Genomic DNA, 57,671 nt, shown 5'->3' on the forward strand with positions numbered 1-57,671 from the left:
CGCTGATTGACACGGAGGATGTGTGTTTTGACTTGAATGCATCTCGCCCCATCGCCAAAGGCGATTTAAAATGGCGAGATGCGTTGCTGGTCACACATCGTGTGAACAGTAACAGCAAATGAGCTTTACAATAAAAATGTTTTAGGAGGAATTAAAGATGAGTGAATTAAGAGTTGAGAGAAAAGAAAACATGGCTGGTGGAAAGGGACACGTTATCATCAAGCACATTCTAGAAGAGAAAGAATTAAACGGAAAGTGCAAGATGTATGCAGAAGTCACACTGGAACCGGGATGTTCTCTTGGATATCATGAGCATCACAACGAGAGCGAGACATATTATATTCTTCGTGGGGAAGGAAATTATGATGACAATGGACGTATCCGCCCGGTGAAAGCAGGAGATGTGACATTTACACCGGATGGAATGGGACACGGACTGACGAATACAGGGGATACAGATCTTGTATTTATGGCGCTGATCATTTTGGATTAATGCATGGCATTTTTTGAAACTGACCTGTAAATTTTAAAAGTGCACCCGGCAATGATTTCGTAATTGATTTCATTGCCGGGTGCACTTTTTGTAAAGGGAATATTGTGTTCTAATTGGAATTTTTGTATTTCCTGATCAGGCAGGAGATGACTCCGGCTGCACACAGTCCAAACAATACATTGTGGAGGGAACCGTATACATCAAGAGCTCCTTTTACTCCGTAAACCACTTCCGGTGAATCAGGGAGCAACGGGCTAAAGAGGAACGCAGCATAGGAAACCGCGAATACAAGGATAAAAGACCACAGGCCTCTTCCGGTATCTTCTCTCCAGCTGGAGACTCCGTCACGTACGCGGACGCGTGTCATTGACCAGAGAAGGGAGATGAATTCGAAGAACAGGAAGAGGGCAGCTACACATAAGTAAGCGGCCAGAGTCTGGGAAATCTTCTGTGTCTGGATTGCCTCCTGGATATCTCCGTACGGTGTGCTTGCACGGTAAAAGTTGTAGAGTACAAATGCTGTTGTGGCTAGAATTAACACAATAGAAAGCTGCTGAAGCAATGTGCTTGTGAGCCTTGATAATGCCTTTCCGCCTTTTTTGATTGGTGCGGCAAGTTTTACTCCGCCACCGGAACGTTTCCTGCCGGAGGAACGTCTGTCGTAGTCGCGATCATTATATGGATTATTATATGAATCATTATAAGGATTGTTGCGATTTGATCTTCTGTTGGAAGTGTTATAATCGTCCTCGTAATAATCATCCTCATAATCTGCATCATCATCTTCATAATCATCGTCATATTCAGGAAGTACTTCTTCGAACTGGCTGTCATCGGAATCGTTAAAGTTATCTCGGTAATCGTCTGCGTTCATAACGATCGTCTCCGTGTTAGAATCAGGTCTGTTTATTTGTTCTGTATCTTCAGAAGTATGAAAATTGATTTCCGGATCTTCTTCATATGTAACTTCAAAATCGTCATCGAAAATGTCTGAGAAATCATTCTTCGGGCTCATATCATTTACCTCACTTTCCATTTGAAACCATGTCATTGCATGTATCTCATTATGTTATAACGTTTTCCGTGTTTTCTCAACCCTTTCAAATATGAATTTAAAAATTTTTAAGATTTTCAGTGTCTGAAATATCTGTTATACTGGAAGGGCGATGTGATTGATAAAAATGCAGAAAAACAGAAAGCAGGGAAAAGAATGAACTTAATTAATATAGAACATATTTCTAAAATATATGGGGAGAAAGTGATTTTTGATGATGCATCGTTTGGTGTTCAGCAGGGGGATAAGATTGGGATTGTTGGGATTAACGGAACCGGAAAGTCAACTCTTTTGAAGGTGGTTGCGGGAGAGGAAGTGCCGGATGAGGGGCAGGTTGTTCGTCAGAATGGTCTGAAGATTGCTTTTGTTCCGCAGAATCCGACATTTCCGGAGGGGATGGATATCCGTTCCTACGCACTTCAGGATGCAGATGCGGAGAGCTGGCAGGTGGAGAGTAATCTGACGGAGCTTGGGATCACGCAGTGGGATCAGAAGATTGACACTTTATCCGGGGGACAGAAGAGACGTGTGGTTCTTGCGAAGATACTTGCAGGAGACTTTGATGTACTTCTTCTGGACGAGCCGACGAATCATCTGGATCAGGAGATGATTTCCTGGCTGGAAGATTATCTGAGATCTTACCGTGGAACTGTTCTTATGGTAACACATGACCGCTATTTCCTTGATCGTGTGACGAACCGTATCCTGGAGCTGAGCCATGGAAAGATGTATGGATATGATGCGGATTATTCCGGATTCCTTGAATTGAAGGCGCAGAGGGAAGAGATGGAGCTTGCAAGTCAGCGAAAGCGTCAGAGTATCCTTCGGATGGAACTGGAATGGGCGAAGCGTGGATGCCGTGCGAGAACGACAAAGCAGAAGGCAAGACTGGAACGTCTGGAAGCGTTGAAAGCAGGAAAAGCACCTGTGACGGATCAGACGGTGGAGCTTGATTCTGTAGAGACAAGAATGGGCAAGAAGACGATCGAACTTCATCATGTCAGCAAGCGTTTTGGGGAGAAGAAGATTCTGGATGATTTCAGTTATATTGTGCTTCGAAATCAGCGGCTTGGAATTATCGGACCGAACGGCTGTGGAAAATCTACGATTCTTAAGATGATTGCAGGTGTACTCAAGCCGGATGCAGGGGAGATTGAGATCGGCGAGACGATCAAGATTGGATATTTCGCACAGGAAGAACAGCATATGGATGATTCCCAGCGTGTGATCGATTATGTGAAGGATATTGCGGAGTATGTGACGACAAAGGACGGACAGATCAGTGCGAGTCAATTGTTGGAGAGGTTCTTATTTACACCGGATATGCAGTATGCACCGATCGGTAAGCTTTCCGGAGGGGAGAAGAGAAGGCTTTATCTTCTTGGTGTTCTTGCGGAGAATGCGAATGTCCTGTTATTTGACGAGGCCGGAAATAATCTGGATATCCCGACACTTACGATCCTTGAGGACTATCTGAATTCATTTACAGGAATCGTGATCACTGTATCACATGACAGATATTTTCTGGACAATGTAGTTGACCGTATCTTTGAACTGGATGGAAACGGCGGGATCCGACAGTTTGAGGGGGGATACACGGATTATGTAGAGGCGAAGAAACGCAGATTCGGAGAGGAAAGCAAAGCTATCACAGGAAAGTCTGAACTTAAGCCGGCAGAAAAGTCCACGGAAGAAGAGACACAGAAGAAAGGAAAGAACTGGAAGGACGGACAGCGCCAGAAGGTGAAGTTTTCTTTCAAGGAGCAGCGTGAATATGAGACAATTGATGAGGAGATTGCAAAGCTGGAAGAAAAAATTGCGTCTCTTGATCGTCAGATTGCCGCAAATGCAACGAATTCAGTGAAACTGCGTGAGCTGATGGAAGAGCAGGAGAAGGTAAGAGGGCAGCTCGAAGAGAAGGAAGAGCGCTGGATGTATTTGAATGAACTGGCAGAGGAATTTGGTCTGTGATGAAAAATCTCAAAAAAGAGGGTTGACAAAGCCGGTTCTAGTTGTTAATATTAAGTAAGTAAAAAACAGAACGCACTCTGTTTTATACAAATCATGGAAGGAGCGAACCAGTCATCTTAGTCAGTCATAATATTTTCGCTTCCTGAAGTGAGAAAGAGAGGATACATATGAGAAGTCAGGTATTTTCACTGCTCGTAGATAACAATTCAGGTGTTTTGAGCAGAATTTCAGGACTCTTCAGCCGTCGTGGATACAGCATTGACAGTATTACGGCAGGTATGACAGCAGATCCTAGATTTACAAGGATTACAATTGTTTCATCCGGTGATGAGCAGATCCTATCACAGATTGAGAAGCAGCTCCGTAAGCTGGAGGATGTTGTGGATATCAAGGCTTTGAAAGCAGAAGAATCCGTTTGCAGAGAGTTGATCATGGTGAAGCTTCGTGCGAATGCCGCACAGCGTGGGGAGATCATCTCGGTTGCAGATATTTTCAGAGCAAAGATCGTAGATGTGGAAGAAGATTGTCTGATCATTGAATTGACAGGTACACAGAATAAGCTGGAAGCTTTCCTGAATCTTCTGAAGGATTATGAGATACTCGAACTGGCAAGAACCGGAATTACCGGACTTTCCAGAGGCAGCAAGGATGTTGCATTTTTCTGATCCGGTCAGGATCGGAGAACCGCAGGGAAAGCTTGTGGAACAGATAAAGCTAGTAAAGGGCAAGACCTTTCACTATATAGGATACCCCCGAAGAGATCGGGAGCATTCTACTCTATATTTTAAATTCAATTAGGAGGAATGCAAAATGGCAGCAAAAATTTATTATCAGGAAGATTGTAACCTTTCTCTTCTCGAAGGACAGAAGATCGCTATCATTGGATACGGAAGCCAGGGACATGCACATGCACTGAACTTAAGAGAGTCAGGATGTGATGTTATCATCGGTCTGTACGAGGGAAGCCGTTCTTGGAAGAAAGCAGAAGAGCAGGGATTCAAAGTATATACAGCAGCTGAAGCTGCAAAGCAGGCTGACATCATCATGATTCTGATCAACGATGAGAAACAGGCTAAACTTTACAAAGAAGACATCGAGCCAAACCTTGAAGAGGGTAACATGCTTATGTTCGCTCACGGATTCAACATCCATTTCGGAACAATCGTACCGCCGAAGAATGTTGATGTTACAATGATCGCACCTAAGGCACCAGGACATACAGTAAGAAGCGAGTATCAGGCTGGAAAAGGAACACCTTGTCTGGTAGCTGTAGAGCAGGATTACACAGGAAAGGCTCTTGACAGAGCACTTGCTTATGGTCTTGGAATCGGTGGAGCAAGAGCCGGAGTTCTTGAGACAACATTCAGAACAGAGACAGAGACAGACCTCTTCGGAGAGCAGGCTGTACTTTGTGGTGGTGTATGTGCACTTATGCAGGCTGGATTCGAGACTCTTTGTGAGGCTGGATATGATCCGAGAAATGCATACTTTGAGTGTATCCATGAGATGAAGCTGATCGTTGACCTGATTTACCAGTCAGGATTCGCTGGAATGAGATATTCTATCTCTAACACAGCTGAGTACGGTGATTATATCACAGGACCTAAGATCGTTACAGCTGAGACAAAGAAAGCTATGAAGAAAATTCTTTCCGATATCCAGGATGGTACATTTGCAAAAGACTTCCTGCTTGATATGTCTGATGCAGGTGGACAGGTTCACTTCAAGGCTATGAGAAAACTTGCTGCTGAGCACCAGTCAGAGAAGGTTGGAGCTGAGATCAGAAAGCTTTACAGCTGGAGTGATGAGGACAAACTGATCAACAACTAATCAGTTGTCTGAGATTATAGAATAAGATAATAGAAGACCGGTACTTTCAGGTTAAGACTTGGAAGTGCCGGTCTTTTTCTCGCTCATGCGAGCATGGCTCGTATCTGTATCTTTAGAACTGCCTGGCTCTGAACGTATAACAAAAGGCGCATCTGCCATGACGGTAGCAGATGCGCCTGAAAATTCTATTCTCTATTTATAATTAAGCGATAGAGTCAACAGCTTTGGAAAGACGAGCGATCTTTCTGGAAACTGTTTTCTTGTGATAAACACCCTTGCTTCCAGCTTTGGAAATCTCAACGATTGCTGTGTGAAGAGCAGCCTTAGCAGCCTCTACATTCTTCTCAGCTACAGCTGTCTCTACTTTCTTTACAGCTGTTTTAACCTTAGATTTGATTGCTTTGTTTCTAGCAGCTTTTGTCTCTGTTACTAAAATTCTTTTCTTTGCAGATTTAATATTAGCCAATGTGTGCACCTCCAAAATATTCTATCATATGATTTTCAAATGTGATTCATGTGTTCAATAGACTCGGACACGGACGTTCTATCGAAACATACTCATTTATTCTAGTCCAACAAACGTGTTCTGTCAATACATATTTTACAAAAAAATGTTAAAAATAGGCTGTAATAAGACGAATTATGGTTACTGTTCACTCCCGTGTCAATCACTCCGCTGATTGACACGGAGAAAAGGGAGGCTATGATGAAAAATTACAGTGTGCGTACGGATCTTGCACTTGAGGAGAAGGAACGTTTTGCATCTGACAATGTAGAAGTGCAGGGAGTTGTTCTGGAGGAAGATTATGACGAGGAGAATGAGATCCGGCTGACCCGTGTGGTGATCGAGACGGAGAATGGAGCGAAGATCATGGGAAAACCGACAGGCATTTATCTGACACTGGAATCTCCGGATCTGGCATTGGAGGTGGAAGAAAATAGCAGGGTATTACAGGAACGGATCTGTGATTGCATCCGGGAATTGATTTTTCATAAAATTTCCTGTAAAGATGGAAAAGAATTAAAGATTCTTTTTGTCGGGCTCGGTAACAGAGCGGTGACACCGGATGCGCTTGGCCCTTATGTTGCAGATCATCTGGAGGTAAACCGGCATATAGTAAAAGAATACGGAAAATATGCGATGCGTAAGGAACAATTGATTGTTCTTAGTGCAATTGTTCCCGGCGTGATGGGACAGACGGGGATGGAAACGGCGGAGATTGTCCGTGGAATTGTCCATGAGACGAAGCCCGATCTGATCCTTGCAGTGGATGCACTTGCTGCGCGGAACAGCAGACGATTGAACCGGACGATCCAGATTGCCGATACAGGAATTCATCCGGGTTCCGGTGTTGGAAATTACAGGAATGCAATGACGGAAGAATCTCTGGGGGTACCTGTGATTGGAATCGGAGTGCCTACGGTTGTTGATGCGGCAACGATCGTCAATGATACGATGGAAAATTTCATCACTGCACTGGAACAGTCGCAGGCATTAAGGAGTACAGGAGAGATTTTGCGCTCTTATAGTGCGGCGGAAAAATATGAGTTTGTAAAAGAATTGATCTCCCCACATTTAAATGGAATGTTTGTGACACCAAAGGATGTGGATGAAATGGTTCATCAGATCAGTCATACGATAGCAGCGTCCTTGAATCTTCTTTTTTCTGATATAAATGCAGGAGAAAGTGAATAGAATGATAGAAATGAGCGGAAGGACTCTGCAATGCGTGTGTATAAGAAAAAAGCAATCCGACGTATGAAATGGTATGGGGTGATTCTGGTTCTGGCAAGTATTCCGTTAGGAATTGGGATGGGACGGTCATTGGAAGAGGGGAGAACGTTTTTATTAGAAGAAAGTCAGATTTGTGCGCAGAAATTGTACCTTCCGCTTTTTTCTTATCAGAAAGAACAAGGATCAGAAAGGGAAGAGATCTTCAGAATCCCACTTCATGTGTGGATGCCATTGGCAGGATATCTGGAAGATCAGACAGAAAAAAGGGGAAAGGAAGAACCGGCGGAAGTATTGGAAGATGATGAGACGATCGCATGGATTCTTCAGTGTCAGGCAAATGATGAACATGCGGTAGATGAAGAGGGAAAACTGGTCGGAGCAGAGCCGGAAACTCAGGAAAGTGCTGTAGAACAGCCGGTTCCTGGAATGGATCTTTCTATTGAGCGGCTGCGTGATTTTGAATATCTGACAAGCAATCTTTATACAATAGACAGTTCTACAATGATCGGACCGGAGCAGCTTAATGTGGATGATCTTTTAAACCGGAGTATGAAGATAGATCAAAGTACAGGAGGTCCGAAAATTTTGATCTTTCACACGCATTCACAGGAAGAATTTGCAGACTCCATACCGGGAGATCCATCTACAAGCATCGTTGGGATTGGGGAATATCTGACCCAGTTATTAAATGCGGATGGGATTGAGACGCTTCATGACAGCGGAGTGTATGATATTATTAATGGGAAGCTTGACCGCAGCAGGGCATATGAGAATGCAGAAAGTGCAGTGAGGCCGATTCTGGAAGCGAATCCGACGATTGAAGTTGCAATCGATCTTCACAGAGACGGTGTAAATGAGAATACACATCTGGTAACGGAAGTGAATGGAAAACCGACTGCGAAGATCATGTATTTTAATGGATTGAGCAGGACACGGACAAATGGCGATATTGCCTATCTGTATAATCCATATATCCAGGATAATCTGGCGTTCTCCTTGCAGATGCAGATTGCATCGGAACAGTATTACCCGGGATTTGCAAGGCATATTTATCTGAAAGCTTACCGTTATAATCTTCATCTGCTGCCAAAGTCTCTGTTGATCGAAGCAGGGGCGCAGACAAATACGGTGGAAGAGATGAAGAATGCAATGGAGGTGCTGGAACGGACATTAAAGAGGGTGCTCACAGAATAAACGGTTGTCGGACGGTTTCTGTCAGAAGAAGGCCAATAGAACATAGAACATAGAACATATGAGCGAAAAAGAAGTTGAAAATCAGATGGTTAAATGATATCATATTTGTTGATTGACTGTATAGAACAGTTTGAGTTCGAGAAAGAAGGAGAAAGAGTAATGGCGGGAAATAATACATACGATGCAGGGAGTATCGCGGTATTGGAAGGTCTTGAGGCAGTACGGAAACGCCCGGGAATGTATATTGGAAGTGTTTCTACAAAGGGACTGAATCATCTGATCTATGAGATCGTGGACAATGCAGTAGATGAGCACCTGGCAGGATTCTGCAGTGAGATCCAGGTGACATTGGAAAAAGACGGATCTGCAACCGTTTCAGATAACGGTCGTGGAGTTCCGGTTGATATGCATCAGAAGGGTGTATCTGCGGCTCGTCTAGTTTATACGACACTCCATGCAGGTGGTAAGTTTGATGATTCTGCATATAAGACAAGTGGTGGACTTCACGGAGTAGGTTCCTCTGTTGTAAATGCTCTTTCTACTTATATGGATGTGAAGATCAGCAGGGATGGATTTGTTCATCATGACCGGTACGAGAGAGGAATCCCGGTGATCGAACTGGAAGATGGACTTCTTCCTAAGATCGGAAAGACGAGAAAGACGGGAACAACGGTAAATTTTCTGCCGGATGATACGATCTTTGAGAAGACGAAGTTCAAAGCGGAAGAGGTTAAGAGCCGTCTGCATGAGACTGCGTATCTGAATCCGAATCTGAAGATCGTGTTTGATGATAAGAGAGATGGAAGTGTTGAGCACATCGTTTATCACGAACCGGAAGGAATCATTGGATTTATCCAGGATCTGAACCGTAAGAAAGAAGTACTTCATGACCCGGTTTATTTTAAAGGGGAAGCAGACGGGATTGAAGTAGAGGTAACACTGCAGTATGTGAATGAGTTTCATGAGAATGTACTTGGATTTTGTAATAATATTTATAATGCAGAGGGCGGAACACATCTGACAGGATTTAAGACAACCTTTACAACTGTCATGAACCAGTATGCGAGAGAGATAGGAATCCTGAAAGAAAAGGATGCGAATTTTACCGGTGCAGATATCCGTAACGGAATGACTGCAATTGTATCCATTAAGCACCCGGATCCGAGATTTGAGGGGCAGACGAAGACAAAGTTGGATAACCCGGATGCGGCGAAAGCAGTCAGCAAGGTAACAGGAGAAGAGATTGTTCGTTTCTTTGATCGAAATCTGGATACACTTAAGACAGTTCTTTCCAGTGCGGAGAAAGCTGCGAAGATCCGCAAGACAGAAGAGAAGGCAAAGACAAATCTCCTGACAAAGCAGAAGTATTCTTTTGACAGTAACGGAAAGCTGGCAAACTGTGAGAGCAGAGATCCGAAGAAGTGCGAGATCTTTATCGTCGAGGGAGATTCCGCCGGCGGTTCTGCGAAGACAGCGAGAAACAGAAATTATCAGGCAATTCTTCCGATTCGTGGTAAGATCTTAAATGTTGAGAAAGCAAGTATTGATAAGGTGCTTGCCAATGCAGAGATCAAGACGATGATCAATGCATTTGGCTGCGGATTTTCTGAAGGATACGGAAATGACTTTGATATTACAAAGTTGAGATATGATAAGATCATCATCATGGCCGATGCCGATGTCGATGGTGCACATATTTCTACCTTATTGCTCACCTTATTCTATCGCTTTATGCCGGAGCTTATTTTTGAAGGACATGTGTATATTGCGATGCCGCCACTTTATAAGGCAATGCCAAAGAGTGGAGAAGAAGAGTATCTGTATGATGATAAGGCACTGGAACGTTATAGAAAGACACATACAGGTCCGTTCACACTTCAGCGTTACAAAGGTCTTGGAGAGATGGATGCGGAGCAGCTCTGGGAGACAACACTGGATCCGGAGAGACGTATGTTGAAACGAGTAGAGATTGAGGATGCCCGAATGGCTTCGAGTGTAACGGAGATGCTGATGGGAACTGAAGTACCGCCGCGTCGTAATTTTATCTATGAAAATGCGACAGAGGCAGAACTGGATATCTAAGGAGAAGAAGAATGAGTAATGAATCACAGATCATAAGGACAGAATATTCTGATCTTATGAAGAAATCTTATATTGATTATGCGATGAGTGTTATTATCGCCAGAGCACTTCCGGATGTCCGTGATGGTCTCAAGCCGGTTCAGCGTCGTACACTTTATGATATGTACGAGCTTGGTATCCGTTATGATAAGCCTTATCGTAAAAGTGCACGTATCGTCGGAGATACGATGGGTAAATATCATCCGCATGGAGACAGTTCCATCTACGATTCTCTTGTAGTAATGGCGCAGGACTTCAAGAAGGGACAGGTTCTTGTTGACGGGCACGGTAATTTTGGATCCATTGAGGGAGACGGAGCTGCTGCGATGCGTTATACAGAGGCGCGCCTTACGAAATTCACGCAGGAAGTATGTCTGGCCGATCTGGATAAGAATGTTATTGATTTTGGTCCGAACTTTGATGAGACGGAGAAGGAACCGCTTGTGCTTCCGATGCGTGTGCCGAACCTTCTGATCAATGGTGCGGAAGGAATTGCAGTCGGTATGGCGACAAGTATCCCGACACATAATCTCTGTGAAGTGGTCGATGCGGTCAAGGCATATATGAAGAATGACAAGATCACTACAAAGCAGCTGATGAAATATATCAAAGGACCGGATTTCCCGACCGGAGGAATTGTGGTCAATAAGGATGATCTTCCGGCAATCTATGAGAGCGGACAGGGGAAGATCAAGCTGCGTGGAAAAGTGGAAGTGGAAGAATTAAAAGGCGGCAAGAAGCAGCTTGTGATCACAGAGATCCCATACACGATGATCGGAGCCGGAATCGGAAAGTTCTTAAACGATGTTTGCAATCTTGTGGAATCCAAGAAGACGACAGATATCGTTGATATTTCAAACCAGTCTTCAAAAGAAGGAATCCGTATCGTGATCGAATTGAAGCGTGGTGCGGATGTTGAGAACCTGAAGAATATGCTTTATAAGAAGACACGTCTGGAAGATACATTTGGCGTAAATATGCTGGCGGTTGCGAATGGCAGACCGGAGACTTTAAGTCTGAAACAGATCATAGAACATCATGTGGATTTCCAGTTTGAGCTTGCAACGAGGAAATATACAACTTTGCTTGGCAAAGAGCGGGAGAAGAGTGAAGTTCAGGAAGGTCTGATCAAAGCATGTGATGTGATCGACCTGATCATTGAGATTTTACGAGGAAGTAAATCTGTAAAAGATGCGCGTGCCTGTCTGGTAAACGGTGAGACGGAAAACATTAAGTTCAAGTCTGCGATTTCTAAAAAGATGGCGGCAATGCTCCGTTTTACAGAACGTCAGGCAACGGCAATTCTGGAGATGCGTCTTTATCGTCTGATCGGTCTGGAGATTGAAGCACTTCAGAAAGAACATGAGAAGACATTAGAAAATATTGCCCGTTATGAAGATATTTTAAATAACTATGATTCCATGGCAGGCGTGATCATGGAAGAGCTTGACAGTTATAAAAAAGAATTCGGAAGAAAGCGTCGTACCGTTGTGGAGAATGCAGAAGAAGCTGTTTTTGAAGAGAAGAAGATTGAAGAGCAGCAGGTTGTCTTTCTGATGGATCGTTTTGGTTATGCGAAGACAGTGGATACCGGAGTCTATGAACGGAATAAAGAAGCAGCAGACAAAGAAAACAAATACATTGTGCATTGTATGAACATTGGAAAACTCTGTCTGTTTACAGATGAAGGCAAGATGCATCAGGTGAAGGTGCTTGACCTTCCGCATGGCAAGTTCAGAGACAAAGGGATTCCGATTGATAATGTAAGTAATTATTCAAGCAGTGAAGAACAGATTGTTATGATCTGTGAAGAAGAGCAGATGCGCTATTCAAAATTATTGTTTGCAACGGCACAGGGAATGATCAAGCGTGTGGATGGAAGTGAGTTCCAGGTATCCAAGCGCACGATCGCGGCAACAAAGCTGCAGGAAGAAGACAGGCTTGTCGCAGTGAAGGTTGTGACGGAACAGCAGAATGTTGTCCTTCAGACGAAGAACGGATATTTCCTGAGGTTTTTATCTGCGGATGTTCCTGAGAAGAAAAAAGCAGCTGTCGGTGTCAGAGGAATTAAGCTTCAGAAGAAGGATGAATTAGAAGAAGTTTATCTTTTTGAAGAAGGAACAGAGACGAAGATTACTTATGGAGAAAAGACAGTTTCACTGAACCGCCTGAAACTGGCGAAACGGGATGGAACAGGAACCAAAAGCCGCTAGAAGTCTTGCCGGAAGCGGAGACGGTGAAGAAAGAGAAAGTTAAGGGGATTTCTAAGGTATTGTAATAAAATGTGCAAAAACCCCTTGATTTCCTCAAAGAAAAGTGCTAGAGTAAATATAGTTACATAAGGAATTGGCAGAAGAGTGGACGAAAGTTCACTCTTCTTTGGTGATATGGAAAATTCTTTATGAATCAGATCACAAACTATATTATAGAAGAAAAGGAGTTTGACGCAGCGTGTCCAGAAGAGAAGATTATGAACAGCAGACAGAAGCACTTCTCGAGCCCATCGTAGAGGAACTCGGGTTTGAGCTGGTAGATGTAGAATATGTGAAAGAAGGAGGTACCTGGTACCTTCGCGCGTATATTGACAAACCAGGCGGAATTGCCGTGGATGACTGTGAGGCAGTCAGCAGGAGATTCTCCGATATCCTTGATGAGAAGGATTATATTGAAGACTCCTATATCTTTGAAGTAAGTTCTCCGGGACTTGGAAGACCACTTAAGAAAGAGAAGGATTTCAAGAGAAATCTTGGAGAAGAAGTAGAGATCCGCACATACCGTACGATCGACCGACAGAAAGAGTTCGTCGGAATTTTAAAGAGTTATGATGAGAATACAGTGACCATCACATACGAAGATGAGACAGAGCAGACATTTGACAGAAAAGAAATCGCTTTGATCCGTCAGGCTTTGGATTTTTAATTTAGGAGGAAAGAAAAATGAACACAGAATTACTCGAAGCATTGGATATTCTTGAAAAAGAGAAAAACATCAGCAAGGATGTCATGTTGGAGGCCATTGAAAATTCACTTTTAAGTGCATGTAAGAACCATTTCGGAACATCCGATAATATTAAGATCGTTATGGACCGCAACACATGTGACTACTCTGTATACGCAGAGAGAGAAGTTGTTGAAGAAGTATTTGATCCTGCAATCGAGATCAGTCTTGAGGATGCAGAGAAGATCAATCCGGCACTTCATATCGGAGATATCGCACAGGTTGAGCTTCATTCCAAGGAATTCGGACGTATTGCAACACAGAATGCAAAGAACCTGATTCTTCAGAAGATCAGAGAAGAAGAGCGCAAGGCAGTATTTGATCAGTATTTCGAGAAAGAGAAGGATATCGTAACAGGTATCGTACAGCGTTATATTGGCAAGAATATCAGTGTGAATCTTGGAAAAGCAGATGCAATCCTTACAGAGAACGAACAGGTGAAAGGAGAGCATTTCGAGCCGACAGAGCGTATTAAGCTTTATATCGTAGAAGTTAAGAACACACCAAAGGGACCAAAGATCCTTGTATCCCGTACACATCCGGAACTTGTAAAACGTCTGTTTGAATCAGAGGTTGCAGAGGTAAAGGACGGAACAGTTGAGATCAAGAGCATTGCCCGTGAGGCTGGTTCCCGTACAAAGATGGCTGTATGGTCTAACGATCCGAATGTTGATCCGGTCGGAGCTTGTGTTGGTATGAACGGTGCAAGAGTAAATGCAGTCGTAAAAGAGCTTCGTGGTGAGAAGATTGATATCATTAACTGGGATGAGAATCCGGCACTTCTGATTGAGAACGCACTCAGCCCGGCGAAGGTTATTTCTGTTATGGCTGATCCGGATGAGAAGATTGCAGGAGTTATTGTTCCTGATTATCAGCTTTCACTTGCAATCGGTAAAGAAGGCCAGAATGCAAGACTTGCAGCCCGCCTGACAGGATACAAGATCGATATCAAGAGTGAGACACAGGCAATTGAGTGTGGAGATCTTCCGGAGAACTACATGGAGCAGATGGGTATGGTCGGAGAAGAAGGCTACACAGTCGGAGAAGAGGAAGAAGAGTACGATGATATTCCGGTAGATGCAGCTGACGAAGACGGAGCAGATGAGATTGAATTCGTTGAGACAGACGAAGAGTAAGATCTGAGGGAGTGAATTGTTTGGCAGTAAAGAAGAAAGTACCTATGCGTAAATGTGTAGGCTGCGGCGAGATGAAACCAAAGAAGGAACTGATTCGGATCCTCAGAACAGAGGAAGAAGAATTTGTCATTGACACAACCGGAAAGAAAAACGGACGTGGAGCGTATCTCTGTCCGCAGAAGGCATGTTTTGAGCAGGCTGTGAAGAACAGAGGACTGGAGCGTTCCTTTAAGCAGGCAATACCGCAGGAAGTATATGAACGGCTGGAAAAGGAGATGGATGAGATTGGCTAGAGATAAAGTACTGTCTCTGATCAGTCTGGCAACGAAAGCGGGGCGCTGCGCAAGCGGTGAATTTATGACAGAAGGACAGACAAAGTCCGGAAGAGCAAGCCTTGTAGTTGTTGCAGAAGACGCTTCAGATAATACAAAGAAAAAATTCCGTGATATGTGTAAATTTTATAAAGTTCCAATGATAGTTTACGGAGATAAAGATACCTTGGGGCATGCGATGGGAAAACAATTCCGTGCATCTCTGGCGATATTAGACGAAGGATTTGCAAAAGGAATATTAAAAGAACTGAAATCCCGTACCTGATGAATGGGAGTAGAAGACAAAGGTTCCCCGTTGATTGCTTGAAGGAGGTAGATTTATATGGCAGATGAGAAGATGCAGAATGAAAATAAAAAGAGTTTAAACACCAGGGAGGATAACGTGGCAGAAGATATTAGAAGAGAAGCAGCTGGCAAAGATGCTGAGATGGCTGCAGATAAAACAACAGAAAAAGAGGGTGCTCCAAAGAAGAAAAATCTTGCATTTGTAGTTCGCCCACAGAATTCAAAGAACAGCAGCAGACTGCAGGGAAAACGTCCGGGACAGGGACGTCAGGGACAGAACCAGGGTCGTCCAAACGGTGATGGAAAACGCCCGGCAGCAGGACAGAGCCGTTCAAATGGTGAAGGAAAACCGGCTCGTACAGAGAAACCGGCAGCAAAAAGCGAAAGACCGGTTCGTGCAGCAGAGGACAGACCGGCACGTCCGGCACAGAACGGAGCACGTTCTGAGAGACCGCAGGGATCAAGAACAGAAAGAACAGGACGTCCGAGTGGTGAGGGAAGACAGGTACGCTCTGACAGACCGGGACAGAAACCATTTGGAGACAGACGTTCTAATGGCGAGAACAGAGGCGAAAACAGAGGACCACGTCAGGACAGAGACGGACGCGGACAGCGTTCTGACAGAGGAGGACGTGACGGATTCCAGGGACGCGACAACCGTGATGGAAGAGAGAACCGTGACGGAAGAGACGGACGCGGACAGGGACAGCGCTCTGACAGAAGAAATGACAATCGCAGAAACGACAGAAGTGACGCTACACCGATCGTAGAACAGCAGAAGACACAGAGAAACAAAGCGAAAGACAAAGAAAGAGATAATAAGAAGAAAGAATACAGAGATGAAGCTTTCGAAGGAAAAGGAAGAAAAGGCAAGAAGCAGAAACCGGCAGTGGAAGTGAAGAAGCCACAGGTGAAGGAAGAGAAGCAGGAAGAGCAGATCAAACAGATCGTGATTCCAGAAGTCCTTACAATTAAAGAGCTTGCTGATAAGATGAAGATCGTTCCTTCTGTTATTGTTAAGAAGCTTTTCATGCAGGGCAAGATCGTAACTGTAAATCAGGAAGTTGATTATGAGACAGCAGAAGAGATCGCGATGGAATTCGATGTTCTCTGTGAGAAAGAAGAAGTTGTAGATGTAATCGAAGAACTTCTGAAAGAGGATGAAGAAGACGAAAGCCTTATGGTAAAACGCCCACCGGTTGTATGTGTTATGGGTCATGTTGACCATGGTAAGACATCTCTTCTGGATGCAATCCGTAACAGTAATGTAACAGGTCGTGAGGCCGGTGGTATCACACAGCACATCGGTGCATCTGTTGTTGAGATTAACGGAGAAAAGATCACATTCCTCGACACACCGGGACATGAGGCATTTACTGCAATGCGTATGCGTGGAGCAAACTCTACAGATATCGCAATCCTTGTAGTTGCTGCGGATGACGGTGTTATGCCACAGACAATTGAGGCAATCAACCATGCGAAAGCAGCAGGAATTGAGATCATTGTTGCGATCAACAAGATCGATAAGCCAAGTGCGAATGTTGAACGTGTAAAACAGGAACTGACAGAATACGAACTGATTCCGGAAGACTGGGGCGGAAGCACAATCTTTGTTCCGGTATCAGCACATACACATGAAGGAATCCAGGATCTTCTTGAGATGATCCTTCTGACAGCAGAGGTTATGGAACTGAAAGCGAACCCGAACCGTGCCGCACGTGGTCTTGTGATCGAGGCTGAGCTTGATAAAGGTAAGGGATCTGTTGCAACTGTTCTTGTACAGAAAGGTACACTCCACGTAGGAGATGCGATCGCAGCAGGAAGCGCTCATGGTCGTGTAAGAGCGATGATGGATGACAAAGGAAGACGTGTGAAAGAAGCAGGTCCGTCCCAGCCGGTTGAGATCCTTGGTCTGAATGATGTTCCGAATGCGGGAGAAGTATTCGTAGGATGTGAGTCTGATAAAGAAGCAAGAGCGTTTGCAGAGACATTTATTTCCCAGAACAAGGTAAAACTTCTGGAAGAGACGAAGTCCAAGATGTCTCTGGATGATCTGTTCAACCAGATCCAGGAAGGTAACCTCAAAGAACTTGATATTGTTGTTAAGGCTGATGTTCAGGGATCTGTAGAGGCAATCAAGCAGAGTCTTCTGAAGCTGAGTAACGATGAGGTTGTTGTTAAAATCATCCATGGCGGTGTTGGTGCGATCAATGAATCTGACGTTATCCTTGCATCTGCATCAAATGCGATCATCATTGGATTTAACGTTCGTCCGGATGCAACAGCGAAAGATATCGCTGAGCGCGAGGGTGTTGACTTAAGACTTTACAGAGTTATCTACAATGCCATCGAAGATGTAGAGGCAGCCATGAAGGGTATGTTGGATCCTGTTTTTGAGGAGAAAGTTCTCGGTCATGCGGAAGTACGTCAGACATTCAAGGCATCAGGAGTTGGAACAATTGCCGGTGCATATGTGCTTGACGGTATCTTCGAGAGAAACTGTTCTGTTCGTCTGATCCGTGACGGAATCGTTGTATTCGACGGACCGCTGGCATCTCTGAAGCGTTTCAAAGATGACGTGAAGGAAGTCAGAACAGGATATGAGTGTGGTTTCGTATTCGAGAACTACAATGACATTAAAGAAGGCGATCAGGTTGAAGCCTACAAGATGGTAGAGACAGAACGCAAGTAAGAATAAAAGATGCTGACATTTGCAGAGTGTTGTAATTGTCAGCAGGTGACAGAATTGTTACTCGTGCAGGGGTCATACATTGCAGGAGTAACTTTTCTATATAAAAAAGGAGTTATAACATGAGAAAGAACAGTATTAAGAATACAAGAGTCAATGCAGAAGTGCAGCGTGAGCTGAGTAATATCCTGCGTGGCGGGATCAAAGATCCACGTGTTGCACCGCTGACATCTGTTGTTGCTGTTGAAGTAGCACCGGATCTTAAGACATGCAAGGCATATATCAGTGTTCTCGGAGACAAGAAAGCGCAGGAAGATACAATCAAAGGTCTTCAGAGTGCAGAGGGATATATCCGCAGAGAACTTGCACGTACAGTGAATATGCGCAACACACCACAGATTACATTTATCGTAGACCAGTCCATTGAATATGGAGTAAATATCAGCAAGAAAATTGACGAAGTGACAAGAGATTTGAAGGATGGAGCTGAGGAATAGATGATCGTATTAAACGATGTATTAAAAGGGAAACACAGTGTAGCCATTGGCGGACACATTCGTCCGGATGGGGACTGCATTGGTTCTACACTTGGATTATATCTTTATCTGACCACTTATTATCCGGAGATTGAGACAGATCTGTATCTGGAGGAGATTCCGGAAGCATTTCAGATGATGGGACACCGGGATGTGCCGAAGCATGAGATTGTAGAAGGCAAAGTTTATGACCTTTTCATCAGTCTGGATTGCGGGGACGAAAGACGTCTTGGTTTTTCCGAGCCGGTGTTCCAAAATGCAAAGGAAACTTTATGTGTGGATCACCACGTCAGTAATGAGTCTTTTGCAGACACAAACTATATCGTGCCGGATGCAAGTTCTACTTCTGAACTTGTTTTCCGTCTGCTGGATGAGGAGAAGATTACGAAAGAGATCGCATCTTTCCTTTATATGGGAATTGTGCATGATACCGGAGTGTTCCAGTATTCCTGTACTTCACCGGAGACAATGGAAGTCGGTGCTGCACTTTTAAGAAAAGGGATCAACGGAAGTGCGATCATTGACAGAACGTATTTTGAAAAATCCTATGTTCAGAATCAGATGCTTGGAAAGGCACTTCTTGAGAGCATGATGATCCTGAATAAGAAAGCGGTTGTCTCAGTGATACGTTTGAAAGAAATGGAGTTCTTCCAGGCAAAACCGTCTGATCTGGATGGAATTGTCAGCGTATTGCGTCAGACAAGAGGTGTGGAGGTTGCAATCCTTCTTTACGAGCTCGAACCGCAGACATTTAAAGTAAGCCTTCGATCAAAAGAAATCGTTGATGTAAGTGCAGTTGCGAAATATTATGGCGGTGGCGGTCATGTGAGAGCAGCCGGTGTTACAATGAAAGGTTCCCCGCATGATGTGATCAACAATCTGACACTTTTAATTGAAAGACAGCTTAGAGCGGCAGAAGAGAAAAACGAGGAAAAATGATAAACGGAATAGTTAATATTTACAAAGAAAAAGGATATACTTCCCATGATGTGGTTGCAGTTCTTCGAAAAGTTGTTGGACAGAAGAAGATTGGTCATACAGGTACGCTTGATCCGGATGCAACGGGAGTCCTTCCGGTGTGTCTTGGAAGAGCAACAAAGGTTTGTGAGCTTCTGACAGATCATGATAAGACATATGAGGCTCTGCTGCTTTTAGGAAAGACGACAGATACGCAGGACATTTCCGGAGAGGTTCTGGAGGAGAGGGATCCGGGCGATCTGACGGAAGAGGAAGTACGTTCCTGTATCGAATCATTTATCGGAGAATATGATCAGATTCCGCCGATGTACTCTGCGTTGAAAGTGAATGGGAAGAAGCTTTATGAGCTTGCCCGTGAAGGAAAGACCGTGGAGCGTAAGAGCAGAAAAGTCCAGATCCATGGAATTCGCATTCTGGAGATGAATCTTCCGCATGTGCGTATGGAGGTGGACTGTTCTAAGGGAACATATATCCGTACTTTGTGCCATGACATTGGAGAGAAGCTTCAGGTAGGCGGCTGTATGGAAGAACTTGAGCGTACGAAAGTCGGCCATTTCCTGAAAGAAGATGCGGTAACACTGGATGAAGTGCGACAGAAGATGGAACAGGGAGAAGGTGCAGAACTTTTCACTCCTCTGGATCAGATCTTCGCGGAACTGCCGGCCGTTACTGTGACGGATGCGAAGGCATGGATGTCTTATAACGGAAATGATCTTCCGGAGCGTTTTCTGTTAGAAAAAGAAGAGTGGACAGATGGACAGGAAGTCAGAGTATATGATTCCAGAAAGAATTTTATCGGTCTTTATCAGTATCGTGCACCGAAGAAGCTGTTCCATATTAAGAAAATGTTTCTGGATCCTGAAGCAGAGAAAATTGAGAAATAAAGGACGAATAAGACAGACATGCAATATATAAAAGGATTAGATGCCTTTGACGGAAGAAATCAGACAGCGGTAACGCTTGGAAAGTTTGACGGATTGCACAGAGGACATCAGAAACTGCTCAACAGAATAATGAAATATGCGCAGAAGGAAGACTGTGACAGTGTCGTTTGTGCCTTTGATATGGACAGAGACTGTCTGATGACAAATGAAGAGCGAAGAGCATTTCTTGAGGACAAGGTAGATTATCTGATCGAGATTCCATTTACGAGAGAAATGATGGAGATGGAAGCAGAGAAATTTATCGATGAAATCCTGCATAAGAAGCTGCACGCATCACACATTGTTGTCGGAACGGACTTTAACTTTGGTCATGAAAAAAGAGGAAATCACCAGATGCTGGAGAAATATGCAGCGAAATATGGCTATACAGTTGATGTGGTCGAGAAAGCATATTACAAAGACCGGGAGATCAGCAGCACTTATATCAGGGAACTTCTTCTCGATGGAAATGTTCCTCTTGCAAATGAGCTTCTGGGGTATCCGTATGAGATCACCAGCGTTGTGGAACATGGACAGCAGCTTGGAAGAACACTTGGATTTCCGACAATGAATCTTGCACCGCAGGAAAAGAAAATCCTGCCAAAGTACGGTGTCTATGCCTGCCGCGTCCTTGTGGACGGTGTGTGGTATGGCGGTGTGGGAAATGCCGGAGTGAAACCGACCGTTGCGCAAGAGAAAAGACGGTTGTTCGAAGTTTATGTTTACGGATATGAAGGCGATGCTTACGGGAAGACTGCCACAGTGCAGATCCTGGAGTTCGAACGTCCGGAAACGAAATTTCATTCGGTTGAAGAACTCAAAGACCGCGTGATGAAAGATATGCGGTACGGAGAGGAATATCTGAAAAATCATCCATTCGATGAAAGATAAAAGATTTTAAATTTGTGCTTTACAAGCAGATATCTCTGTGCTATACTATCCGAGGTATCAAATCAGCCGGTGTTCGGTAATCGGATCACTCCGACCATTGCTTAATGCCAGGCGGTTTAACTAAGAATTTTAAGGAGGATATTACAATGATCGCAAAAGAGAAGAAACAGGCTATCATCAAAGAATTTGGAAGAACAGAGGGAGATACAGGATCACCGGAAGTACAGGTTGCTATCCTTACAGCAAGAATCAACGAGCTGACAGATCACTTCAAAGCTAACCCGAAGGATCACCACTCAAGAAGAGGACTTCTTAAGATGGTTGGACAGAGAAGAGGACTTCTTGCATACCTCAAGAAAGTAGATATCGAGAGATACCGTGCTCTGATCGAGAAACTTGGTCTGAGAAAATAATAAGATTTTCCAAAAAAGAAGATCAATTGACAGATCAGAAGCTGCATCTGATGATGTGGTTTCTGGTCTGTTTCTTTTTGTCTGAATTTTTGGTACTTTTTGGTCTTTTTTTGGAAAACTATTTACTTCTTATTATAGAATATGATATAATTTAAAAGCTTATGGGTAGAGAAGAACCGAGACCACTGAAAAGTGTATTATCCAACGACTACAGTGGGTTTCAATTGCTATAGAATAGTACATTTTTCAGTAGTTTCGGAGCAAATTGTTCTGCTCATATAAAACGAAGATAAGATAAAAAGGAGAAAACCATGTATAAAAAGTTTGAAATGGAACTGGCCGGCAGAACACTGCGCGTGGATGTTGACCGTGTGGCAAAACAGGCGAATGGTGCAGTGCTGATGCATTATGGTGACACAACTGTACTGTGTACAGCAACAGCATCTGACAAGCCGAGAGAAGGAATTGATTTCTTCCCACTCAGCGTAGAGTATAATGAGAGAATGTACGCTGTAGGAAAGATCCCGGGAGGATTTAATAAGAGAGAGGGTAAAGCATCTGAGAATGCGATCCTGACAGACCGTGTCATCGACCGTCCGATGCGTCCTCTGTTCCCGAAAGATTATAGAAATGACGTAACACTTGAGAACCTTGTTCTTTCTGTAGATCAGGACTGCAGCCCGGAACTTACAGCTATGCTTGGTGCTGCACTTGCAACAAGTATTTCTGATATTCCGTTTGACGGACCAATCTCTACAACACAGGTTGGACTTGTTGACGGAGAGTTCGTATTCAACCCGACAGCAGCACAGAAGGAAGTTTCCGAGCTTGCACTGACAGTTGCTTCTACAAAGGAAAAGGTTATCATGATCGAGGCCGGTGCGAAAGAAGTTCCGGAAGCGAAGATGATCGAAGCTATCTTTGCGGCACATGATCTGAACCAGAAAGTGATCGCTTTCTTTGACACGATCGTTGCAGAGTGTGGAAAGCCGAAACATGAGTATCAGAGCTTTGCTGTTCCGCAGGAACTCTTTGATGCGATCCAGGAGATCGTTCCGGCTGCTGAGATGGAAGAGGCTGTATTTACAGATGACAAGCAGACAAGAGAAGAGAATATCCGTGTGATCACAGAGAGACTCGAGGAAGCATTTGCAGACAACGAAGAGTATCTTGCGAAGCTTGGTGAGGCTGTTTACCAGTATCAGAAGAAGACAGTAAGAAAGATGATCCTCAAAGATCATAAGCGTCCGGATGGTCGTGCGATCGATCAGATCAGACCGCTTGCAGCAGAAGTAGACCTGATCCCGAGAGTTCATGGTTCTGCTATGTTCACAAGAGGACAGACACAGATCTGCACAATGACAACACTTGCTCCACTTTCTGAAGCACAGAAGCTCGACGGTCTTGATGAAGCAGAGAAGACAAAGAGATATATGCATCACTACAACTTCCCGTCCTACTCTGTAGGAGAGACAAGACCTTCCAGAGGACCGGGACGTCGTGAGATCGGACATGGAGCACTGGCTGAGAGAGCACTTCTTCCGGTACTTCCAAGCGAGTCTGAGTTCCCATATGCGATCCGTACAGTATCTGAGACATTTGAGTCTAATGGATCTACATCACAGGCAAGTGTCTGCGCATCCAGTATGTCACTGATGGCAGCAGGTGTGCCGATCAAGTCTGCTGTAGCAGGTATCTCTGCAGGACTTGTAACAGGTGAGACAGATGATGATTACCTTGTACTGACAGATATCCAGGGACTCGAGGATTTCTTCGGAGACATGGACTTCAAGGTGGCAGGTACTCACGAAGGTATCACAGCAATCCAGATGGATATCAAGATCCACGGACTGACAAGACCGATCATCGAAGAAGCAATCGCTGCTACAAAGAAAGCAAGAACTTACATCATGGATGAAGTTATGAATAAAGCAATCGCTGAGCCTAGAAAAGAAGTTGGAGAGTTTGCACCGAAGATTATTCAGATGCAGATCGATCCACAGAAGATCGGTGATGTTGTCGGACAGCGTGGTAAGACAATCAATGCAATCATCGACGAGACAGGTGTTAAGATCGACATCGATGATGAAGGAAATGTATCTATCTGCGGTACAGAGAAAGAGAACATGGAGAAAGCTGCGAAGTACATCCAGACAATCGTTACAGATTACGAAGCAGGACAGCTTTTTGAAGGAAAGGTTATCAGCATCAAAGAATTCGGAGCATTCGTTGAGTTTGCACCGGGTAAAGAAGGAATGGTACACATTTCCAAGCTTTCTAAGCAGAGAGTTGACAAGGTAGAAGACGTTGTAAGCATCGGTGATGTTGTGAAGGTTGTATGCCTTGGTAAAGATAAGATGGGAAGATTCAGCTTCAGCATGAAAGATGTTGCAGAATAAGAATCAGAAAGAATAAGAAAAGAGGAACAGAATTCAGGAAACTGGGTTTTGTTCCTCTTTTCTTGTATGCGCAAGGAATACTTTAAGAATCTTATCCATATATTGTGTAGAGAGGAGGGGGACGGACAACAACTGGAGAGGTGGACAAGATGGAAATGGAAAGACAGAACAAGAAGATGCAGGTCTGGAATCTGCTGGCAGAAAAAATCCGTAAGCTTGTAGAAGAATCCGTCAGTAATCCGGAGGAACTGCAGGAGATCAGGATACGTACAGGTCAGCCGCTGCTGATTCAGATGAAAGGGCAGGAACGGGTTCTTCCGGACCCGGTACACCCGTATCTGGTTACGAAAGAAGATATTGGTGAGACAATGGGATATATTTGTCATTATTCGCTTTATGCATATGAAAATGAGTTGAAACAGGGATTTATTACAGTGGAAGGAGGTCACAGGGTCGGGGTGGCAGGAAAAGTAATTATAGAAAATGAAAAAGTAAAAAATATACAGTATATTTCTTCGTTAAATGTAAGAATTTCTCACGAAGTACTTGGGTGTGCTGACGCATTGATTCCATATATTACGGAAAATAAACAGATTTGCCATACATTGATCATTTCTCCGCCGTGTTGCGGAAAGACTACTTTGATCCGTGATCTGATCCGTCAGATATCGGATGGAAATGAATACATAAAAGGGTGTTCTGTCGGTGTGGTAGATGAAAGATCGGAGCTTGGTGGGTGTTATCTTGGAATCGCACAGAATCATCTGGGTACAAGGACTGATATTTTAGACTGTTGTCCGAAAGCGGAGGGGATGATCATGTTGATCCGTTCTATGGCGCCGCGTGTGATCGCAGTGGATGAAATCGGCACAAGTGAGGATATCCATGCCATTGAATATGCCATGCAGTGCGGCTGCCGGCTGATCGCGAGTGTACACAGCCTTGATATGGATGAGGCTTCTAAAAAGCCGATCCTGGGTGACCTGATCCGCAGAAGAATGTTTCAGCGTTATGTTGTGCTTGGACAGGATCACGGTCCTGGCAAGATCCGGGAAATCTATGATGAGCGGGGGCGTGTGCTGTGCAGAAATTAGTCGGATGTTTTCTGATCCTGCTGGCGACGACCGGAGCAGGATGGATGTATGGAAAAGAACTTCGGAATTATCTGGAAGAATTGAGTCATTTTCGCAGAATTATAGAACAAATAAAAGGCGAATTACTGTATGCAGGACTTCCGCTTTCGGAAATTTTTTATAATATTGCATCAAGAGAGAAGGAACCTTATGAAAACTGGCTGATGGATCTGGCATTTCAATGTCAGGGCACACAAGAAAAGCGGTTTGCTGATTTGTGGACAGATACGATAGGAAAAGATCTTCCGGAACTGAAATGGAGAGGGAAAATGAATCCTCTGGTCTGCGAACCTGGGGAACTGCTTGAAATAGGAGACAGAGAAGGTGTAGTTCGTCTGCTGGAGTATCATTTGAAAAGGCTGGATATGGAAATTGAAAAGAGAACTGCGGAAACGTCTGAGAAGAAAAAGCTCGGTAGCTGGCTGGGGGCAGCAGGCGGGATTTTTCTTGTGATCCTTCTGCTTTAAAAGGGTGGAAACAGAGGGAGAGGAGGGAGAGTATGAGTATCAATCTGATATTTAAAATTGCGGCGGTGGGAATTCTTGTATCTATTCTAAGTCAGGTTTTGAAGCATAGCGGTAGAGAGGAACAGGCATTCCTGACAAGTCTTGCAGGGCTGATTCTTGTATTATCCTGGGTTCTCCCGGCAATTTATGACTTATTTTCTTCGATCCGGCAATTGTTTTCTCTTTAAGGAGGGCGGAAAAGAATTGAACAGTATACAAATCGCACTTTTGGGTGTCGTGGGAACATTACTTGCTTTGCAGTTTAAAAGTGGGAAAAGTGAATATGGCATTTATGTAAGTCTTGCAGTCAGCCTGTTTTTATTTCTTTGTATGCTTTCACGACTTGAAATCTTTGTGCGGACAGTAAAGAAAATTGCAGATTATATAAAACTGGATGCCGGACAGATGAGTATTCTGTTGAAAATGGCCGGTGTAACTTATGTGGCTGAATTTGCATCCGGAATTTGTAAAGATGCAGGGTATCAGAATATTGCTGTACAGATTGAGATTTTTACAAAGTTGACGATCCTTGCGATAGGAATGCCGGTACTTCTTTCGCTGCTGGAACTAATCGGAGATTTTCTGATATGAAAAGGGAAAAACATTTTTGGAAAAAGCTCTTCTGTTTTGTGTTTTTATTTACGGTTGTGACAGGATGTGGCAGTGTGTATGCAGCAGAGCATGGTACAGTGGAGGAAAAGGAAACAGAAGATCGTTCCGGGATGTTGGAGGATGAGCTGGAACAAATGGAAGAAAGTCTGCTGGATGAATTTGATTTCAGACAGATCGATCAGTTATCAGGAGAGACAGAACTGGGAGAAAAAGTTCGGTTTCGTGATCTTACAGAGATGCTGATCAGCGGAAATACGAAGGAATTGGGAGAAAGATTTCTTGAGTTTTTTTCAGGACAGGTGTTCTCTGTTTTTCAGAAAGGAAGGAAGAATCTGGCGCGCCTGCTGCTGATTACAGTGGCGGCTGCATTTTTCTCGAATTTTACAAGTATCTTTCAAAACAGACAGACAGCGGAAGCGGGTTTTTATATTTTGTATCTTGTTGTGATCGCAATCTGTCTGGAAGCATATCAATCGATGAATTTATATGCCGAAGAAAAAACAGGAGAGCTTGTCCAATTGATGCAGGTGTTTTGTCCAAGTTTCTTTCTGGCGGTTGCATTTACCGGAAAGAGCAGTTCGGCGTTGATGTTTTATAATACAATACTGTTCCTGATCTATCTGGTGGAACTGCTTGTACTTCATTTTCTTTTACCGGCTGTGAAGATCTACGGGATGGTGAGGGTCTTATCCTGCCTGACCGGAGAAGATCTTTTCTCAGAATTTGCAGAACTTCTGGAAAAATGTATCCAATGGAGTCTGAAAAGTATGATTGCCGCTGTGAGTGGGATCAGTCTGATCCGGGGATTTTTGAATCCGGCAATTGATTCTTTGAAAATGACTGCTGCGGGACGAACACTGGAGGCGGTTCCGTGGATCGGAGATGTTGCCGGAGGTACAATGGATGTTGCATTAGGAGTTGCAGTACTGCTTAAGAATGGAATCGGTGTAGCAGGAATGATTTTTATAGCTGTCCTGGCACTTATGCCACTGGTGGAATTTCTGATATTGGCATTTTTGTACCAACTTGTGGCGGCATTAGTCCAACCGGTTTCTGACCGGAGAATTACAACATGCATATCTGGAGTTAGTTCCGGTTATCAGCTTATGGTGAAGGTGATAGCATCCACAACACTGTTGTTTGTCTTAAGCATTGCACTTGTGGTGGCTGTAACATCTTAAGGTTTCAGAGGAGAGAGGAGGAATCTGCCGGATGCTTACACAATGGATACAAAAAATCATTTCAATGCTTCTCGTTATGAGTGCAGTTCTGCAGGTGATTCCGGGAAAAGATTATGAAAAATATATTCGTTTTTTCTGTGGACTTGTCCTGATCTTGCTTGCACTATCTCCTGTTGCGGCGTTGAAAGGACTGAAAGCAGAGCAATTTTATCAGAAGGAAGTGTATCAGCAATATGAGAAAGAAATAGAGCGGATGTCGGATTCTATAAAACGGGAGGAAATCGGAATTGGACAATAATTGGCAGGAGTGGAAAGAAAGGATCGTGGGATACACAAGGAAGATAAAACAGGCGGATCGTGGTCAGAAAAGAACAAGATTAGCCATTTTATTCCTGTGTGGACTGCTGCTTCTTGTAGTTGCGGTTCCGGTTCCGAAGACAGGGGAGGTGGATAAGGATACAAAGATTGACGGGGAATCCGGGAAAGGAGAGACGTATGAGACAGATTCCATGGCAGACTATGAAAAATATCTGGAACAGAAGACAGCGCAGACACTTGGTGTCGTAGATGGGGCGGGAAAGGTGACGGTGATGATCACATTAAAGTCTACAGGACAGAAGGTGGTTGAAAAAGATCAGCAAAGCACACATCAGACGACGAAGGAAGCAGACAGCCAGGGAGAGACAAGAGAAAGTGAAGAGAAATCTCTGGATAAAACGACCGTGTACAGTCAGGGGACAGACGGAACGCAGATCCCATATGTAAGTAAAGAAAATGCACCGGAAGTGGAGGGCATTCTTGTAATAGCAGATGGAGGTGGGAATGCAGTTGTCGCGAAGAATCTGACAGAAGCAGTGCAGGCATTATTTGGTGTAGAAGCGCATAAGATAAAAATAATGAAACGTGCGTCTACATAAAAGGAGGTTTATCTTAATGAAAGGGAAAGTGAAGAAAAACCAGTTGATCATTGTGGCACTTGCGGTTATGATCGCGGCAGCAGGATATCTGAACTACACGGGACGTCTGTTTGGCGAGAATGCGAAAGGAACAAAAGAAGCTAATGCAGATCTTACAAACCAGGAACTTTTAGATATTTCACAGGAAGATACAGAAGCAGGAAGCGAAGAAATTGAAAGTAATGATTCTGAAACAGAAGGAACACCTGGAGAGGCGGTTCTAACAAATGGTTCAGCCCAGACTACGGTAGCCCAGGCAAAAGTTACAAGAGAACAGGTGCGTGCCCAGAATAAAGAAACCCTGCAGTCGATCATAGACAATACAGAGCTCAGTGAAGAGGAAAAGTCAGATGCAGTTGCACAGATGGTGGAGCTTACAAAACAATCAGAGACGGAGATGGAAATTGAGACATTGATGGCAACAAAAGGATTTTCAGAGGCAGTGGTAAGTCTGGGGGAAGATAGTGCAGATGTTGTTGTAAATGCAGAGGAGCTTACGGATGCAAACCGTGCCCAGATTGAGGATATTGTGACAAGAAAGTCGGATGTAAAGCCGGAGAAGATTGTAATTACACCAATTCATGAATAGAAAGTATATTTTTGGAAAAACTTTTTATAAAAGATTTGCTGTCAGAGAGGACTTGTGATACACTATTTACTGGTTTATTATGTAACTGTCTACGGGATGCCTGCGGACAGTTATCTATTGCGTGAAAATGATAGGAGATTAGAAATGTCAGAAATTACGAATGAGATAAAGAAAAGAAGAACATTTGCCATTATATCCCATCCGGATGCCGGTAAGACAACATTGACAGAGAAATTCCTTCTGTACGGAGGAGCCATCAACCAGGCAGGATCTGTTAAGGGAAAAGCAACTGCGAAGCATGCGGTTTCCGACTGGATGGAGATTGAGAAGGAGAGAGGTATTTCTGTAACTTCTTCTGTACTTCAGTTTAATTATGGTGGATACTGTATTAATATTCTGGATACACCGGGACATCAGGACTTCTCAGAGGATACATACCGTACTTTGATGGCAGCGGATTCCGCAGTTATGGTTATCGATGCATCCAAGGGTGTTGAGGCGCAGACAAGAAAGCTGTTTAAAGTCTGTGTGATGCGTCACATCCCGATTTTTACATTTATCAATAAGCTCGACCGTGAGGCGAAAGATACATTTGAATTGTTAGATGATATAGAGAAAGAGCTTGGAATCGCAACTTGTCCGATCAACTGGCCGATTGGTTCCGGTAAGGAATTCAAGGGAGTTTACGACAGAGCAAAACGTGAAGTTGAGTTGTTCTCAGATACGAAAAAAGGTACTGCGATGGGTGAAGTGAAGATGATACCGATCGACGCACCGGAGACAGAAGAACTGATTGGTTCAGATGCAAAAGACATTCTTGCAGATGAGATTGAACTTCTGGACGGAGCAGCAGCTGAGTTTGATCAGGAACTGGTTGATAAGGGACAGCTTTCACCGGTATTTTTCGGATCCGCTCTTACCAACTTTGGTGTAGAGACTTTCCTGAAGCATTTCCTAAAGATGACAACCTCTCCGCTTCCGAGAAAATCAGATCATGGCGAGATCGATCCAATGACTGAGAAAGACTTCTCAGCATTTGTATTTAAGATCCAGGCGAATATGAACAAAGCCCACAGAGACAGAATTGCATTCATGAGAATCTGTTCCGGAGAATTTGAGGCCGGTATGAGTGTTTATCATGTGCAGGGAGGAAAGGATGTGCGTCTTTCCCAGCCACAGCAGATGATGGCAAGTGAAAGAAAGATGATCGATAAGGCTTACGGCGGAGATATCATCGGAGTATTTGACCCGGGTATCTTTTCAATCGGAGATACATTGACAACATCAAAAGAGAAATTTGCTTACGAAGGAATCCCGACCTTTGCACCGGAGCACTTTGCACGTGTCCGTCAGGTTGATACGATGAAGAGAAAGCAGTTTGTAAAGGGAATCAATCAGATTGCACAGGAAGGTGCGATCCAGATCTTCCAGGAATTCAACACGGGTATGGAAGAGATCATCGTAGGCGTTGTAGGTGTACTTCAGTTTGATGTGTTGAAGTATCGTCTTCAGAATGAATATAATGTAGAGATCCGTTTGGAGAACCTGCCATATGAGTACATCCGTTGGATCGAGAATGAAGAGATCGATATGGATCGCTTGAGCGGAACATCTGATATGAAGAAGATCATGGATCTGAAGGGACGTCCGCTTCTTCTCTTTGCGCATGAGTGGAGTATCCGTATGACAGAAGAGAGAAATGAAGGACTTATTTTGTCAGAATTCGGACGTTCATAAAAATCTTTTCAAATAGAAAGATTTTTGATATAATGTAGAAAGAATCAGACAAAACAGGAGGTTTTGATTATGGCAAAGGACGAAAGAAATATTTATACAATACAGAACGACGCAAGCAAAGGTGAGATTAAGATTGCAGATGAAGTTGTAGCGATCATTGCAGCGCTTGCTGCCACAGAAGTGGAAGGTGTTGCTTCTATGGCCGGAAACATCACGAATGAACTGATCGGAAAGCTCGGAATGAAGAATCTTTCCAAAGGTGTGAAGGTTGATGTACTGGAAGGTATTGTGACTGTATCCTTGGCATTGAACCTGAAGTACAATTACAGCATCGTTGAGGTGTCTGCAAGAGTGCAGGAGAAAGTTAAGAATGCAATTGAGAATATGACAGGACTTGAAGTGGCTGATGTGAACATTAAGGTTGCAGGAGTCGAGATGGAGAGTCAGGAATAAAAGCGAACAGGAAAGGAATCAGCCAACATGGTTAGAAAAGAACTTCGCGAGCACATTTTCAAGATGTTGTTTCAGATAGAATTTAATGATCCGCAGGAGATGCCGGAGCAGATTGAATACTATTTTTCTACATTGGAAGATGCAGCGGATAAGGATAAAGAATATATTAAGAGAAAATATGCGGCAGTACTTGAGAAGACAGAAGAGATTGATGAACTGATCAATGCGAATGCAAAGGGATGGAAGACGACAAGAATGAACAAAGTAGATCTGTCCATTCTGAGACTTGCGGTATATGAGATGAAGTGGGATGACGAGGTACCGGTAGGAGTTGCGATTAACGAGGCAGTAGAACTGGCAAAGATGTTCAGTTCAGATGAGGCTCCGTCATTTATTAACGGAGTACTTGACAAGATTGCGCGTTCACTGGAAGAGACGAAAGAATGAAAAATGTCTATACGGTGAAGCAGGTTAATTCTTATATTAAGAATATGTTCACCCAGGACTTCATGCTGAACCGAATCTATGTAAAGGGTGAGGTGTCTAATTTAAAGTACCACACATCAGGGCATATATATTTTTCATTGAAAGACGAGTCCGGCACGATAGCCTGCGTGATGTTCGCAGGCTCAAGGTCTGGGCTTTCTTTTCATATGGAGGAAGGACAGCAGGTAGTAGTGCTGGGGGCGGTCAGTGTCTATGAGCGGGATGGAAAGTATCAGCTGTACGCAAGAGAGATCATTCTGGACGGTGCGGGACTTTTGTATGAAAGATTCGAGGCACTGAAGAAAGAACTCGAAGAGATGGGAATGTTTGCAGCAGAGTACAAACAGCCGGTTCCACGCTATGCACGTACGATCGGGGTTGTGACCGCACCGACAGGAGCAGCGATCAGAGATATTATCAATGTGGCAAAGAGAAGGAATCCATTTGTCCAGATCCTGCTTTATCCTGCACTGGTACAGGGGGATGGTGCCGTGAGCAGCATCGTGAAAGGAATCCGTATGCTGGAAGAGAAGCAGGTGGATGTCATGATCGTCGGAAGAGGCGGAGGAAGCATTGAAGATCTGTGGGCATTCAATGAGGAGGCTGTTGCGCGTGCGATTTTTGACTGTCGCGTTCCGGTGATCTCTGCAGTCGGACATGAGACAGATACAACGATTGCCGATTATGTGGCAGACTTAAGAGCACCGACACCATCTGCAGCGGCAGAGCTTGCAGTGTATGAATATTCTGAAGTGAAAGAACAGATTCTTAATTGTGAGAGTTTACTTCGAAGAGCAATAAATCAGAAGCTGCTAAACGAGCGTGTGCATTTGGAACACAGCAGATTGAAACTTCAGACACTTCATCCAAGACAGAAACTCAATGAGAAGAGACAAAGAACGGTTGACGCTGAGAATACACTGCGCTCACTTATGGAGCGGCATCTGACAAAAGAAAAGCACAGACTCGCACTTTGTGCAGAACGGATGAAGGGATTGTCTCCACTTGAGAAATTAAGTCAGGGATATTCTTATGTCTGCAATGCACAAGGACAGAATATAAAGAAAACAGATCAGGTAAGAGAAGGAGATTTGTTGCAGATTTATGTAACGGATGGACAGATTGAGACTTACGTTACAGACACTGTAAAACTAGAAGGGGAAAGAGGACAAAGTTCCCATAAACAGTAACCGGGAGGAAATGATGAAAGACACGAAGAAGATAGAACAGGCTGCAAGTCTTGAGGAGTTATTTGAGAGACTGGATCGCGTCATTGGCGGACTGGAAGGAGAGGAACTTTCTCTTGAAGATTCTTTTAATTTATATCAGGAAGGCATGGAACTTGTGAAGTGTTGTAATCGTACAATTAACGATGTGGAAAAGAAAGTTCTTGCCTTGGATGAGAATGGAGAGAGTCATGAATTTTAAAGAAGAACAGAAAGAAAAAGTAGAAAAAATTGAAGCGATACTCAGAGAATATCTTCCGGAAGCAAACGGATATCAGAGTGTGATCATGGAAGCAATGGAATATAGTCTGATGGCAGGAGGTAAGCGCCTTCGCCCAATGCTGATGATGGAAACATACCGTCTGTTTGGTGGAGAGACAGAAGTGATTTATCCGTTTATGGCAGCAATGGAGATGATTCATACCTATTCACTGGTTCATGATGATCTCCCGGCAATGGATAATGATGAGTATCGTAGAGGAAGAAAGACGACACATATCGTTTATGGAGAGGATATGGGAATCCTTGCGGGGGATGCGCTTTTAAACTATGCATTTGAGACAGCATGCAAGGCATTTGAGCAATTTCCAGAGGAAAGCCTTAGAATCGGACAAGCGCTGAGAGTTCTGGCAAGAAAGGCCGGAATCTATGGTATGATCGGTGGACAGGTTGTAGATGTGAAAGAATCCGGACATCAGATTGATGAGGAAGTTCTTGACTTTATTTTCAGACTGAAGACAGGCGCACTGATCGAGTCTGCTATGATGATTGGAGCAATCCTTGCGGGAGCGTCAAAAGAAGATGTGAAGAGCATGCAGAAAGTCGCAGGAAAGATCGGAATGGCATTCCAGATCCAGGACGATATTCTGGATGTGACAAGCACGACAGAGCAGCTGGGCAAGCCGGTACATAGTGATGAGAAGAATGAAAAGACAACATATGTAACACTTAAAGGAATCGAACAGGCTCATAAAGAGGTGGAACGTATGACAGAAGAAGCAATCGACGAACTGAAAAAGTTCCCTGCCGGGGATGATTTCCTTGAGCAGCTTTTGAAATCTCTTGTATATAGAGAAAAATAAGATTGTCGGTGAGGAGGAACTTATGGCACTTGAAAAGATTCAAAAGGCCAACGATATAAAAGAACTGACAGAGGAAGAGCTGAAAGAATTATCGGATGAGATCCGGCAGTTTTTGATTGAAAAGATCAGTGTGACCGGAGGACATCTGGCATCCAATCTCGGAGTTGTTGAGCTTACGATGGCATTACATAAAGTACTTCATTTCCCAGAGGATAAACTGATCTGGGATGTGGGACATCAGTCTTATACACACAAGCTTCTGACAGGAAGAAAAGAAGGATTTGATGATCTTAGAAAATACGGAGGAATGAGTGGATTCCCTAAGAGAAAAGAAAGTAAATGTGATGCGTTTGATACAGGACACAGTTCAACTTCAATCTCAGCAGGGCTTGGTTATGTGGCCGCAAGAGAGCTTCAACAGGAGCATTATAACGTTGTATCTGTGATAGGAGATGGTTCTATGACCGGCGGTATGGCATATGAAGCATTGAATAACGCTTCCAGATTGAAAAGTAATTTTATTATTGTACTCAATGATAATAATATGTCCATTTCCAAGAATGTTGGCGGTATGTCAAATTACCTGAATGGGCTTCGGACGACACAGGTATACTCAGACCTGAAGAGAGGTGTCGAAGATACGATTAAGAGAATTCCCGGCAGAGGAGAACGGATCGTCCATCAGGTGAAGAAGACGAAGAGCGGGATCAAACAATTATTTGTTCCGGGAATGTTTTTTGAGGATATGGGAATTACATATCTGGGTCCTGTAGACGGACATGATCTGAAGACATTAACAAAGACATTGAATGAAGCAAAACGGGTAAATCATGCAGTTCTTGTACATGTTGTGACGAAGAAGGGAAAAGGTTATCTTCCGGCAGAGACGAATCCGTCAAAATTCCATGGAACAGGACCTTTTGATGTGACAACAGGAGAAACGATCGGAGGATCGGGGAAGGATTCTTATACAGATATTTTTTCCAAGGTGCTTGCAGATATCGGAAAGAAGGACGAGAAGGTTGTAGCTATTACTGCAGCAATGGCAGACGGAACAGGACTTTCCAGATTCGCAAAGCTATTTCCGGAAAGATTCTTTGATGTAGGAATTGCAGAAGAGCATGCGATGACATTTGCGGCAGGACTTGCTGCAGGGGGAATGAAGCCTGTTTTTGCGGTGTATTCATCTTTCTTACAGAGAGCATTTGACCAGACGATCCATGATGTCTGTCTTCAGAATCTGCCGGTTGTGATTGCAGTGGACCGCGCAGGTCTTGTTGGAAGTGACGGAGAGACACATCAGGGAGTCTTTGACTTATCATTTTTATCATCGATCCCGAATCTTTCAATCCTGTCACCAAAGAACCGCTGGGAGATGGCAGATATGGTGCGCTTTGCAGTGGATTTTCAGTACCCGGTTGCGCTTCGTTATCCAAGAGGAGAAGCATACGAAGGGCTGAAGGAATTCCGTGCTCCGATCGAATATGGAAAGAGTGAGCTTCTATATGAAGAGAGTGAGATCGCGGTAATGTTTGTCGGACATATGTCTTTCCTTGCAGAACAGGTGCGTGAGGATCTTAAGGCAGCAGGGTATCAGTGTAGTCTGATCAATGCAAGATTTGTGAAACCTCTGGATACAGAGAGGATCCGGAAAATTTCAGAAAATCACAGGATCCTTGTGACAATCGAGGAAAATGTGCTTACAGGTGGATTTGGTGAGCAGGTAGAAGATTTTGTGATGCGTGAGGGTATCCCATTGAAAGTTCGCACAATCGGTATTTCAGATGATTATGTTGAACATGGAAATGTAGATGTCTTAAGAAAAGAAGTTGGTCTCGACAGAGAGAGTATTGTAAAAAAGATCATTGCAGATGATCGGAGAATAAAGGAAGAAAAGTAACATGAAAGAACGTTTGGATGTATTGCTCGTAAAGAGAAATCTGGCGGATTCCAGAGAAAAAGCAAAAGCAATTATTATGTCAGGAAATGTATTTGTAGAAGGTCAGAGAGAAGATAAGGCCGGAACAACATTTCCAGAGGAGGTAAATATTGAGGTACGCGGACATGTTCTCCCCTATGTGAGCCGTGGAGGTCTTAAGCTTGAGAAAGCAATGAAAGAATTCCATGTAACAGTAGATGGAAAGGTCTGTACAGATGTTGGATCTTCCACTGGCGGATTCACAGACTGTATGCTTCAGAATGGAGCAAAGAAAGTATTTGCCATCGATGTGGGAAGAGGACAGCTGGATTGGAAGCTGCGTCAGGATCCGAGAGTGGTATGTATGGAGAAGACGAATATCCGTTATGTGACTCCGGAAGATCTTGGAGAACCTGTTGATTTTTCGTCGATTGATGTTTCGTTTATCTCTCTCACAAAAGTGCTTGGTGCAATCAGAGCATATCTGACAGATGATGGAGAGATCGTAGCATTGATCAAACCACAGTTTGAAGCAGGACGTGAGAAGGTTGGAAAGAAAGGTGTTGTGCGAGAAAAGAGTACGCATCATGAAGTAATCGAGAAAGTGACAGAATTTGCGGTATCAATTGGATTTTCTGTACTTGAGATCACATTCTCTCCAATCAAGGGACCAGAAGGAAATATCGAATACCTTGTACATTTGAAGAAATGTCCGGAAGAGGAAGCAAAGATTGAGACAAAGGAACTGGATCAGGTAGTGGATGAAGCATTCGCTGCTCTGACAAAGTAAAAAGGTGATGGTATGGAATCTTTTTATATCATAACAAATCAATTAAAAGACAGAGATTATTCTGTTACGATTGAGATAAAAGATTATATTGAGAGAAAAGGCAAACGTGTTATTCTTGCTCAAAAGGATGAGGAAGGATTTATTGTTCCGGGAACGATTCCGGAGGACGTTGATTGCGGACTGGTTTTAGGTGGGGATGGAACTCTGATCCGTGCAATACGTGACCTGGAAGGAAATAAACTTCCGCTTCTTGGAATCAATATCGGAACATTGGGGTATTTGGCAGATGTAGAATTGAAAGATTATAAATCTGCGATTGACAGACTTTGCGAGGAAGAGCCTAAAGTTGAGAAACGTATGATGTTGGAGGGGACAATGTCATCCGGTGAAAAAGATCTGGCGGTAAATGATATCGTCCTGACAAGAGAAGGGAATCTTCGTATTGTTCAGTTTAATGTGTATGTGAATGGGACATTGTTGAACACATATCAGGCAGACGGTGTGATCATCTGTACACCGACGGGAAGTACAGGATATAATCTTTCCGCAGGTGGACCGGTGGTAGAGCCAACAGCAAGTCTGATCGTTATCACTCCAATCTGTTCCCATGCACTTAACACGAGCAGTGTGGTGCTTTCAGCAGAGGATGATGTTGAAGTTGAGATTTGCGAGGGTCGTTATGGAAGACAGGAGAAAGTAGCTTTATGTTATGACGGTGCTGTACAGAGGCAATTGGTTAGCGGAGACAGAGTGAAGATCAGAAAATCAGATGCCAAAGCGCATCTAGTAAAATTAAGTGAAGAAAGTTTTATGATAACAATGCGCGAGAAGATGAAAGGAAATTGATACTATGAAAGTGAGCCGACATGCAAAGATAATTGAATTGATCAGTCAGTATGACATAGAGACGCAGGAGGAACTGGCAGAATATCTGAATAATGCCGGTTTCAAGGTCACACAGGCAACGGTATCCAGAGATATCAGAGATCTGAAGCTGACAAAGCTGTCTGTAAACGGTGGGCGTCAGAAGTATATTGTCCATAGACAGGAAGATGACGGAATGAGCGAAAAATATATCCGTGTACTTTGTGACGGATTTGTTTCTATGGATATGGCACAGAATATCCTTGTGATCAAAACAGTTGCCGGAATGGCAATGGCGGTTGCTGCTGCAGTAGATGCAATGAAATGGAATGAAGTGGTCGGATGTATTGCAGGAGATGACACGATCATGTGCGCAATTCGTACAGTTGAAGATACAGCTGTAGTAATGGAGAATATAAGGAAATTGGTTTCAAGGAAAGCATAGGTGACATATGTTACAGAATCTGTATGTGAAAAATCTTGCTTTGATTGATGAAACAGAAGTAGAGTTTGGGGAAGGATTGAATATTCTGACCGGTGAAACCGGAGCAGGAAAGTCAATCCTTCTTGGCTCTGTTACGCTTGCACTGGGTGGAAAATACAATGCACAGATGCTTCGAAACGGGGCAAAAAGCGGATTGGTAGAACTTACTTTTCACATCAAAGAAGAAAAGATTTTAAAGAAGCTGGAGGCCTTGGACATTTATCCGGAAGACGGATATCTGACATTGAGCCGCCGCCTTTTAGAAGGCAGAAGTGTAAGTAAGATTAACGGTGAGACAGTGAATATGAGCGTCCTTAAAGATGTAGCCAGTCTTTTGATCGATATTCATGGACAGCATGATAATCAGACATTGCTTCATCGAAAGAATCATTTAACACTGCTTGATCTTTATGGGAAAGAACAGACGGATCCGTTAAAAGAAAAAATGGCTTCCTGCTATCAGGAATGGAAGGCAGTATGTAAGAAGGTGGAACAATCTTCGCTGGATGAAGAGAGCCGAAGAAGAGAACTTTCTCTTGCTGAATTTGAAGTGAATGAGATTGAAGAAGCAGCTCTTAAAGAAGGTGAAGATGAACTTTTAGAAGAACAGTATCGCAAGATGACAGATAGCAGAAAACTCACAGAAGGAGTTGCAGAAGCGTATCAGTATACTGCAGAGGACGAACGCGGAAATGCAAGTGATTACTTAAGCCGTGCAATCCGAAGCCTTCAGGAAGCAGCATCTTTTGATGAAAAGGGAAGCCAGCTTTATGATCAGATTGTGGAGATCGATAGTCTGCTGAATGATTTTAACCGGGATCTGGCAGAATATGCAAAGAGTTTTGAATATTCGGAAGAAGAGTTTTCAGAAGTTGAGTCCCGCCTGAATGAAGTGAATCATTTAAAGGCAAAATATGGAAATACTATCAGTGATATCCTTGCATATTGTGAGGAAAAAAGACAGAGACTATCGGAACTGGAAGATTACGATTCTTTTATGCAGGAACTTTTGGAGAAGCAGGAGAAAGCAGAAAAGCAGATGGAAAAGGCCGCGATGGAACTGCATGAAGTGCGTGAACAAAACGCAGTTAAATTTGCCGAGGAGATTGTTCATCAGATGTCGGAACTGAATTTCCTGGATGCACGTTTTGAAATTCGTTTGACAGAAGCAAAAAGTTATTCCGCACAAGGAAAAGATGATGCAGAGTTTTATCTGTCGGTTAATCCGGGAGAACCTGTGCGTCCACTGGGGGATGTTGCATCCGGAGGAGAGCTGTCTCGTATTATGCTTGCAATCAAGACTGTACTTGCAGATGAAGAAGATACGCCGACTTTGATATTTGATGAGATTGATAGTGGAATATCAGGAATCACAGCAGGTCGTGTCGGTGAGAGACTGCAGTTGATCGGAAAGAGTCGTCAGGTAATTTGTATTACACATCTTTCACAGATCGCAGCGGCAGCTGATGTTCATTTTTGTATTCATAAAGAAGCAGAAGATAATTCTGTGAGAACACAGATCGAGAGACTTGATCAGGAAGATTCTGTTGCAGAGCTTGCAAGGCTTCTTGGTGGAGCAAATGTAACAGATGGAATTATAGACAGTGCCAGAGAAATGAAAGAACTGGCAAAAAGAGAAAAATAATACCAGTGTGAAAAGAAGAAGATCCACACATACTAAGAGCAGATGTAAACAGCATCTGCTCTTAATATTTGCAAGAGAGGAGTGTGGATCATGAAAGAACGCAGGAAAAGGAATATGAGCAGGACAGGTCTGTTGTTTCTGTTCTGTCTGTTGATGCTATGTGGCTGTACGCATATTACAGAATTTATGGAAAATACAGAAGTCAGTGGCCGGGAGGTGGAAAGTCTGGCTGCGGAAAAGGAAGAAAATACGGTTCTGCTTGGAGGAATGCCGGTTGGAATTTATATGGAAACGGAGGGTGTACTGGTTTTAGACACGGAGAAAATGACAGGTATGGATGGAAAGGAATATACACCTGCGCAGGGTGTGGTAAGTTCCGGTGATTATATTACGGAAGTGAATCACCAGAAGATTGAAGGGAAAAAACAGTTGATGGATCTGGTGGAACATCTGGATGGAGAGAAGGTCCTTCTGACAGTCAGACGTGAAAATACGATATTAGAAAAGAAATTGACTCCTGTGCAGATTTCAAAAGGAAATTATCGCCTGGGAATCTGGGTAAGAGATAATGTACAGGGGCTTGGGACAATCACATTTTTGACAAAAAATAACAGGTTCGCAGCACTGGGACATGGCATTCATGATGTTGATACAAGTACACTTCTTACGATCAAAAGAGGAACGCTTTATAGAACCAGTATTCAGAAAGTGCAAAAGGGAAGCAAAGGGAATCCAGGAACAATGGAAGGGATTATTGTTTATAATCGGTTTCATCAGCTTGGAGTGATTGAGAAAAATACGGATGCGGGTATTTATGGAGAATTAAATTCAGACAGAAGCTGGATAGGAGAAGAGGTTCCTATACAGGTAGCGGAAAAAGAGGAAATAAAGACGGGGGAGGCAAGGATTCGCTGCTACATTGACGGGGAGGTGAAAGAATACTCAATCCGTGTAACGCAAATTGATAAAGAATCTGACCAGGTGAACAAAGGAATGGTAATTCAGGTGACAGATACGGAATTGCTGGAAAAGACAGGGGGCATTATTCAGGGGATGAGTGGGAGTCCCATCATTCAGAATGGAAAACTGATCGGAGCTGTAACTCATGTGTTTGTACAAGATTCGACAAAAGGATACGGTATTTTTATTGAAAATATGTTGAAAGAGGAAGAATCGTGAAAAGGGTCGAAAAGGATGTCGAAATACTACTGCAAGATTTTCTTGAATCCGACAAAAAAGCTGGAATATAATACACAAGTGGTGTAACAAGACAAACGTTCTCAGAAAAAGGAGAGAAGAAGATGGAACATTTGAAAATAGCCATTGCTGATGATAACCAGAAAATTTTGGACCTTTTGGATCGTGTGATCGGGATGGAAAAAGACATGAATCTGGTCGGAAAGGCGAAAAATGGTGAAGAGATGTGTCAGATCATCAAAGATAAACAGCCGGATGTTGTTCTTCTCGACCTGATTATGCCGAAAATGGATGGATTGACGGTTATGGACCGGATCAATCATGACAAAACTGTCAGCAAGCATCCGTATTTTATCGTAATCACAGCAGTTGGGCAAGAAAAGATTACAGAAGATGCTTTTAATAAAGGCGCAAATTACTATATGATGAAACCGTTTCAAAATGAGATGCTGTTAGAACGAATCCGAAGTGCGGGACGGATGCCACACGGTATGGAAACAAGAAACTCTGAGGCGACATCTGAAAACAGAGGAGAAAGTCTGGAGACACGAGTGACAAATATGCTGCATGAAATCGGAATACCGGCTCATATTAAGGGGTATCATTATCTGAGGGATGCGATTATGATGGCGGTAGATGATATGGATGTGCTCAATGCAATCACAAAGATCCTGTATCCAACCGTCGCAAAGAAGTACCAGACAACATCAAGCAGAGTAGAACGTGCGATCCGACATGCGATTGAAGTGGCATGGAGCAGAGGAAAGCTGGACACTCTGGATGAACTTTTTGGGTATACGGTAAGCAATGGAAAAGGGAAACCGACAAATTCTGAATTTATTGCTCTGATCGCAGATACAATACAATTGGAATACAGGCATGGGAAATAAGAAGTAAATTACAATGAGAAATCCTTTGCATTATGATAAAAATGCGGTATAATATTTTATAAGTAATTGCCGAAAGAGGGCAAGTGAAAGTGGAGGATCTAAGTATGAAAAACATTTTGTTCGCTTCATCAGAATGTGTACCATTTATAAAGACCGGAGGTCTTGCTGACGTTGTAGGTTCACTTCCAAAAGATTTTGATAAAGAGAAATATGACTGCCGTGTAGTTTTACCTAAGTACATGTGTATGAAACAGGAGTGGGTAGAGCGCCTGGAGTATATCACAAACTTCTACATGGATTTTGCAGGAGAGAATCGCTATGTCGGAATCTTTAAGACAGAATTAAATGGAGTTACATTTTATTTTATTGATAATGAATTTTATTTTTCAGGATTTGCTCCATATGATGGAGATCCGAAGTGGAATATTGAAAAATTCTCTTTCTTCTGTAAGGCAGTTTTAAGTATTCTTCCGGTTATTGGGTTCCGTCCAGATTTGATTCACTGTCATGACTGGCAGACAGGTTCTGATTCCGGTATATCTGGATAATTTCCGTTTCTTTGGAGAATATTACAGAGGAATCAAGACAGTTATGACAATACATAACCTGAAGTTCCAGGGGGTATGGGATACAAAGACTGTACAGGGAATCACAGGACTTCCGGATTATTATTTTGTTCCGGATAAGCTTGAGGCATATAAAGATGCTAATATGCTCAAAGGCGGTATTGTTTATGCAGATAAGGTGACAACAGTAAGTCACAGCTATGCAGAAGAGATCAAGACACCGTTCTATGGAGAAGGTCTTGACGGACTGATGGCAGCAAGATCAAATGATCTTTGCGGTATTGTGAATGGTCTGGATTACAATGACTGGAATCCGGATACAGATTATAGAATCGCAAAGACATTTAACGTTGAGAATTTCCGGAAAAACAAACCGGTGAATAAGGCTGCTCTTCAGGAAGAACTTGGACTGGATAAAGACAATCATGTAATGTTGATCGGAATCGTTTCCCGTCTGACAGACCAGAAAGGATTTGATCTGATCGATTATATGATGGATGAGATGTGTCAGGATGCAGTACAGATTGCAGTACTTGGAACAGGAGATCCGAAATATGAGAATATGTTCCGTCACTTTGCATGGAAGTATGCAGGAAAGGTTTCAGCGAATATTTTCTATTCCGATGATCTTTCTCACAGACTTTATGCCGGATGTGATGCATTCCTTATGCCATCCTTATTCGAGCCATGCGGACTCAGCCAGCTGATGAGTCTGAGATACGGAACACTTCCGATCGTTCGTGAGACAGGAGGATTGAAAGATACTGTAGAACCGTACAATGAGTTTGAGAAGACAGGTACAGGATTCAGTTTCTCTAATTATAATGCACATGAGATGTTGAACACTGTACGTTATGCAGAAAGAATCTATTATGATAAGAAACGTGACTGGAACAAGATGATCGAGCGCGCGATGACTCAGGATTTCTCATGGATGAATTCTGCAAGACAGTATGAAGATCTGTACAGAAGTCTGATCGGAGAATAAGAATTATAAGAAGTAACAAAGAAGTAATACAAGAGTAACACAAGAGCAAGGAGTAACAGACCCGATGAAAATTATTGACAAACGATAGGAGCTGATTTCTATGGCAAAGATGCCATGCAGTCGGTTCATTATGCACAGAGAGTTTTTGGAACTGAAGAATAGGAGGAGATCAAAAATGAGAGGATTACAGACACCGGTTCGTGCAATTCGAAGACAGGTATTTACAGAAGTTGCCAAGCTTGGATTTAAAGCAAATGCAGAGACATTGGTAGCAGATATGGAAGCAATTCCATATGAAATCGTAGGAGAAGATTCAGAAGTAAAATACCGTGAGAGCATTTATCGTGCAAGAGCAGTCGTAAGAGAAAGACTCCGTCTTGCGATGGGACTTTCCCTTCGTCCGGAGAATAAGCCGGTCCATTTGACAGCGGGAGTTGAGGCCAGTAATATTTCTGAAAAATATTATGAGCCGCCGCTGATGCAGGTGATTCCGTCAGGCTGCGAGAGCTGTGAGGAGAATAAATACGAGGTCAGCAATGTATGTAAGGGCTGCCTTGCACATCCTTGTCAGGAAGTCTGTCCGAGGGGCGCTATTTCCATGGTGAATGGAAAATCCTTTATCGATCAGGATAAATGTATCAAGTGTGGAAAGTGCAAGTCTGTCTGTCCATACGATGCGATTGCCAAGAAGGAGCGTCCTTGCAAGAAAGCTTGTGGAGTGAATGCAATTACATCGGATAAATTAGGACGTGCTTATATTGATGCTGACAAATGTGTTTCCTGCGGAATGTGTATGGTAAGCTGCCCGTTTGGTGCGATCTCTGACAAGTCTCAGATCTTCCAGCTGGCTCGTGCACTTTCAGAAGGAGAAGAGATTGTGGCTGAGGTAGCACCGGCATTTGTTGGTCAGTTTGGACCGAATATTAATGTAAGAAACTTCAAAGCAGCTCTTGAAGAACTCGGATTTTCAGAGACATATGAGGTTGCTCTTGGAGCGGATATCGGAGCAATTGCGGAAGCACATCATTATGTGAATAAAGTGACAACCGGAGAACTTCCATTTCTTCTGACATCCTGTTGTCCATCTTGGGCAATGCTTGCGAAGAAGTTCTTCCCGGATCTGATCGATCAGATCTCACAGGAACTGACTCCGATGGTTGCAACAGCACGAACAATCAAACAGGAACATCCGAATGCAAAGGTTGTATTTATCGGACCTTGTGCAGCAAAGAAGCTGGAAGCTTCCAGACGTACTGTGAGAAGTGATGTGGATTTCGTTGTTACATTTGAAGAATTGCAGGCAATGTTTGATGCGAAGGGAATTGATCTGACAGCTTATGAGGCAGAGTCTTCTTTCCATGATGCGACAGGAGCCGGACGTGGATACGCCTGTGCAGGAGGAGTTGCAAAGGCAATCGAAGAATGTATTAACGAGTATTACCCTGGAACGCAGGTTAATATTGAGCATGCGGAAGGTCTGGCAGAATGTAAGAAGATCCTGACACTTGCCAAAGCCGGAAGAATGAACGGATGTCTGATCGAGGGTATGGGATGTCCTGGCGGATGTGTTGCAGGAGCTGGAACGAATATTCCAATCCCGATTGCGAAGAAGGATGTCGCAGCTTATGTCAAAAACTCAAGTAGGGCACTTCCACCGAAAGAACTGGAAGAAATTGAACTGAAATAAGTAAATATAAGGATAATAACCGGCCTCCGCTTTACAAACGGAGGCTGTTGTGGTATATTACAAAATAGGCTTTTTATGAGCGAAAGAGGAGGATGGATGTATGCAGCCATACGGAGTAAACCAATTAAGAAAAATGTTTTTGGAGTTCTTTGAGAGCAAGGGACATCTTGCAATGAAGAGCTTTTCTTTAGTACCACATAATGATAAGAGTCTTCTCCTGATTAATTCAGGAATGGCTCCGCTGAAACCATATTTCACAGGACAGGAGATCCCGCCGAGAAGAAGAGTGACAACATGTCAGAAATGTATTCGTACAGGAGATATCGAGAATGTCGGTAAGACAGCACGTCACGGTACATTCTTTGAGATGCTTGGAAACTTCTCTTTTGGAGATTATTTCAAGAATGAAGCAATCGAGTGGTCCTGGGAGTTCCTTACAGAAGTTGTGGGACTTGATCCGAACAGATTATATCCTTCAGTATATGAAGATGATGATGAAGCGTTCGAAATCTGGAATAAGAAGATGGGAATTCCGGCAGAGCGTATCTTCCGTTTTGGCAAGGAAGATAACTTCTGGGAGCACGGTTCAGGTCCATGTGGTCCGTGTTCTGAGATTTACTATGACCGTGGAGAAAAATACGGATGTGGAAAACCGGGATGTACAGTAGGATGTGAGTGTGACCGTTACATGGAGATCTGGAATAACGTATTCAGCCAGTTCAACAATGACGGACACGGCAACTATACAGACTTGATTCAGAAGAACATTGATACAGGTATGGGACTTGAGCGTCTTGCCTGTATCGTACAGGATGTAGATTCCATGTTTGATATTGATACAATGAAAGCACTGAGAGATCATGTATGTAACCTCTCCGGCAAGCAGTACGGAATAGATCATGAGACAGATGTTTCTCTGCGTGTTGTTACAGACCATATTCGTTCCGTAACATTTATGGTTTCTGATGGTATCTTACCTTCTAACAGCGGTCGTGGATATGTTCTCCGCCGTCTGTTAAGACGTGCATGCCGTCACGGAAAGCTGCTCGGAATTGACGGAGCATTCCTTGTAAAGCTTGCAACAACTGTAATTGAAGGTTCCAAGGATGGATATCCGGAGCTGGAAGAGAAGAAAGAGTTTATCTTTAATGTAATTGCGAAAGAAGAAGCGAACTTCAATAAGACAATCGATCAGGGACTTGCAATCCTTGCAGATATGGAAGCTGAGATGGAGAAGAATGGAGAGAAAGTTCTTTCCGGAGAGAATGCATTTAAGCTTTATGATACTTATGGATTCCCAATCGACCTGACAAGTGAGATCCTGGAAGAAAAGGGGCTGACTTATGACGAGGAAGGATTCAAGAAAGCACAGGAAGAACAGCGTGCGAAATCAGAAGGAACATTCGGAACTCATTCTTATACAGGAAAAGAAGTTTCTGTATACGATCAGCTGGATGCAGCACTTGAGACAGAATTTGTCGGATATGACAATCTGACATTTGATTCTAAGGTTACAGCTCTTACAACAGAGACAGAAGTTGTTGATGCACTTTCTGATGGAGAAAAGGGAACAATCATCGTTGAGCAGACTCCATTCTATGCAACAATGGGTGGACAGGAAGCTGATAAAGGTGTGATTCGTACAGCCGATGGAGAGTTTGTTGTAGAAGATTGTATTCACCTTGCAGGAACAAAGGTTGGACATGTAGGACATGTTGTAAAAGGAATGATCAAGATTGGTGATGCGGTAACTCTTGAAGTTGACGCAAAGAACCGTGCACTTACAGAAAGAAACCACAGTGCAACACATCTGCTTCAGAAAGCACTTCGTACAGTACTTGGAAGCCATGTAGAGCAGGCAGGATCTTTTGTAAATGCAGACAGACTTCGTTTCGACTTTACACATTTCTCAGCAGTAACACCTGAGGAACTGAAGAAGGTTGAAGAAATTGTGAATGAGCAGATCACAAATGCCCTCGCAGTTGTGACAAAGAACCTTCCAATCGAGGAAGCAAGAAAGACAGGAGCACAGGCTCTGTTTGGTGAGAAATACGGTGATGTTGTACGTGTCGTAGATATGAGCGGATTCTCCGTTGAATTCTGTGGTGGTACACATGTTAAGAATACATCAGAGATCACAGCACTGAAGATTATTTCTGAGAGTGGTGTAGCAGCAGGTGTTCGTCGTATTGAAGCCCTGACATCTGAAGGACTTATGAACTACTATGCTGAGATGGAGCGTCTTCTCAAAGAAGCAGCACAGCTTGTAAAAGCAACTCCGGAGAATCTTGCAGAGAAGATCACACATCTTCAGGCAGAGAACAAGTCTCTGAAGGGAGAAGTTGAGAGTCTTAAGAGCAAGATGGCTCAGAGCGCAGCAGGAGACATCCTTGACCAGGTGAAAGAAGTAAAAGGTGTGAAGCTTCTTGCAGCACAGCTTGACGGTGTTGATATGAATGGACTTCGTGACCTTGGAGACCAGCTCAAAGAGAAGCTTGGCGAAGGTGTGGTTGTACTTGCATCAGGAAATGACGGAAAAGTAAGCCTGATGGCTACAGCAACAGACGGAGCAATGAAGCAGGGAGCACATGCAGGAAATCTTGTGAAAGCAATCGCAGGTCTTGTTGGCGGAGGCGGCGGTGGTCGTCCGAACATGGCTCAGGCAGGTGGAAAGAACCCAGCAGGAATCCCGGATGCACTTGCAAAAGCAGAAGAAGCACTGGCTGATCAGATTAAATAAAGTCATTGTAAAGAGAATCTGTCTGTGGCAGATTCTCTTTTGGGTAGAAGCGAGAAGAAAGTATAAAAAAATCGGTAAAAATCATAAAAAGCAGTTGACGTTTTGAAAAAATATGTTATAATAATATCCAGTGCAATAAATATACCCGAACAGTCGTATGATGCACAATACAAGGCTGGAGGGGAGGTTAGGTGTGAGACTATGTCAAATGTAATCGTTAAAGAAAACGAAACGTTAGATAGCGCCTTACGCAGATTCAAGAGAAACTGTGCAAAGGCTGGTATTCAGCAGGAGATTCGTAAGAGAGAGCACTACGAGAAACCAAGCGTTAGACGTAAAAAGAAATCTGAAGCTGCTAGAAAACGTAAATATAACTAATATGTGCAAATGGACAGAGTACTGGAAACAGTACTCTGTTTTTTATATGTTAGGAAAGTTCTTTCCTAACATATAAAAAACGCTCCGCTAGGGATGCGCACTGCGGCGTACAAGGTAGGTGTCGCAAGCGACCGCCGCAGGCGCAAGAATGTGCCGAGGCACATTCTTTGTTCATATTTCCCTATCTGTTTACTCGACATATAACCTTAAATATGCTGAAAATTGCAATTTGATACATTAGTTCATGCAGTTTTATCAACTTAAAGTGATAAAACTTTAAAATAATGCAATTAATGATTGACAATCTTTCATTTAGCTTATAAAATAAACGAGTAGACAACGGTGTCTGGGGTAACAGATTGCTTGTCAGTCTGTTTTTCTTGTTTTAGAAAAGACATTAGTTGACGAAAGATACAATAGTATCAGGGAGATACGAATCCCAATCTATTTATTCTAGGAGGTAATTAAGATGTCATACGTTGATGAAGTGATTGATTTAGTTGTAAAGAAGAATCCTGCTGAGCCGGAATTCCATCAGGCAGTAAAAGAGGTACTGGAGTCTCTTCGTGTTGTGATTGAAGCAAATGAAGAAAAATTCCGTAAAGAAGCTCTTCTTGAGAGACTGGTAGAGCCTGAGAGACAGATTAAGTTCCGTGTACCGTGGGTAGATGACAAGGGTCAGGTACAGGTTAACACAGGATACCGTGTACAGTTCAGCAGTGCGATCGGACCATACAAGGGAGGTCTTCGTCTTCATCCATCTGTAAACCTTGGTATTATCAAATTCCTCGGTTTTGAGCAGATTTTCAAAAACTCCCTTACAGGACTTCCAATCGGTGGAGGTAAAGGTGGATCTGATTTCGATCCTAAGGGAAAATCTGACAGAGAAGTTATGGCATTCTGCCAGAGCTTTATGACAGAACTTTGCAAATATATTGGTGCTGATACTGATGTTCCAGCAGGAGATATTGGTACAGGCGCAAGAGAGATCGGATATATGTTCGGACAGTACAAGAGAATCCGTGGACTATATGAAGGAGTTCTTACAGGAAAAGGACTTTCCTATGGTGGATCTCTTGCTCGTACAGAGGCTACAGGATATGGTCTTCTGTATCTGACAGACGAACTTCTGAAACTCAATGGTATTGAGCTTGCAGGTAAGACAGTTGCAGTTTCTGGTTCAGGTAACGTTGCAATTTACGCAACTGAGAAAGCACAGAAACTCGGAGCTAAGGTTGTTACAGTAAGTGATTCTACAGGATGGGTATACGATCCGGATGGAATTGATGTTGCAGCTCTCAAAGAGATCAAAGAAGTGAAACGTGCAAGACTTACAGAGTACAAGAACTATCGTCCAAATTCAGAGTACCATGAAGGAAGAGGAGTATGGAATGTTAAAGTTGACATTGCTCTTCCATGTGCTACACAGAATGAGCTTCACCTTGAAGATGCAAAAGCACTTGTTGCAAACGGATGTATCGCAGTATGTGAAGGTGCTAACATGCCTACAACTCTCGAAGCTACAGAGTATCTGCAGGAGAATGGTGTTATCTTTGCACCTGGTAAAGCAGCTAACGCCGGTGGTGTTGCTACATCTGCACTTGAGATGTCTCAGAACAGCGAGCGTCTGAGCTGGACATTCGAAGAAGTAGATGCTAAACTTAAAAACATCATGGTTAACATCTGCCACAACATGGTTGATGCAGCTGAGAGATACGGATTCAAGGGCAACTACGTTGTAGGTGCTAACATTGCCGGATTTGAGAAGGTTGTAGATGCTATGACAGCTCAGGGAATCGTTTAGGATTTAAGAAAATAGATTGAGATTTTCATTGATCGATTGATAGAATAGAAAGGATACCTTATGGATAGAATGTCTGTAAGGTATTCTTTTTATATATTAGGAAAGTGCTTTCCTAATATGCAAAAAACGCTCCGCGATCTTTTAGTGTTAAAATCCTGAAAATATTTCCTAAAAAGAAAATAAAGTTTATTGACATTATCAGGAAAAATGAGTATAGTTTATTTTAGTAAAAGGGAGTAACTGGCGCTTTGAGTAGCGTTTGCGATCCGTCAATACGATGGAAGAAGTCCATCCGGATCGTGATGAAATAGTGAGACTTTTATTGCATGTAAGAAGCGGTGCAATAATTGTCTCTTTTTTTATTCGCACTGCAGATTAATCAGGATTATGGGTCACAAAAGAAGAGTGAACAATAACCAGTTAGGAGGAATGGCAGTGAAAGCATATTATCAATTATCGGGAGAAGAAGTTTTAAGAGAAGTGAATGGCTCGGAAGAACCATTAACAAAAGAACAGATCAGTGAAAATCAAAGGAAATACGGCCCGAATGAACTGACTGAAGGAAAAAAGAAGACAACATTTCAGATTTTTTTGGAGCAATATAAGGATTTTCTGGTGATCATCCTTATTATAGCAGCGATCGCATCAGGATTTATGGGAGATATTGAGAGCGCAGCTGTTATTGTTATCGTGATCACAATGAATGCAATTCTGGGAACTGTGCAGACGGTAAAGGCAGAGTCATCTCTGGCAAGTCTGAAGAAATTATCCGGTCCGGAAGCAAAAGTTCTTCGTGATGGAGTGGTTGTCCCGATTCCGTCTTCAGAAGTTACTGTTGGAGACATTATTATGTTAGAGGCGGGAGACTATATTCCTGCAGATGGACGTATTCTGGAATGTGCAAGCATGAAGGTTGACGAAAGTGCATTGACGGGAGAGAGTCTTGGTGTCGAGAAGACGACAGATGTGATTGAACAGGACGAAGTTCCTCTTGGAGACCGTATTAATATGGTATATTCCGGAAGCTTTCTCACGTATGGAAGAGGTTCTTTTGTAGTTACAGAGATTGGAATGAATACAGAAGTTGGTAAAATTGCAAGTCTTCTGAAGACGACATCTGAGAAGAAGACTCCATTGCAGGTGAACCTGGATCAGTTTGGACAGAAATTATCCATTTTAATTCTTGTATTCTGTGCGATTTTGTTTGGAATCAGTGTTTTCCGTGGTGAGAATATTGGAAATGCATTTCTTTTTGCAGTTGCTCTTGCCGTTGCAGCAATTCCGGAGGCGTTAAGTTCAATCGTTACGATTGTTCTTTCTTTTGGAACGCAGAAAATGGCGAAAGAGCATGCAATTGTTCGAAAACTACAGGCAGTAGAAGGACTGGGAAGTGTATCCATTATCTGTTCAGATAAAACAGGAACCCTGACACAGAATAAGATGACAGTAGAGCATTATTATGTAGATGGCCAGAGCATTTCCGCAGACAAGATCGATCTCCGGGATCCGTCTCAGAGCAGACTCCTTATCAGCAGTATTCTTTGTAATGACTCTACGAATATTGATGGTGTAGAGATCGGAGACCCGACAGAGACAGCACTGATTAATTTAGGAAGCAGTCTTGGTCTTGACCCGGAAGAAGTCAGAGTAAAGTATCCAAGAGAAAGTGAGAATCCATTCGATAGCGACCGTAAGATGATGGCAACAAAGCATTCATTAAACGGAGTGCCAACGATGATTGTCAAAGGAGCAGTTGATGTTCTTTTGAACCGGACAGACTGGGTTGAGATGAACGGGGAGACTCATGAGATCACAGAAGAGACAAGAAGAGTAATCGAAGAGCAGAATCAGAAATACTCAAGAGAGGGATTACGAGTTCTTGCATTTGCTTATAAAGAAGTATCAGATGAGACGGAACTTACGCTGGAGGATGAAGATCATCTGATATTCCTGGGGCTGATCGCAATGATGGATCCGCCGAGAGAAGAGTCAAAAGCTGCTGTAGAAGAGTGTAAATGTGCAGGAATCCGTCCGATTATGATTACAGGAGATCATAAGGTGACAGCTGCTGCCATTGCAAAGAGAATTGGAATTCTTGAAAATGAATCCGAAGCCTGTGAGGGTGCAGAGATTGACAAAATGTCCGATGAAGAACTGAAAGACTTTGTGGAAGGGATTTCTGTTTACGCCAGAGTTTCTCCTGAACACAAGATCCGTATTGTGCGTGCATGGCAGGAAAAAGGAAACATTGTATCCATGACAGGAGATGGTGTGAATGACGCTCCGGCACTGAAACAGGCAGACATAGGAGTGGCGATGGGAATTACCGGAAGCGAAGTGTCAAAAGACGCTGCAGCAATGGTTTTGACAGATGACAATTTTGCGACTATTATTAAAGCAGTAGAGAATGGAAGAAATATATATCGCAATATTAAAGCATCCATTCAGTTTCTGCTTTCGGGAAATTTTGGAGCAATCCTGGCAGTGCTTTATGCTTCACTGATGGCACTTCCGGTACCGTTCGCACCGGTTCATCTGTTGTTCATTAATCTGCTGACAGACAGTCTTCCGGCAATTGCTCTTGGATTGGAACCACATTCGAAAAATGTGATGAAAGAAAAGCCACGACCGATAAATGAATCCATTTTAACGAAAGACTTTTTGATCAATATCGGACTGGAAGGATTATCAATCTGTACCATGGTCATGATTGCATTTACAATTGGATACAAAGACGGTAATGCACTACTTGCAAGTACAATGGCATTTGCAACACTTTGCTGTTCAAGATTGTTCCATGGGTTTAACTGTAAATCAAATCGTCCGGTTGTATTTACAAAAAGAGTCTTTAATAACATTTACCTGATCGGTGCTTTTGTAATTGGAATGATTCTGATCACGCTTGTTGTGACTGTTCCTGGACTGCATAACATCTTTAAAGTGCAGACACTGACATTATCGCAGTTACTTACTGTGTATGGTCTTGCAGCATTGAATCTTCCGATTATACAGATGATAAAGGCAGTTCGTGCAAAATTTAGAAAATAGGAGGAACAACAGTATGAAGAAAGTTGAGAAACCAAAGAAGCCATTAATCTTTTACTATTTGATTGCTTTGATTATTCTCGTGCTTCTTAACACATTTCTTTTTCCGAATATTCTAGGAAAGAATAAGGTGAAAGAAGTCGATTATGGAACCTTTCTTACTATGGTCGAGGGAAAAGAAGTATCAAAAGTAGAGTTGAATGGAGACACTATTTATTTTACAGATAATAGCGAGGAACCGAAATATTATGAGACAACAACGTTTGATGATCCAAACCTGGTAAATCGTCTGGAAGATGCGGGATGTGAATTCGGAAGAGTCGCACAGCAGGAGATGAATCCGCTTCTTAGCTTTTTCCTTGTATGGATTTTACCACTTTTGATCTTCTGGGCATTAGGACAGTGGCTTGCAAAGAAGATGATGGCCAAGATGGGTGGAGGTGCAGCAGGAAATCCGTTCATGCAGTTCGGAAAGAGCAATGCGAAGATTTATGTGGAATCTACAACAGGAATCACTTTCCAGGATGTAGCCGGAGAAGATGAAGCGAAGGAACTGCTGACAGAGATTGTGGATTTTCTTCATAACCCGCAGAAATATACGGAGATCGGTGCAGTATGTCCGAAAGGAGCACTTCTTGTAGGACCTCCGGGAACCGGTAAAACTTTGCTTGCAAAAGCAGTTGCAGGAGAGGCAAATGTACCATTTTTCTCAATCTCTGGTTCAGAATTTGTAGAGATGTTTGTTGGCATGGGAGCTTCTAAAGTACGTGATCTTTTCAAACAGGCGAATGAAAAAGCACCTTGTATTGTATTTATTGATGAGATTGATACAATCGGTAAAAAGAGAGATAATGCAGGATATGGTGGAAATGATGAGCGTGAGCAGACATTGAACCAGTTGCTGACAGAGATGGATGGATTCGATGCATCTAAGGGTGTTGTGATCCTTGCTGCGACGAACCGACCGGACAGCCTTGATCCGGCACTTCTCCGTCCGGGAAGATTTGACCGCCGTATTCCGGTGGAACTTCCGGATCTTAAAGGGCGTGAAGAGATTCTGAAAGTTCACGCGAAGAAAGTAAGACTTGGAGATGACATTGACTTTAATGCAATCGCAAGAGCTGCATCAGGAGCATCAGGAGCAGAGCTTGCAAATATGGTAAATGAAGCGGCACTACGCGCAGTCAGAGAGAATCGTAAATATGTAACGCAGGCAGATCTTGAAGAAAGTATTGAAACTGTTATCGCCGGATATCAGAAGAAGAATCAGGTACTTTCTTCCAAGGAAAAATTAATTGTTTCTTATCATGAAATCGGTCATGCGTTGGTAGCAGCATTACAGACGAATTCGGCACCGGTTACAAAGATCACGATCATTCCGCGTACATCAGGTGCCTTGGGATATACAATGCAGGTTGAATCAGAAGAACGGAATCTGATGACACAGGAAGAGCTGATCAACAAGATCGCGACACTGACCGGAGGAAGATGCGCAGAAAAACTGATTTTTAATTCTATTACAACAGGCGCATCGAATGATATCGAGCAGGCAACAAAGCTTGCAAGAGCAATGATCACGCGTTATGGAATGAGTGACCGGTTTGGTATGGTTGCTCTTGAGACGCAGAACAATCCATATCTGGGAGGAGACAGCAGTTTAAGTTGTTCACCACAGACAGCAGCAGATATTGATCAGATGGTTGTAGATACCGTAAAACACGGATATGATACAGCGATGGAACTTTTGGAGAAAAACCAGAAGAAACTTCATGAGCTTGCAAAATACCTGTATGAGAAAGAAACAATTACAGGAGAAGAATTTATGCAGATTTTGACGAGAACGGAGACGTTGGAAGAAGCAGAAGGGAAGTAACAGATGGCAAGAAGCAGAAACAAGAAAACAGAGATTGAAGAAGAAATAGAGAAGCGGATACCGACAACCCGTTACAATCCGGATTATAAAGTCGGATTGACAGCACAGCAGGTGCAGGAGCACAGACTTCATGGCTGGGTAAACAGGGCAGTTGATCCTCCATCGAAGACAACGAAAGAGATTGTACATGAGAATGTATTTACTTACTTTAACTTAATCTTTCTTGTTCTGGCTATTTTGTTATGTCTGGTTGGATCCTTCCGGGATCTGACCTTTCTTCCGGTTATTATTGCAAATACGTTGATCGGTATTATACAGGAAGTGCGTGCCAAAAAAGTGCTGGATAATCTAACCATGCTAAATGCACCGAAAGCGACTGTAGTGCGAGATGGTAAAAGATCGTTGATTGATGCAGAAGAGTTGGTAGTTGATGATATTGTCATATTTAAAGCCGGCGCGCAGGTATGTGCGGATGCACAGGTTTGTGCAGGTGAAGTACAGGTAAATGAATCTCTGCTGACAGGCGAGTCTGATGAGATTACAAAACATGCCGGAGATCAGCTGATGTCAGGAAGTTTTATTATTTCCGGTCAATGTCATGCAAGACTTGATAAAGTCGGTGAAGATTCTTATATTTCAAAGCTTACACTGGAAGCAAAAGAAATGCAGAATGGTGAGCGGTCAGAGATGATCCGCTCGCTAGATAAATTGGTTAAATGCGTCGGTGTGGCAATCATTCCGATTGGAATCATACTCGTTGCACAGTCTCTGGTATTCCAGAATGCATCATTCCATTCAAGTATTACGTCAATGGTAGCGGCTGTGATCGGAATGATTCCAGAGGGACTTTACCTTCTTGCAAGCGTTGCACTTGCTGTCAGTTCAATCCGGCTTGCACAGCAGAAAGTATTGCTTCATGATATGAAATGTATTGAGACACTTGCGCGTGTTGATGTACTTTGTGTAGATAAGACGGGTACGATCACAGGAAATACGATGAAAGTACAGGAACTTATTCCAACGGAGCAGTACGATACGGAAAAGATGGGATCTCTTCGTCTTATGGTCGGAGATTTTGTTTCAGCTATGACAAACGATAATATCACAATGGCTGCAATGAAAGAATATTTTACACATTCTTCAGGCGCAAAAGCAATTTCCAAGACAGGATTTTCATCTGCGACAAAGTACAGCAGTGCTACATTTGAAGATAAGACATATGTTCTTGGAGCGCCGGAATTTGTACTTCTGGATGATTACGAGCAACATAAGGAAAAAATCACAGAGCTTGCATCTACAGGTGCCCGTGTTCTTGTATTTGGTACTTATGCAGCGGAGATTGATGGAAAAGCACTGACAGAGCCGGTAACACCGTTGGGCTATATCTTACTTGCGAATCCAATCCGTGAGGCGGCAAAAGAAACATTCCAGTACTTTGCAGAGCAGGGAGTTGAAGTGAAAGTTATTTCTGGAGATAATCCGGTTACAGTTTCCAAGGTTGCAAAAACAGCAGGAATTAAAAATGCTGAGAATTATGTGGATGCATCAAGTCTTGAGACAGAAGAAGATATTAAGAAAGCGATTCTTGAGAAGACAGTGTTTGGACGTGTAACTCCAAACCAGAAACGACAGTTTGTTCAGGCACTTAAAGAGGCTGGGAAAACAGTTGCTATGACAGGAGATGGAGTAAATGATGTCCTTGCTTTGAAGGATGCAGACTGCAGTATTGCAATGGCATCAGGAAGCGAGGCAGCGGCACAGGCTTCTCAAATCGTACTTCTGGAGTCAGATTTCTCTTGTATGCCGCAGGTTGTATTAGAAGGAAGAAGAGTAGTCAATAATATCCAGCGTTCGGCGAGCCTGTTCCTGGTTAAGAATATATTCTCTTTCCTGCTGAGTCTTTTCTCGGTAGTATTTATGTTTACTTATCCACTGGAACCATCACAGGTATCACTGATCAGTATGTTTACAATCGGCATTCCGGCGTTCTTCCTTGCACTTGAGCCGAACAAGAATATCATTAAAGGACATTTCCTGACGAATGTATTCCTGAAAGCACTCCCGGCAGCACTTACAGATGCATTGGCGGTTGGGGCACTGGTTGTCTTTGGAAAGACATTTGGAGTAGGAGAGCAGGATATCTCAACAGCAGCAACGATGCTTCTGGCAATTGTAGGATTTATGATCCTCTATAAGATCAGTGCACCGATGAATAAGCTTCGTGCAGGCATTCTTGGCGGATGTATCGCAGGATTATTATTCTGTAGTATTTATTTGAATCAGCTGTTTGCGATTAGCGGAATGACAACAAAGTGTATCATGCTTTTTGTTGTATTTGCGATCGCAACAGAGCCGGTACTTCGTTATCTTACGATTCTTCTTGGAAAAGGAAGATTCTATTACAGACGTTTGCGCGGAAAAACGCCGTTAGAGGAAGAAGCATAATGTGCAGTGAAAAATAAGAAAACAAATGTAATTATTCAGAACAAAAATAAGATAAAAATCAAGCGGCAGCAGGGAATTATTAATCCTTACTGTCGCTTGATTCTACTTTACTTTTAATCAAAGAAAGTTTCATGCAGTTTACGTACTGCAAGATCTGCATAGGCTTCATCGATCAGAGCAGTGATGCGAATCTCAGATGTAGTAACCATCTCTGTGTTGACATCAATACTTGCGAGTGCACCGAACATCTTTGCAGCAACACCTGAATGAGAACGAATACCGGCACCAATGACAGAAACTTTGGCAACATTTTCATCAGAATCCAGTTTCTTAATGCCAAGATAGTCTTTGCTTTCATTTAACAGATCCAAAGCACGGAGCATGTCCGATTTTGCAACAGTGAAGGATACAGATTTTGT

General features: G+C 43.1%; 50 protein-coding genes and 1 pseudogene (1 of these 51 cut by a window edge). 48 read left to right on the forward strand and 3 right to left on the reverse strand.

All coding sequences use genetic code 11. From position 1 onward, the window contains the following. Positions 1-157 precede the first annotated feature (157 nt). A complete protein-coding gene (locus ACZ47Z_RS07185) occupies positions 158-493 on the forward strand; it encodes a cupin domain-containing protein (RefSeq protein ID WP_118106627.1) in 336 nt (111 codons plus the stop codon). A gap of 109 nt (positions 494-602) precedes the next feature. Here the strand turns inward: ACZ47Z_RS07185 and ACZ47Z_RS07190 are convergent, their stop codons facing one another. Beyond that, complete coding sequence (locus tag ACZ47Z_RS07190) at positions 603-1,508, reverse strand: hypothetical protein (protein WP_464526016.1); 906 nt, start codon at positions 1,506-1,508, stop codon at positions 603-605. 195 nt (positions 1,509-1,703) lie between these two features. Here ACZ47Z_RS07190 and ACZ47Z_RS07195 point away from each other — a divergent pair, with 195 nt between their 5' ends. The 3 genes from ACZ47Z_RS07195 (at position 1,704) to ilvC (ending at position 5,348) form a co-directional block, all read left to right on the forward strand. Then, positions 1,704-3,518, forward strand: a complete 1,815-nt coding sequence (locus tag ACZ47Z_RS07195; RefSeq protein ID WP_464526017.1) for an ABC-F family ATP-binding cassette domain-containing protein — start codon at positions 1,704-1,706, stop codon at positions 3,516-3,518. Between the two features lie 167 nt (positions 3,519-3,685). After that, positions 3,686-4,183, forward strand: a complete 498-nt coding sequence (gene ilvN / locus ACZ47Z_RS07200) for an acetolactate synthase small subunit (RefSeq protein ID WP_015529074.1) — start codon at positions 3,686-3,688, stop codon at positions 4,181-4,183. Between the two features lie 145 nt (positions 4,184-4,328). After that, positions 4,329-5,348, forward strand: a complete 1,020-nt coding sequence (gene ilvC, locus ACZ47Z_RS07205) for a ketol-acid reductoisomerase (RefSeq protein ID WP_015529076.1) — start codon at positions 4,329-4,331, stop codon at positions 5,346-5,348. 202 nt (positions 5,349-5,550) lie between these two features. On the opposite strand, the gene rpsT is transcribed toward ilvC, so the two are convergent. Further along, a complete protein-coding gene (gene rpsT, locus ACZ47Z_RS07210; protein ID WP_020436247.1) occupies positions 5,551-5,814 on the reverse strand; it encodes a 30S ribosomal protein S20 in 264 nt (87 codons plus the stop codon). A gap of 237 nt (positions 5,815-6,051) precedes the next feature. Between rpsT and gpr the strand changes: the two genes are divergently transcribed. From gpr to ACZ47Z_RS07430, 44 genes and pseudogenes are all read left to right on the forward strand, one after another. Next, positions 6,052-7,044 (forward strand): GPR endopeptidase, encoded by a 993-nt coding sequence (gene gpr, locus ACZ47Z_RS07215; RefSeq protein ID WP_464526018.1) that lies wholly within the window; start codon positions 6,052-6,054, stop codon positions 7,042-7,044. Positions 7,045-7,074: 30 nt separating this feature from the next. Next, positions 7,075-8,277: a stage II sporulation protein P gene (locus ACZ47Z_RS07220; protein WP_464526019.1), complete on the forward strand. Its 1,203-nt coding sequence runs from the start codon at positions 7,075-7,077 to the stop codon at positions 8,275-8,277. A gap of 159 nt (positions 8,278-8,436) precedes the next feature. Continuing rightward, positions 8,437-10,359: a DNA gyrase/topoisomerase IV subunit B gene (locus ACZ47Z_RS07225; protein ID WP_117568156.1), complete on the forward strand. Its 1,923-nt coding sequence runs from the start codon at positions 8,437-8,439 to the stop codon at positions 10,357-10,359. Between the two features lie 11 nt (positions 10,360-10,370). Further along, positions 10,371-12,611 (forward strand): DNA gyrase/topoisomerase IV subunit A, encoded by a 2,241-nt coding sequence (locus tag ACZ47Z_RS07230; protein WP_055165711.1) that lies wholly within the window; start codon positions 10,371-10,373, stop codon positions 12,609-12,611. A gap of 238 nt (positions 12,612-12,849) precedes the next feature. Then, a complete protein-coding gene (locus ACZ47Z_RS07235; protein ID WP_054751151.1) occupies positions 12,850-13,317 on the forward strand; it encodes a ribosome maturation factor RimP in 468 nt (155 codons plus the stop codon). A gap of 17 nt (positions 13,318-13,334) precedes the next feature. Then, complete coding sequence (gene nusA / locus ACZ47Z_RS07240) at positions 13,335-14,531, forward strand: transcription termination factor NusA (RefSeq protein WP_054751152.1); 1,197 nt, start codon at positions 13,335-13,337, stop codon at positions 14,529-14,531. A gap of 20 nt (positions 14,532-14,551) precedes the next feature. Further along, entirely contained in the window at positions 14,552-14,824 is a 273-nt protein-coding gene (gene rnpM, locus ACZ47Z_RS07245) for an RNase P modulator RnpM (RefSeq protein ID WP_020436254.1), read from the forward strand. Continuing rightward, positions 14,811-15,128, forward strand: coding sequence for a L7Ae/L30e/S12e/Gadd45 family ribosomal protein (locus ACZ47Z_RS07250; protein WP_081016834.1), 318 nt, complete (start codon positions 14,811-14,813; stop codon positions 15,126-15,128). Before rnpM ends, ACZ47Z_RS07250 begins: the two co-directional genes overlap by 14 nt. A 57-nt stretch (positions 15,129-15,185) precedes the next feature. Then, entirely contained in the window at positions 15,186-17,840 is a 2,655-nt protein-coding gene (infB, locus tag ACZ47Z_RS07255; protein ID WP_117568157.1) for a translation initiation factor IF-2, read from the forward strand. 119 nt (positions 17,841-17,959) lie between these two features. Continuing rightward, positions 17,960-18,334, forward strand: coding sequence for a 30S ribosome-binding factor RbfA (gene rbfA, locus ACZ47Z_RS07260; protein ID WP_015529083.1), 375 nt, complete (start codon positions 17,960-17,962; stop codon positions 18,332-18,334). Further along, a complete protein-coding gene (locus ACZ47Z_RS07265; RefSeq protein WP_117568158.1) occupies positions 18,335-19,312 on the forward strand; it encodes a DHH family phosphoesterase in 978 nt (325 codons plus the stop codon). Next, positions 19,309-20,235, forward strand: a complete 927-nt coding sequence (gene truB, locus ACZ47Z_RS07270) for a tRNA pseudouridine(55) synthase TruB (RefSeq protein WP_117568159.1) — start codon at positions 19,309-19,311, stop codon at positions 20,233-20,235. The genes ACZ47Z_RS07265 and truB overlap by 4 nt, the downstream gene beginning before the upstream one ends. A gap of 18 nt (positions 20,236-20,253) precedes the next feature. Continuing rightward, positions 20,254-21,165, forward strand: a complete 912-nt coding sequence (locus ACZ47Z_RS07275) for a bifunctional riboflavin kinase/FAD synthetase (RefSeq protein WP_117568160.1) — start codon at positions 20,254-20,256, stop codon at positions 21,163-21,165. Positions 21,166-21,311: 146 nt separating this feature from the next. Further along, the gene (gene rpsO, locus ACZ47Z_RS07280) at positions 21,312-21,578 is read left to right on the forward strand and encodes a 30S ribosomal protein S15 (RefSeq protein WP_015529087.1); all 267 of its coding nucleotides are present in this window, start codon (positions 21,312-21,314) and stop codon (positions 21,576-21,578) included. Between the two features lie 311 nt (positions 21,579-21,889). Next, positions 21,890-23,977, forward strand: a complete 2,088-nt coding sequence (locus ACZ47Z_RS07285) for a polyribonucleotide nucleotidyltransferase (RefSeq protein ID WP_054751156.1) — start codon at positions 21,890-21,892, stop codon at positions 23,975-23,977. A gap of 155 nt (positions 23,978-24,132) precedes the next feature. Beyond that, on the forward strand, positions 24,133-25,071 hold the full coding sequence (gene spoIIIAA, locus ACZ47Z_RS07290; protein ID WP_055157672.1) for a stage III sporulation protein AA: 939 nt from the start codon (positions 24,133-24,135) through the stop codon (positions 25,069-25,071). Beyond that, a complete protein-coding gene (locus ACZ47Z_RS07295) occupies positions 25,059-25,577 on the forward strand; it encodes a stage III sporulation protein AB (RefSeq protein WP_117909385.1) in 519 nt (172 codons plus the stop codon). Before spoIIIAA ends, ACZ47Z_RS07295 begins: the two co-directional genes overlap by 13 nt. 32 nt (positions 25,578-25,609) lie before the next feature. Continuing rightward, complete coding sequence (gene spoIIIAC / locus ACZ47Z_RS07300; RefSeq protein ID WP_015529090.1) at positions 25,610-25,804, forward strand: stage III sporulation protein AC; 195 nt, start codon at positions 25,610-25,612, stop codon at positions 25,802-25,804. Positions 25,805-25,820: 16 nt separating this feature from the next. Then, the gene (locus ACZ47Z_RS07305) at positions 25,821-26,207 is read left to right on the forward strand and encodes a SpoIIIAC/SpoIIIAD family protein (protein ID WP_054751158.1); all 387 of its coding nucleotides are present in this window, start codon (positions 25,821-25,823) and stop codon (positions 26,205-26,207) included. After that, entirely contained in the window at positions 26,204-27,409 is a 1,206-nt protein-coding gene (locus ACZ47Z_RS07310; protein ID WP_117909383.1) for a stage III sporulation protein AE, read from the forward strand. Before ACZ47Z_RS07305 ends, ACZ47Z_RS07310 begins: the two co-directional genes overlap by 4 nt. A 31-nt stretch (positions 27,410-27,440) precedes the next feature. Beyond that, a complete protein-coding gene (locus tag ACZ47Z_RS07315; protein WP_015529092.1) occupies positions 27,441-27,707 on the forward strand; it encodes a stage III sporulation protein AF in 267 nt (88 codons plus the stop codon). After that, on the forward strand, positions 27,697-28,326 hold the full coding sequence (locus tag ACZ47Z_RS07320; RefSeq protein WP_242997416.1) for a stage III sporulation protein AG: 630 nt from the start codon (positions 27,697-27,699) through the stop codon (positions 28,324-28,326). The genes ACZ47Z_RS07315 and ACZ47Z_RS07320 overlap by 11 nt, the downstream gene beginning before the upstream one ends. Positions 28,327-28,342: 16 nt before the next feature. Beyond that, positions 28,343-28,954, forward strand: a complete 612-nt coding sequence (locus ACZ47Z_RS07325; RefSeq protein WP_015529093.1) for a SpoIIIAH-like family protein — start codon at positions 28,343-28,345, stop codon at positions 28,952-28,954. Between the two features lie 144 nt (positions 28,955-29,098). After that, positions 29,099-30,691, forward strand: coding sequence for a peptide chain release factor 3 (locus ACZ47Z_RS07330; RefSeq protein WP_054751161.1), 1,593 nt, complete (start codon positions 29,099-29,101; stop codon positions 30,689-30,691). A 69-nt stretch (positions 30,692-30,760) separates the two neighbouring features. Beyond that, positions 30,761-31,144, forward strand: a complete 384-nt coding sequence (locus tag ACZ47Z_RS07335; protein ID WP_015529095.1) for an Asp23/Gls24 family envelope stress response protein — start codon at positions 30,761-30,763, stop codon at positions 31,142-31,144. Between the two features lie 27 nt (positions 31,145-31,171). Further along, positions 31,172-31,591, forward strand: coding sequence for a transcription antitermination factor NusB (nusB, locus tag ACZ47Z_RS07340; protein WP_054751162.1), 420 nt, complete (start codon positions 31,172-31,174; stop codon positions 31,589-31,591). After that, on the forward strand, positions 31,588-32,820 hold the full coding sequence (gene xseA, locus ACZ47Z_RS07345) for an exodeoxyribonuclease VII large subunit (protein WP_015529097.1): 1,233 nt from the start codon (positions 31,588-31,590) through the stop codon (positions 32,818-32,820). The genes nusB and xseA overlap by 4 nt, the downstream gene beginning before the upstream one ends. A gap of 13 nt (positions 32,821-32,833) precedes the next feature. Then, entirely contained in the window at positions 32,834-33,058 is a 225-nt protein-coding gene (gene xseB, locus ACZ47Z_RS07350; protein WP_015529098.1) for an exodeoxyribonuclease VII small subunit, read from the forward strand. After that, positions 33,048-33,938, forward strand: a complete 891-nt coding sequence (locus ACZ47Z_RS07355) for a polyprenyl synthetase family protein (protein ID WP_117861218.1) — start codon at positions 33,048-33,050, stop codon at positions 33,936-33,938. The genes xseB and ACZ47Z_RS07355 overlap by 11 nt, the downstream gene beginning before the upstream one ends. Before the next feature lie 22 nt (positions 33,939-33,960). Further along, complete coding sequence (dxs, locus tag ACZ47Z_RS07360; RefSeq protein WP_464526020.1) at positions 33,961-35,838, forward strand: 1-deoxy-D-xylulose-5-phosphate synthase; 1,878 nt, start codon at positions 33,961-33,963, stop codon at positions 35,836-35,838. A 1-nt stretch (position 35,839) separates the two neighbouring features. Continuing rightward, entirely contained in the window at positions 35,840-36,646 is an 807-nt protein-coding gene (locus ACZ47Z_RS07365) for a TlyA family RNA methyltransferase (RefSeq protein WP_464526021.1), read from the forward strand. A gap of 12 nt (positions 36,647-36,658) precedes the next feature. Then, a complete protein-coding gene (locus ACZ47Z_RS07370) occupies positions 36,659-37,492 on the forward strand; it encodes an NAD(+)/NADH kinase (RefSeq protein ID WP_117861221.1) in 834 nt (277 codons plus the stop codon). Positions 37,493-37,496: 4 nt separating this feature from the next. Beyond that, a complete protein-coding gene (argR, locus tag ACZ47Z_RS07375; RefSeq protein WP_054751164.1) occupies positions 37,497-37,955 on the forward strand; it encodes an arginine repressor in 459 nt (152 codons plus the stop codon). Between the two features lie 7 nt (positions 37,956-37,962). Further along, entirely contained in the window at positions 37,963-39,639 is a 1,677-nt protein-coding gene (recN, locus tag ACZ47Z_RS07380) for a DNA repair protein RecN (RefSeq protein WP_464526022.1), read from the forward strand. 90 nt (positions 39,640-39,729) lie between these two features. Further along, the gene (spoIVB, locus tag ACZ47Z_RS07385; protein WP_118084718.1) at positions 39,730-40,818 is read left to right on the forward strand and encodes a SpoIVB peptidase; all 1,089 of its coding nucleotides are present in this window, start codon (positions 39,730-39,732) and stop codon (positions 40,816-40,818) included. Positions 40,819-40,940: 122 nt separating this feature from the next. Next, a complete protein-coding gene (spo0A, locus tag ACZ47Z_RS07390) occupies positions 40,941-41,726 on the forward strand; it encodes a sporulation transcription factor Spo0A (protein ID WP_054751166.1) in 786 nt (261 codons plus the stop codon). A 104-nt stretch (positions 41,727-41,830) separates the two neighbouring features. Next, positions 41,831-43,280: pseudogene (gene glgA / locus ACZ47Z_RS07395) on the forward strand (glycogen synthase GlgA). Between the two features lie 175 nt (positions 43,281-43,455). Further along, positions 43,456-44,967, forward strand: coding sequence for a 4Fe-4S dicluster domain-containing protein (locus tag ACZ47Z_RS07400; protein ID WP_226866299.1), 1,512 nt, complete (start codon positions 43,456-43,458; stop codon positions 44,965-44,967). A gap of 100 nt (positions 44,968-45,067) precedes the next feature. After that, positions 45,068-47,707 carry an alanine--tRNA ligase gene (alaS, locus tag ACZ47Z_RS07405; protein ID WP_020436275.1) on the forward strand — a complete coding sequence of 880 codons (2,640 nt, stop codon included), beginning with the start codon at positions 45,068-45,070 and terminating at the stop codon, positions 47,705-47,707. A gap of 201 nt (positions 47,708-47,908) precedes the next feature. Further along, entirely contained in the window at positions 47,909-48,085 is a 177-nt protein-coding gene (gene rpsU, locus ACZ47Z_RS07410) for a 30S ribosomal protein S21 (protein WP_004054229.1), read from the forward strand. A gap of 469 nt (positions 48,086-48,554) precedes the next feature. Continuing rightward, on the forward strand, positions 48,555-49,889 hold the full coding sequence (gdhA, locus tag ACZ47Z_RS07415; RefSeq protein ID WP_054751168.1) for an NADP-specific glutamate dehydrogenase: 1,335 nt from the start codon (positions 48,555-48,557) through the stop codon (positions 49,887-49,889). Positions 49,890-50,324: 435 nt separating this feature from the next. Next, on the forward strand, positions 50,325-52,937 hold the full coding sequence (locus tag ACZ47Z_RS07420; protein ID WP_319017065.1) for a cation-translocating P-type ATPase: 2,613 nt from the start codon (positions 50,325-50,327) through the stop codon (positions 52,935-52,937). A 13-nt stretch (positions 52,938-52,950) separates the two neighbouring features. Next, complete coding sequence (gene ftsH, locus ACZ47Z_RS07425; protein WP_055165651.1) at positions 52,951-54,807, forward strand: ATP-dependent zinc metalloprotease FtsH; 1,857 nt, start codon at positions 52,951-52,953, stop codon at positions 54,805-54,807. Between the two features lie 3 nt (positions 54,808-54,810). After that, a complete protein-coding gene (locus tag ACZ47Z_RS07430; protein WP_054751170.1) occupies positions 54,811-57,252 on the forward strand; it encodes a cation-translocating P-type ATPase in 2,442 nt (813 codons plus the stop codon). A gap of 113 nt (positions 57,253-57,365) precedes the next feature. On the opposite strand, the gene ACZ47Z_RS07435 is transcribed toward ACZ47Z_RS07430, so the two are convergent. Continuing rightward, positions 57,366-57,671, reverse strand: partial view of an aspartate kinase gene (locus tag ACZ47Z_RS07435; protein WP_015529118.1) — the final stretch only. 897 nt of this gene lie beyond the right edge of the window; only the last 306 of its 1,203 coding nucleotides appear in the window; its start codon lies off the right edge, out of view; its stop codon occupies positions 57,366-57,368.

Source organism: Mediterraneibacter faecis, from assembly GCF_055383675.1.

Bases quoted from the DNA above. Each gene is read 5' to 3' on its own strand.
- truB (WP_117568159.1), top strand. From the start codon at position 19,309: ATGATAAACGGAATAGTTAATATTTACAAAGAAAAAGGATATACTTCC.
- infB (WP_117568157.1), top strand. From the start codon at position 15,186: ATGGCAGATGAGAAGATGCAGAATGAAAATAAAAAGAGTTTAAACACC.
- rpsU (WP_004054229.1), top strand. From the start codon at position 47,909: ATGTCAAATGTAATCGTTAAAGAAAACGAAACGTTAGATAGCGCCTTA.
- ftsH (WP_055165651.1), top strand. From the start codon at position 52,951: ATGAAGAAAGTTGAGAAACCAAAGAAGCCATTAATCTTTTACTATTTG.
- ACZ47Z_RS07325 (WP_015529093.1), top strand. From the start codon at position 28,343: ATGAAAGGGAAAGTGAAGAAAAACCAGTTGATCATTGTGGCACTTGCG.
- ilvN (WP_015529074.1), top strand. From the start codon at position 3,686: ATGAGAAGTCAGGTATTTTCACTGCTCGTAGATAACAATTCAGGTGTT.
- spo0A (WP_054751166.1), top strand. From the start codon at position 40,941: ATGGAACATTTGAAAATAGCCATTGCTGATGATAACCAGAAAATTTTG.
- ACZ47Z_RS07330 (WP_054751161.1), top strand. From the start codon at position 29,099: ATGTCAGAAATTACGAATGAGATAAAGAAAAGAAGAACATTTGCCATT.
- ACZ47Z_RS07250 (WP_081016834.1), top strand. From the start codon at position 14,811: ATGAGATTGGCTAGAGATAAAGTACTGTCTCTGATCAGTCTGGCAACG.
- alaS (WP_020436275.1), top strand. From the start codon at position 45,068: ATGCAGCCATACGGAGTAAACCAATTAAGAAAAATGTTTTTGGAGTTC.
- ACZ47Z_RS07275 (WP_117568160.1), top strand. From the start codon at position 20,254: ATGCAATATATAAAAGGATTAGATGCCTTTGACGGAAGAAATCAGACA.
- ACZ47Z_RS07195 (WP_464526017.1), top strand. From the start codon at position 1,704: ATGAACTTAATTAATATAGAACATATTTCTAAAATATATGGGGAGAAA.
- argR (WP_054751164.1), top strand. From the start codon at position 37,497: ATGAAAGTGAGCCGACATGCAAAGATAATTGAATTGATCAGTCAGTAT.
- ACZ47Z_RS07190 (WP_464526016.1), bottom strand. From the start codon at position 1,508: ATGAGCCCGAAGAATGATTTCTCAGACATTTTCGATGACGATTTTGAA.
- spoIIIAC (WP_015529090.1), top strand. From the start codon at position 25,610: ATGAGTATCAATCTGATATTTAAAATTGCGGCGGTGGGAATTCTTGTA.
- spoIVB (WP_118084718.1), top strand. From the start codon at position 39,730: ATGAAAGAACGCAGGAAAAGGAATATGAGCAGGACAGGTCTGTTGTTT.
- dxs (WP_464526020.1), top strand. From the start codon at position 33,961: ATGGCACTTGAAAAGATTCAAAAGGCCAACGATATAAAAGAACTGACA.
- spoIIIAA (WP_055157672.1), top strand. From the start codon at position 24,133: ATGGAAAGACAGAACAAGAAGATGCAGGTCTGGAATCTGCTGGCAGAA.
- xseB (WP_015529098.1), top strand. From the start codon at position 32,834: ATGAAAGACACGAAGAAGATAGAACAGGCTGCAAGTCTTGAGGAGTTA.
- ACZ47Z_RS07185 (WP_118106627.1), top strand. From the start codon at position 158: ATGAGTGAATTAAGAGTTGAGAGAAAAGAAAACATGGCTGGTGGAAAG.
- rpsO (WP_015529087.1), top strand. From the start codon at position 21,312: ATGATCGCAAAAGAGAAGAAACAGGCTATCATCAAAGAATTTGGAAGA.
- ilvC (WP_015529076.1), top strand. From the start codon at position 4,329: ATGGCAGCAAAAATTTATTATCAGGAAGATTGTAACCTTTCTCTTCTC.
- rbfA (WP_015529083.1), top strand. From the start codon at position 17,960: ATGAGAAAGAACAGTATTAAGAATACAAGAGTCAATGCAGAAGTGCAG.
- ACZ47Z_RS07335 (WP_015529095.1), top strand. From the start codon at position 30,761: ATGGCAAAGGACGAAAGAAATATTTATACAATACAGAACGACGCAAGC.
- ACZ47Z_RS07365 (WP_464526021.1), top strand. From the start codon at position 35,840: ATGAAAGAACGTTTGGATGTATTGCTCGTAAAGAGAAATCTGGCGGAT.
- ACZ47Z_RS07310 (WP_117909383.1), top strand. From the start codon at position 26,204: ATGAAAAGGGAAAAACATTTTTGGAAAAAGCTCTTCTGTTTTGTGTTT.
- ACZ47Z_RS07355 (WP_117861218.1), top strand. From the start codon at position 33,048: ATGAATTTTAAAGAAGAACAGAAAGAAAAAGTAGAAAAAATTGAAGCG.
- nusB (WP_054751162.1), top strand. From the start codon at position 31,172: ATGGTTAGAAAAGAACTTCGCGAGCACATTTTCAAGATGTTGTTTCAG.
- nusA (WP_054751152.1), top strand. From the start codon at position 13,335: ATGAACACAGAATTACTCGAAGCATTGGATATTCTTGAAAAAGAGAAA.
- ACZ47Z_RS07230 (WP_055165711.1), top strand. From the start codon at position 10,371: ATGAGTAATGAATCACAGATCATAAGGACAGAATATTCTGATCTTATG.
- ACZ47Z_RS07400 (WP_226866299.1), top strand. From the start codon at position 43,456: ATGAGAGGATTACAGACACCGGTTCGTGCAATTCGAAGACAGGTATTT.
- ACZ47Z_RS07285 (WP_054751156.1), top strand. From the start codon at position 21,890: ATGTATAAAAAGTTTGAAATGGAACTGGCCGGCAGAACACTGCGCGTG.
- ACZ47Z_RS07225 (WP_117568156.1), top strand. From the start codon at position 8,437: ATGGCGGGAAATAATACATACGATGCAGGGAGTATCGCGGTATTGGAA.
- ACZ47Z_RS07220 (WP_464526019.1), top strand. From the start codon at position 7,075: ATGCGTGTGTATAAGAAAAAAGCAATCCGACGTATGAAATGGTATGGG.
- ACZ47Z_RS07265 (WP_117568158.1), top strand. From the start codon at position 18,335: ATGATCGTATTAAACGATGTATTAAAAGGGAAACACAGTGTAGCCATT.
- gdhA (WP_054751168.1), top strand. From the start codon at position 48,555: ATGTCATACGTTGATGAAGTGATTGATTTAGTTGTAAAGAAGAATCCT.
- ACZ47Z_RS07370 (WP_117861221.1), top strand. From the start codon at position 36,659: ATGGAATCTTTTTATATCATAACAAATCAATTAAAAGACAGAGATTAT.
- ACZ47Z_RS07430 (WP_054751170.1), top strand. From the start codon at position 54,811: ATGGCAAGAAGCAGAAACAAGAAAACAGAGATTGAAGAAGAAATAGAG.
- gpr (WP_464526018.1), top strand. From the start codon at position 6,052: ATGATGAAAAATTACAGTGTGCGTACGGATCTTGCACTTGAGGAGAAG.
- recN (WP_464526022.1), top strand. From the start codon at position 37,963: ATGTTACAGAATCTGTATGTGAAAAATCTTGCTTTGATTGATGAAACA.
- xseA (WP_015529097.1), top strand. From the start codon at position 31,588: ATGAAAAATGTCTATACGGTGAAGCAGGTTAATTCTTATATTAAGAAT.
- ACZ47Z_RS07315 (WP_015529092.1), top strand. From the start codon at position 27,441: ATGCTTACACAATGGATACAAAAAATCATTTCAATGCTTCTCGTTATG.